Consider the following 57671-nt stretch of genomic DNA (forward strand, 5'->3'; position numbering starts at 1 on the left):
TGCGACGTCTAAATTTAATGATCGATGATATTGACTCATTTTCAAACCCAAAAAATCATCATCATTCCAGTTGTTAAAAAATAAATCAATAGTTTGAACGATGTTTTAAAAGGGGATGATTTTCAGTTGCCGTTGAAAAAGTTGATTACGATGCAATATAGAGGGTTCTTAATTATTTGATTGGCCGAAGTGTGACAAATAAAACAGTTCAACTGGATATTGTATCTGACGTGATGTGTCCATGGTGTATCGTGGGATATAAGCAATTATTACCTGCATTGGCGAAATTTAAAGATGTGAATTTTGAAATTAATTGGCAACCCTTTGAGCTCAATCCAAATATGCCAAATGAAGGGCAAGATTTGAGAGAGCACTTACATGAGAAGTACGGATCAACTGATGAACAGAGTATCGAAAATCGTAAAAGACTAACAAAAATAGGCGATGACCTAGGATTTGAATTTAACTTTACTGAAGAATCCACAATTTATAATACGTTTTTAGCTCATCAATTATTACATCACGCAAAAAAAATTGGGAATGAACAAAATAAACCTGAACTCCAAACTAAAGTAAAATTAGCTTTATTCTCAGCATATTTTACAGAAGGTAAAAATGTCAGTGATATGAATGTTTTGATTGAAGTTGCATTGGCTTGTGGGATAGAAGAAGAATCAGTGAAAGATGTATTGTCGCATCAAATTCATAAAGATGAAGTACGAGAGATTCAAAAAAAATGGCAGCAAAATGGCATTAGTGCAGTGCCTGCTGTAGTAGTAAATATGCAATATTTATTATCTGGCGCTCAGCCAACCGAAGCATATATTGATGTTATAAATAAAGTTATCAGCGAATAAATAACCCGGGGGTCAGATCCTTTTTTGATCAAACCGGAATTAAAAATAGCCAGGGGTCGGATCGTACGCCGTTACCGGCAATATATCTAGCAGGTTAAAGTCCTGTCCTAGGAATTACTCATTCACCTAGGTAGCACTGAAAAGCAGTGTTCAAGTAATTGGATGCTGTAAGTTTTTCAAAGGCGAAACCGCAGACCGCAACGCAAGTGAATCTGTTTAGCCTCGTTAACTAAATAAGGACGCTGACTCTCTGATTTGAAGGGGAAAGCTGTCATCTTTCAATCAAAAATATGATTTCTAATCTGTCTTTTTTAGACAGTCACAAACATGTTTAATGAGCATGAACGAAAGAGTCCTTCGGGGTTATAAGAGTGGTATGTGGTGGAAGATACATTGTGCAGGACGGGAGATCCAATAAGGTGATTTTTGCAGAATCAACGGTCATTTATAAGCGAAGAGCGAAATGATGACGGGCTTTATTGGAAGTCAGAGGGGCTAATAGTACCGTTTGAGGGTGAGCGACAACATAACGACACCCAAGGGAAGTGGCTCTACTTTATTCATGTAACCAAAGAGGAAAAGGCTCAGATGATTGCATTATGCTATTAACATCTTCCAGTTTGAAAAAACGAGTCGGTGACCTTCAGAGGAAACTATTTCAAAAAGCCAAACAACAATCCACATTTTGCTTTTATTCAATCTATGACAAGGTTTATCGTTTGGATGTCCTGCAATATGCTTACGAACTTGTTAAGAAAAACAATGGCAAACCTGGTTTAGATCGGGTGACATTTGAAACAATAGAACGAGAAATATCAAAGTGGCGTTACTTAAATATTTTACAATCTAAGCTTAAATTTAATTCCTATCAATCCAGTCCAATTAAACGTGTCGACATACCGAAAGGTAATGGCGAAACTCGTCCGTTGGGTATCCCGAATATTGAAGATCGAATCATCCAAATGGCTGTTAAAATTGTCATTGAACCAATTTTTGAATCGGGCTTCAGTAATAACAGTTACGGATTTCGTCCTAATCGATCGGCTCATCAAGCCATGAACAGTATTACTCAATCGTTAAGATCGGGACATACACAAGTGATTGATGCTGACCTGTCGAAATACTTTGATACCATCGCGCACGTTAAGCTCATGAAGTTAGTATCGCTGAGAGTTTCTGATAAGAAAGTATTAGCGTTATTAAATCAATGGTTAAAGTCGGTGGTGATCAAAGTAGAAAAGAGCGGAAAACAAACGGTTATTGCAGGTGGTAAGAAAAGTAAATTAGGCACACCTCAAGGTGGTGTTATCTCGCCATTATTGGCCAATATCTATCTGGATGTATTGGATAGAATATGGGACAAACACAATTTAGCATTTAAATTAAAAGCGAAAATAGTCCGATACGCTGACGATTTAGTGATTCTTTGTAAAAATGAAACAGATGCATCATATAAAGTGTTAACACAAGTTTTGGGTAAATTAGATTTACAACTTAATGGAGACAAAACTGAAGTGGTAGATTCGCTAAAAGAGAAGTTTAATTTTCTAGGTTTTGAAATTTCAATGGCAAAAAGCAAACAATCAGGAAAAGTATTCCCGATGGTTGAGCCGTCACAGAAATCGATGAAAAAAGTAAGTGAGAAGATTAAATTTTACACTCGAAGAGCGATGAATCCAGTACCGATAAATGAAGTGGTTAGACAATTAAATGCAACAGTCAGAGGGTGGTGCAATTATTTTTATTATGGTTACGGTCATCGAAAAATAAAGAAGATCCGATACTATATGGAAGAAAGTCTGCGACACCAACTAAGGTACAGACACAAGGTGAGAAATAGAGGGGCGAGTTATCATAAATTTCCAAGGCAGTATTTGTACGGTTATTTAGGGTTGTATCAGCCACCAGTAAAACCGCGTTGGAAAGTTGTGCATGCTTGAGAAGAAGGATATCGGAAAGCCGTATGCGGGAGAACCGCACGTACGGTTTGATGAGGGGAGGCTGTCATGTTTTTTTAGATGTGGCTGTCTTCTACTCTATCATTTTTGTATTTATGCTTCAAATTAATCGTTTAAGTGTTTTTGGATCCGACCCCTGGCTAAATGAGTTGCTACATAAATTTAGTGTAGCTGTTCCTTTGTGTTGAAATTTATACCGTTATCTTCCAAGGTTTCACTGCTTACTTTTTTTTAAAAACATTCCAATAAAATGTGAGGGGAGTGCAATAAAGTACGGTCTGTATAATACGGGCTGTCATTCCCTGTGTGCTTTGTTATAATCGGCTCCTTTTTTATTCTGAGTATTGTTCGTGAGCGATCTATCTTTAATCCGTAACTTTTCCATTATTGCCCACATTGATCATGGCAAATCCACTATTGCCGATCGTTTTATCCAAAACTGTGAAGGTCTTTCCAATCGTGAAATGTCCGCACAGGTCCTAGATTCTATGGATATCGAGCGCGAGCGCGGTATTACCATTAAAGCTCAATCCGTTACATTAAATTATACGCCAAGTGATGGTAAGACTTACCAATTAAACTTTATTGATACACCAGGTCATGTTGATTTCAGTTATGAAGTCTCTCGCTCTTTAGCGGCTTGTGAAGGTGCTTTATTAGTAGTAGATGCCGCACAAGGTGTTGAAGCACAGTCTGTTGCCAATTGTTATACCGCTATTGAAATGGGCCTAGAAGTCATGCCTGTTTTAAATAAAATGGATTTACCGCAAGCCGAACCTGATCGTGTATCTCAAGAAATTGAAGATATTATAGGCATTGATGCCACTGATGCTGTGCAGTGTTCTGCTAAAAGCGGTATGGGTATCGATGAAGTACTTGAACGTTTAGTGAAGACCATCCCTGCGCCCGTTGGGGAAATTGATGGTCCGCTTCAATGTCTGATTATTGATTCTTGGTTTGATAACTATTTAGGGGTTGTTTCCCTTATTCGAGTTAAAAACGGCAGAATCAAAAAAGGCGATAAAATATTAATGAAATCTACTGGTCGTCATCATTTAGTTGATGCGGTGGGTATTTTTACGCCTAAACGTGTCGTAACAAAAGAGTTAAAAGCGGGTGAAGTAGGCTTTATTTGTGCGTCAATTAAAGACATTCACGGCGCGCCAGTGGGTGATACGATCACTCATTTAAAAACCCCTGATGTTGATCAACTACCTGGTTTTCAAAAAGTAAAACCTCAGGTTTATGCAGGTATGTTCCCTGTATCAGGTGATGATTTTGAAGAATTTCGTGATGCTTTAGAAAAACTAAGTCTTAACGATGCGTCATTGTTTTATGAACCAGAAAGTTCCGATGCCTTAGGGTTTGGTTTTCGTTGTGGCTTTTTGGGTATGCTGCACATGGAGATTATTCAAGAGCGTTTAGAACGCGAATACAATCTTGATCTAATCACTACTGCACCCACTGTAATTTATCAAATTGTTAAAAATAATGGCGATGTGGTTGAGGTTGATAACCCATCTAAATTACCGGATATTGGATCCATCCAAGAAATGCGCGAACCAATCGTTCGAGCAAGTATCTTAGTGCCACAAGAGTTTTTAGGTAACGTTATTACGTTATGTATTGAAAAACGCGGTGTGCAGGTGGATATGCAATTTATGGCGACTCAAGTATCGCTTGTTTACGATTTACCGATGGCCGAAGTAGTCATGGATTTCTTTGATCGTGTTAAATCGGTATCTAAAGGTTTTGCATCATTAGACTTTAACTTTGATCGATTCCAAGAAGCGTCTTTAATAAGATTGGACATACTAGTAAATGGTGAGCGAGTGGATGCATTAGCGGTTATTATGCATAGAGATTTGGTGCGAACTCGTGGACGTTTGTTGTGTGAAAAAATGAAAGAACTGATTCCACGTCAAATGTTTGATGTTGCTATTCAAGCTGCAACAGGTAGCCAAGTTGTAGCAAGAACCACCGTTAAAGCTTTAAGAAAGAACGTTACCGCCAAGTGTTATGGTGGTGATATTTCACGTAAGAAAAAACTCTTACAAAAACAAAAAGATGGTAAAAAACGTATGAAACAAGTAGGTAATGTGGAAATACCTCAAGATGCGTTTATGGCCGTATTAAAATTGGATAGTTAATATGTTTACGATGTATGCCTCGATCACTGTTGCTTTAATTACCGCTTGTTTTCTAGAAGCTGTTTTTATAGGAAGAGAACGGTTAAAAAATGCAACTAGTGAAAGCAGCAATGAAGTTCTAAAAAAAGCGTTACATGGCAATGAACTCACTGCTGTTTTGCATTATGGTTTTATCGCTTCATTGTTGCCTTTAATATATGCCGCCATAAAAGAAAGTGCTAACTTTGAATTGATGCTTGTTATTGCTGCGTTGTCAGGAGTGATTTTGACAATTATTGATCGTATATACTTCAAGACAATACGTACAAATGTTCAAGTATTGGTGTTAGAGCGTCAAAATGAAGAATTATCAGAATTTGCCCAGCGTGAATCAGGGATTATGGAGTGGGGTAAGTCGTTTTACCCAATTTTGATTTTGGTGATCTGTTTGAGAGGATTTTTGTTTGAACCCTTTCAAATTCCATCAGGTTCAATGCTTCCAACGCTTAGAGTTGGGGATTTTTTGTTAGTGAATAAGTTTACCTACGGAGTGCGTTTACCTGTATTAGGCACCGAAGTGCTTGATCTTAACGATCCTCAAAAAGGGGATGTGATTGTATTTAAGAAATGGCGTGAATCTCAAGAAGATCAGTTGCTAGGTCGAGACAGCACCCATGAAAATGGATATGAAACTTGGATTAAAAGAATTATTGCAGCCCCTGGTGATACATTTATGTTAGATTTTCCAAATCGCTTAATTTATATAAATGGCGTTCGATTATCCAAAATAAAAATGGATGAAATAAATGATCCTCAAGCAGGTAATCCAACTTATGTCTTTGAAGAATCGATTAATGATGTAAACCATTTAATTTATAATCATAAATATGACGCGGTTTCTCCTGGATATCAACGCAATGCTTTTAAATCGGGAGTGGTGTATACCGTTCCTGAAGGTAAATATTTTGTAATGGGTGATAACCGTGATGGAAGTCATGATGGCCGCTTCATCGGTTACATTAAAGAAGAAGATATTGTAGGGAAGGCATCGGTAGTTTGGATGCATTTAGAAAATTTCAAACCATCATTTAACCGAAATGGGAGTATCCAATGATCCGTTCACAAAAAGGTGCATCATTATATTCAATTGCAATTTTAATTGTTGTTGTTCTGTTTTTTGCAAAATTTGGTATTGAAGTGATTCCAAAATACATTACTAATTTAGAATATAAAAAACACGTAGAGTCAACAATTTCAAAATTCGAATCCAATGCAATTATCAATCAACGACTTTTTAATGAAGCCTTTAAAAAAACCGTGATCACAAGCAATTGGAATCGAAAAGTTGAAGATGAAGTGAGTATTGCTAAAAAAGGTAATGGATATGAGGTGAAACTTCATTATATTGATCGTTCAAATTTATTTCATAATATCGATGTTATGATTGAATTTAATGACACGTTCATTATTGAGTAATTATGAGCATTAAAACTTTAAAAACATTAAGTAAAAAAATTGGATATCAATTTAATGATATCCAACTGTTAGAATTAGCGTTAACCCATCGCTCAATCGGTAATAACAATAATGAACGTCTAGAATTTTTAGGGGATTCTATTTTAAATTTGACCATTGCTGATGCATTGTTTCATCAGTTTCCAAAAGAAAAAGAAGGTAAGTTAAGTCGTCTTCGAGCATCAATGGTTAAAGGTGACACCCTTGCGATTATTGCTAAAGAGTTTGGGTTAGGTGAATATTTAATATTGGGTCCAGGTGAGTTAAAAAGCGGAGGTTTTCGACGAGAATCGATCCTAGCGGATGCCGTTGAAGCTATTATTGGTGCAATTTCTCTAGATAGCGACTGGGAATGCGCGCGAGCCTGTACTTTGAGGTGGTACGAGTCTCGTTTGAAGGTGTTAGATCCAAAAGATATTAACGTAAAAGATGCCAAATCACGTTTACAAGAATACCTTCAAAGTAGACAGAAATCGTTGCCACAATATGAGGTCGTGAATATTACTGGCAAAGATCATAATCAAATGTTTGAGGTGAATTGTAAAATTGAAGATTTACCTCATGTTGTTAGTGCAACTGCAGAATCGCGCAGAATTGCAGAACAAAAAGTCGCCAAAAAAGCATTGGTGAGTTTAGGAATTGATAACAAATGAATGAATTTCAACTGACAACCCAATGTGGTTTTGTCGCAATTGTTGGACGACCAAATGTAGGTAAATCTACATTATTGAATAAAATTCTCGGTCAAAAAATTTCCATTACTTCAAGAAAACCTCAAACTACGCGTCAGCAAATTGTGGGCATAGATACCATTGATGATATCCAAGCTATTTTTGTGGATACACCAGGGTTGCATCTTCATCAAGAAAAGGCTATCAACCAATACATGAATCGCGCAGCTAGTTCTGCTTTGGTTGATGTTGATGCGGTTGTATTTATCGTTGATAAAATGATTTGGAACGAAGAAGACGAATTCGTACTACAGAAATTAAAAAACGTAAAATGCCCAGTCTATTTAGCCATCAATAAAATCGATCAAATTAACGACAAAGAAAAGTTATTGCCTCATATCGAGATGATTTCTAAAAAACACGATTTTGATGCTGTTTTTCCTATGTGTGCATTAAAAGGTGGGAATGTTGAAGAGTTGCTTACGGTTGTTCGAAAAGTATTGCCAAAAGGTTTATTTCATTATTCAGATGATCAAATTACGGATCGTACTGAACGTTTTTTAGCTGCTGAAATTGTCCGTGAAAAAATCATGCGTCAACTAGGCGATGAAATTCCTTATGAAATTGCGGTTGAAATTGAAAAATTCAGTTTTGAAAATCGTATTTTGCACATTCATGCGTTAATTCTAGTTGAACGCGATGGGCAAAAACGAATAGTAATTGGTGATAAAGGTTCTCGTTTAAAACTTATCGGCAGTGAAGCGCGAAAAGACATGGAGGCCATGTTTGAGTGTCAGGTGATGCTTCATACTTGGGTGAAAGTTAAAAATGGATGGTCCGATGATGAGCGTGCACTTCGCTCGTTGGGATATACTGACGACTAAATCATGAGTCAATTCTGTCGGTGTGTCTTACTTCATATTCGTGAATTGTCTGAATCTAAAAAAATATTAGAATGTTTTTCGGAAGAATATGGTCGAATTGCATTTGTTATAAATATAGATAAACATTCATTACCTGAATATTTCAGATTAATGGATGTGACTTTTTTTGGCCAAGCCGAATTAAAAACCCTTCAAATATTTGAATATAATCAAAAATATCTACATTTAGCGGCTTCTGAGCAAGTTGTGGCATTGTACTTTAATGAATTAATGTTTTATTTAACTAAGCCGTTTGATGTACATCAATGGTTGTTGCCTTTGTATTTAACTGCGTTGGCTAAATTAAAGCAGTCAAGTGATATCGATATGGTCATTAGAGAGTTTGAATTTGATTTGCTAAGCAAAATTGGATTTGGAATTAATTTTGAGCAAGATATTGATAATCAACTCATTAATGAAGCAAATTGGTATGGCTTTTTGCCCCTAAAAGGGTTTGCTAAGGTTTTACCTAATTCCAATAAAAGCCTGAATGGCTCGATGTTAAATCAATTGAAATGTAAACAGTGGCAAATCCCACCTAATAATAAAATAATCCAATATATTTTAACTGCCCAAATACAAACGATTTTAGGGGATAGGCAATTGCAATCCAAACAATTATGGCCAAGTAAAATATTTAATAAGGAGCACAAGTGAAAGGTATCGGTGTAGATATTGTACAAATGACACGTTTTCAAAAAGAAGAAAAACAAACTCAAAAATTAGCAAATCGAATTCTTACTCCAAATGAATTGGAAATGTTTGGGAAAAAAAAGGAGAAGAATCTGCAACTAGCACAGCGGTATCTAGCGAAACGATTTGCGGCTAAAGAAGCGGCAAGTAAGGCGTTAGGTACTGGGATTGCCAAAGGGGTGACGTTTCAAGATTTTGAAGTATCAAATGATGAATTTGGTGCACCTCATATGACATTCACAGGTCAGGCATTGATGTCATTTAATAAGAAGGGCTGTCGTGAAATCAATATTTCAATAAGCGATGAAAAGGATTTTGCGGTTGCATTTGTTGTGATTGATTGAATAATAATCAGTTGTTTTAATTTCACAATTAGTGTTAAAAAGCCGATTAGACGTCATTTTTAATTATAGAATTATTTTATAATCCGTACCCCAAATTAGTTAGTATTGAGGTGTCGTTTGTTGTATTGCTTAAAAAAATTAGGCTCAAATTTGTTAGTCAGTATTGCCAGTTTAACTATTCTCCCTTCTTTAGCGGCAGATGATGGCTCGCAATTAAATGAATCTTTTCGCATTAATTACGCAGGTTATTTGCCTCAAGCTACTAAAACAGCTTTATACCTATCAAACAATTCAGGACCCATTAATTGGTCATTAGACGGTACTCAATGCTCAGGCACAGAAGATACTTATGTCTCAAATGATATTAGTTCTGGTGACAGTTTTTATATTATTGATTTTTCGCAATGTACGGAACTTGGAAATAATTTACGTTTAACTGTCAATTCAAATCAATCCGCTCAATTTGATATTTCATCGGATCCCTATGGCAATATAAAATATGAATTTTTCGATTACTTCAAGGATCATGAAGATAATAATACATTTAATCAATCTGTGAATAATTGGTCTAATGGGCTAAATATAAATTTTGATTATGTAAAAGATGCAGGTGATAACGGAGCATATCCAACCAATACGGCAGAATCTGCATGGGCATTAATCAATATGCTCGAAACTTACCCGCAAATGAATACTTATTACAGCTCAGCATTTAATGGTGCTCGTTCGGTTTATGATCAACTAGTTATTTTAACGGATCAATTTAATCATGTATTTGATCATGGCGGTGATTTGGCAATTGCAAAATTTCACACTAATGTGAACGAAACTTGGGCGACTTGTACGCCTCATTTTTCAGGTAATTGTATTTCAGAGCCTGAAACCAAAGCGACATTCGCAACTGCTAGAACGCTTGCGGCTATGGCAAGGCTACATGATCAATATGGTACCAGTGAACAATCAACTTCAGCTTATCAAACTGCAAAAAATGCATACCAAAATGCATCAACGCAATCTGTTGTGTGTAATCAGTCTGATAGTTTTGGAGGGGAAGGTGGATTTTATCCTGATAATGATAATTATAGTATTTATCGTAATCCGAAAATCGCTCGAGATCATTGTGTGGCAGATCGCGACAATACGCAGGATGATCAATATTCGGCATTGGTTGAGTTATTTTTGGCAGCCAATCACTTAGGGCATACTGGCGATGCTGCAACTTATCGAGCCACCATAATTGCACATGTTAGATTTAATGAAGCGTCCTCTTATAGTTGGTCAAGAGTTGCAATGGAGGGTAACCTTTCTTTGTTGACCCATGAAAATAATCACAATATTGATTTAGCGACTTTCAAATTGAATGTATTGACTAAATCCGATGAAATTATAGGGTTTCAAAATGAAGGATACCCAGGTGTAACTTGGGATCCACGTTCAAATTTTTGGGACAATGGCGATCAAGACAATGCCGATAATAATGTGCGTTGGGGATCACATCGTAATGCGTTAAATGATGCTCGAATTTTAATGGCGGCGGCTGAAATTCAAAAACGAAATAATAAGCGCAGCTCTGCTGCAGAATATGCTCGTGCTGCTATTCGAGTTTTGGATCATATGTCTGGATTAAACGCGATGGCACTAACAATGTATACAGCATCAGGGTATTCGCAATTTGAGCATGCAGTAGAAAGAACCCATGATGGATCTGATCCAATGGATAATTGGGCGGGTAAATTAGTATTGGGGCCAAATAATTGGACCAATGCGGATGATGGGGATATGCCGGAGTTTAACTCACAACCAGGGTTGAAAATGTTTGCGGTAAATGGAACAGGTTGGGCATCACGTGAAATTTCAATCGACGCCAATGCTTCGTTGGTGCCAGTTGCGTATTTTACAACTGAAGTGGCGCCTGCAATTTTAGCGGCAAGTCCGATTGGTGGATTGCCAGATCCAGTTAATATACCTGCTCAACCAGAAAATGCTTCTTATTCGAATTTGACAGATCATTCGGTTCAATTAAATTGGATTGATCAGTCAGGAAATAATGACGATGCAGCGATAGAGTTTAGGCTGTATCAACATACTTCAAACGCAATTCCATTATCCAGCGATACTGTTCAGTATGCTTCGAAAACAACTTGGCAAATTAATGGTCTTTTGCCAGATACGACTTATTATTTTTGGATTGTAGCCAGTAATGATTTAGGGCAGTCACAGCCAATTAGTATCTCAATCACAACAAAAGTGGCGGCGCCTGTTGAAAATTTAGTTTCAAATGGCGGATTTGAAAATGCCGAATCTGATTGGTTATGTCATGTTGATACAGGTAACGCGCAATGCAAAATTGAAGATGGGCTATTTCAAGTGCTTATTAACGATGGCGGTACTCAAGATTGGCATATACAGCCAACAATTGAAAATATTACATTACTAAATGGCATGACTTATACCTTAGCTTTTGATGCTATGGCTGATAGTACAAGAACGGTCGGGATAAAGGTTGAACGTGCCGAATCTCCTTGGGATGATTTTTCGCAAACAGGATCCGGTCAGACTTTGAATACACTAATGCAACGTTTCTCATATACCTTTACGATGAATGAAACCGTTACTAATGCGCGTCTAGTTTTAAATGTAGGTGGCAATGATAATGATGTAATCCTTGATAATATATGGTTGGTTGAATCTGCTTTTGATCCTTGTAATGCAATGGTAGGTTGTACAACTGATGTTGAAAATTTTGATATCACAGTTTATCAGCCTGTACATGGTGCAATTTCGCCAGCTTCAATGACTGTAGCTTCAGGAAGCACACAGTCATTTTCTGTTGATATACAAGAAGGGTATAAACTTGTAGATGTATTGATTAACTCAATCTCGCAATCACCTCAAAACCCGATAGTCGTAGAAAATATCAGTTCTGACATGACTATTGCCGTTACGATAGCACCGGTTAATGGCGAGGATAGCTTTGATATTGATATCTCTGTTGGGCCAAACGGGTCTGCAGACCAGATTTCGAAAATTGTTAGTTCAGGTGAAGATTTAACTGTGAATATTACTCCTAATTTGGGGTACCGTATTGCTAAAGTGATTTTAAATGAACAAGATTTGGGGGCAGTAAATGTAATAAATTTAAGTGATATTATTTCTGACCAAAGTATTGATGTGTATTTTGAATTGATTCCTGAAATTGAGGGGGCATATTCAATCACAGTTTCAGGCTCTACAGGAGGGGCTTTATCTTCTGGAAATGTAAATGTAGAGGTGGGGCAGTCATTTACTTTTTACATCGCACCAAATGATGGATATCAAATTAGTGAAATTCGTAAAAATGGGAATCTAGTGAATACTTCCTCTATGATTACTTTTTCAGATATAGGTAGTAATCAATCTTTATCCGTTTCATTCATAAAAACGAATGACACACATAGTGTCGCTGTGAGTGTGAGTGGTGCAGGCAGTGTTACTCCAAATATTAATTCAATTAAAACAGGTGATTCTGCTGTTTTTAAATTAGTACCAGCTGAGGGCCATTATATTTCGAAGGTATATTTGAATTCTGTTGAAATTGAAGCACAACCCGAAATTGTGATTAATGAAGTGATTAGTTCGCAATCTTTGGTGGTGATTTTTTCTCCAAATGAAACGAAGCCCAGTCAAGATGAGGATGATTCATTATTTGGAATGGGAAATGTTTCATTGTTATGGTTATTGAGCTTGTCTATGTTACTGTTTAGGCGTATTCAGCATTAGTCTTCAAAAACAATCCTCGTTTATCGAGGATTTTTTTTAATTGTAAAACAGACCTTGAAACTCTTTTTATTATCACAATATAGTGAACCACTGTTCAATGTGATAAAAAAATATTCAAACTGACAATATTTAGGCTTTACTAAAAGGGAATTATCAGCCGAATTGTTTGTCGTTGATAGTACTAACAATGATTATAAAATGGAGTCTAATATGTCTAAAGGTCAGAATTTGCAAGAACCGTTCTTAAACGCTTTGCGTAAAGAGAAAGTGCCCGTATCTATATTTTTAGTAAACGGGATTAAGTTACAAGGGCAAATTGAGTCGTTTGATCAATTTGTAATATTATTAAAAAATACAATCAGTCAAATGGTTTATAAACATGCAATTTCTACTATTGTGCCCGCACGTAATGTAGATATTTCTGAAACTGAACTGTTAAATAATGATTAACACCTAAAATGGGAGCTTATATTGTTTTTTGAACGAGTCGATTCCGGGGACCAAGCGGTACTGGTCCATATAAATTTTGTTGATGAATCTGAACGTGAAGATCCCGATGAGTTTTTAGAGTTAGTAATTTCAGCAGGTGTAACGCCACTGATCACCATAAATGGTTCAAGAAAAAGTATCCATCCTAAGTCTTTTGTAGGGTCGGGGAAGATTGAAGAAATTAAAGTAGCCGTGGATTCATTAGGAGCTAACGTTGTACTTTTTAATCACACTTTATCTCCACGTCAAGAATGGATGATAGAGCAAGAACTTGGCTGTCGAGTAATTGATAGAACAGGTTTAATATTGGATATTTTTGCTCAACGGGCAAGAACACATGAAGGCAAACTCCAAGTTGAACTTGCACAATTGCATCATCAATCCACTCGTGCTTCTGGTGGTTGGACTCACCTTGATCGTCAAAAAGGTGGGGTGGGCATGCGTGGTACTGGTGAAACACAGCTGGAAACTGATCGACGTTTAATTGATAAACGCATCACTTGGGTTAAATCTAAAGTTTTAAAAGTGGCAGCTCAACGTGATCAATCACGTAAAACTCGGGTAAAATCTGCAACCAAAACCGTTGCGATTTGCGGATACACCAATGCGGGTAAATCTACTTTATTTAATTATCTCACGACTTCTAGTGTTTATGCAGCAGACCAATTATTTGCAACATTAGATCCTACGATTCGACGATTAGAAATCCCTGGTCTTGGGAAAGTAATGTTAGCTGATACCGTTGGATTCATTCGCCATTTGCCTCATAAGCTAATTGATGCCTTTAAATCTACCTTGCAAGAAACTTCTGAAGCGGATTTATTGTTACATGTGGTGGATTGCTCAAATCCAGATTTACGTGACAATATTGCAGAAGTTGAAGATGTATTAAAAGAAATCGAAGCACATGAAATACCGTGTATATTGATATTTAATAAAATTGATAACTTGCCAGGCAGAGAACCCTCTGTAGAATACAACGACGAAGGTAAACCAACGCGAATTTGGCTATCAGCTAAAAATGGGCTAGGTTGTGAATTAGTAGAAAATGCACTATTAGAAGCATTAAGTGATGACTTATTTGAACAAGATATCACTTTGTCACCCAAGTATGGTCAATTACGAGCAATGTTATTTGAACAAAATGCAGTATTGGCTGAAAATTTTGATGATAATGGTGAATGTGTATTATCTGTAAAATTGCAAAGTAGAGATTTTAAAATGATGTTGTCTCGCGCTAACATTGATCCAATCGAATTTATCGCACAAGAAAAAGAATTTTATGAAAAATAACATTAATAACGAAAACAATGGGGAGATACTAATGGCTTGGGACGAACCACCTAAGAACGAAGGGGATAAAGATCCTTGGGGCAATCCGCGAAAAAAACCAAATAATAATGACGGTCCACCAGACTTTGATGAATTTTTAAAAGGTTTGGGAAAACTGTTTGGTGGTGGAGGCTCAAATGGCTCCGGAGGCGGTAAAAACGACAATCCTGATTTTGGGAAATCATTAGCACTGGTTTTATCATTAGCTATTGTCGTGTTTACAGGCTTTGTCTTTGCAAAAGGGTTTTACAAAGTTGATGAGCGTGAGCAGGCTGTTGTTTTACGTTTAGGTAAATTCCATAGTATAGCAAATGCGGGTTTGAATTATGCGATTCCATTTTTCGATACCGTCGATGTTGTGGATTTTCAAACAATTGAATCCATTAAAATTGCAAAATCTATTCTAACTAAAGAAGGTAATGTGATTTCTGTGGAAGTTGAAGTTCAATATCAGCGTTCTGGTGTAAAAGAGTGGGTTTTAAATGTTCAATCTCCTGAACAATTGTTGCAGCTTTTAACTGAATCCGCTCAACGACATGTTGTTGGCGATACAGTTATGGACGATTTGATGACTGGTCGTCGTGCTGAGTTCGCTTTCCAGGTTAAATCACGTTTACAAGAAGATCTGCAAAAATACCAAACTGGTGTGAATATTTATCAAGTGAACGTATTGGATGTTGGGCCACCTCCTAAAGTTAAAGATTCTTATGCTGATGTATTACGTGCTCGTGAGGAGCGTGTGAAATTGAAAAATGATGCGCAACGTTACCGTTCTCGAATTATTCCTGAAGCACAGGGGGCCGCTACTCAACAACTACAAGAAGCTTTAGCTTATAAAAACAGAATCGTTGAAGAAGCTAAAGGTGATGCGGCACGTTTTGAATCATTATACGAACAGTATGCACTAGCACCAGCTGTAACTCGTGAGCGTTTATATCTTGAAACGGTTGAACAAATTTATTCTGAATCCAATAAAGTGATCATTAGTGCTAAAGAAGGTAATAACATGATGGTGTTACCAATTGATCAACTTATAAAAAATAATCAGAAGTAGGGGATTAGAATGAATAAATTAATAGCATTTTTAATAATTGTAATGTTGTCCGTTACTGCATTTTTTAGTTTTACATTTATCGTTACGCAAAAAGAAGTCGCGTTAAAATTACGTTTAGGTGCAATTCATGAAGGTAATTTAGAGCCTGGTTTACATTTTAAATGGCCATTTGTAGATGAAATTGTTTTATTTGATCACCGAATTTTGGTGTTTCAATTAGAAGAAGAACAATACAAAACAGCAGGTAGTGAAATTTTGGATGTTAGTTCATTTATCCAATGGAGAATCATTGATGCTGAATTGTTTTACCAAAAAACTGGTAGCAATTTAATGCGTGCTGAAAATATTCTAAAAGGCCGTTTTAATGATAGTCTTCGTGCTGAATTTGGTAAGTTATCATTAGATGATGTGATTTCAGGGAAACGTGATGAAATGATTAAGCTTTCATTAGACAGTGCAGCCCCTCAAGTTCTCGAAACCCTTGGTGTTGAAATTGTCGATTTGAAAATCAAAACCATACACCTACAAGACGATATTTTAGACAAAGTATATGAGCGTATGATCTCAGCTCGTCAAAAAGTAGCGCAGGAAGATCGTTCCGAGGGTCGAAAAGAGCAAATTGAAATTCAATCAGAAGCGGATCGTGAAAAAGTGGCGATTGAATCAAATGCTTATCGAGATGCGGAAATTATTCGTGGTGAAGGGGACGCTGAAGCGGCTAAAATTTATGCTGATGCATTTTCTGTTGATCCTGAGTTTTATGCATTTTTAAGAAGTTTAAAAGCATATGAAGTCTCTTTAGGTAAAAAAGGCGACATTATGGTACTGGATCAAGATGATGACTTTTTCAGATATTTGAAAAGTGGTAATTTAATTGCTCAATAAATTGAATTAAGTTTTATATAAGCCGGTTTTTACCGGCTTTTTTTTGTTTAAAATAATGTAAGTGTCTTATTGGTTCACATGGTTAAAATTAATCATTTTAAAGGATTGGATTAATTGGTAGTCTTGGTTTTTTTTATTACTCCTAAATCATGAACGATACCAATTATGATAACTTTTTACTTAACTATCAAAAAAAGAGAGTCACTCAATTATATTGGTTGATCTTAATTAGTTTTTGTTTGATAGATATGGTTGCCTTCTATTATGCAATTAAGCTTCCTGCTGTTGTATTGTTTTTGGGTATTCTCGTAACCGCTCCTATCTATTTACTTCTTACTCACCAGCCAAAATGGGCGTTTATTTCACTAGTGTGTGTATTAATGGTGATCGTTCAAATAATATTTTGGCTGGGATATGGTTTGAAAGCAATTGCTGTGTATGGTTTTCCAATACTATTAATACTGACAATATTTTTTAATCAAACCAGGCTGTTTTGGCTGTTGTACAGTATTACTGTAGTTAGTTTTTTTACAAACTCAATGATGTATGAATTAAATATCCTCAACTTGAGTCTTGAATTACCTTCAATTGAACGTGCAATTGTTTTAGTGCTTTCGATTACTTTATTTTCATTTTTATTGCGATTTTTTTACAGTGATTCAGCAATGCTCATTCGAAATTTAAAGCAAGAGCAAGAACGTTTAAATTTGACAAAGCAACAGCTTACCCGATTTGATCATTATGACCCGCTAACTCAACTATCGGATCGGTTGTTCGCAAAAGACTTTTATGAAATTAGTATTAATAATAAACTGCCAAATGAATTTATTGCCATTTGCTATATTGATCTTGATAAATTTAAACAACTCAATGATGCTTATGGGTATGAATTCGGGGATCAATTTTTACATAATATTTCTAAAACACTGGTTAGTTGTATCGAAAAAGATGACGGAATTTTCAAAGTTGGTGGTGATGAATTTTTATTGATATTAACAAAAAATAGATATCTTGATGATTTAGACTTTAAGCTGTTTGATATTTTAAGACAAATTTCGCAACCTTTTTCAATTAAAGAAAAATTGATAAGTATACATTGTTCAATGGGAGTTTCGATCACACCTAAAGATGGAATTGAATTTGAAAAATTATTAGCTAAATCAGATTTATCAATGGTTGAAGCCAAACGAAATGGTGGAAGCAGATTTGAAATTTATCAAGAACAAATGCAATCTAAACAACAACGAAAATTGAAGATAATACAATCTATTGATCAATTGATGACTCAAAAAAGTATAACACTGAATTTTATTCCAATTCATTTAGTGAGCACAGAGCAAGTTTTTGGTTTTAAAATAGAGTTGAAGGCTCAACACGATGGGCTGGGCACTTTACCCCAACAAACATTGTTTGAAAGCTTGCAACAGTCCAGAAAGTTTTCCCAACTTTGGCGATGGAAAATAGTTGAAATTCAGAACATGATGCAAATGGTCCAAAATCAAGGGTTTTATAATTTAGATATTTGTATCACAGCCCCAACACAATTATTGCTCAATGGACAAATTTCGAGCATTTTGCATGAACAATGGCATGAGTTTGAATGGCCATTTAATCATGTAGTCTTACTTTTGGAAGAATCGATTTTTAATGAATCGAATAAAGGTGTGTTTGAAAATATTGGTCAATTACATCGATTGGGTGTGCGTTTTGCTGTGTCGAGTTTAAGTTATACTATGACAAGTTTAAATCGCTTAAAACTTGATTTTTTGGAGTTTGTTTTTTTCGAAGAAGCTTTGATAACAGAGGGGAAATCTAACACCATTGATCAAATTATGCAGCATTCAATTTTAAGGATGATTCATGCGTTACATTTAAAAAGCTGTATTGAACTTAGTGAAACTCAGCTGAATGCTGCACAAAACCCATTATCTGAATCGGATTGCTATTTAAAGTCAAATTTACAAATTGATTCTAAAGATAAATTAGTAAGATATTTATTTGAACATAACAGCGATATTTTGTATGGGGTTATTTGAATCACTGATAAAGGTAAAGCGAAAAAATTTGAATTCCATTGGCATTGCAAAAGATTATTACAATAGTCACTAATTATAACTATAATGAATCATTACACATTCATATATTATGCAAATTTTTGGGATTATTTAATGCGAATTGATTTATATGTTAGATAAACAGTCAAATAAAACGGATTTTTTTGTTGGGAATAAGAATAAGCGTTTATTGCAATTATTTTATTCTGTTCAAACTACCATGATATTGGTGTGTATACAGCAATTATTAGTTGGTAAAATCCATACTACTCTTATACTAGCTGGCAGTTTTGTAATATTATTTGGTATTTACTTTCTAATTAAAAAAAATTACACCAATCTTGCAAGTCACATGCTGTTATTAATTTTAACATCTATTGCAATGTATTTAATGTGGAAGTATGAGGGTATTCATGATAGTGCTGTTTTAGTCTTACCAACTGTTCTCATTCTTGCAGTTATGTTGAATTTACCTAGATTATTTTTCTTTTTATATTTTTTGATTATTCTTAGTATTTTATTAAACGGTTATTTTAACGATATTGGTTGGGTCGAGAATATAGTCAATCAGCCCACGTTAAATGATGCATTTGTGATGACTGCAATCATAAGTGTCATAAGCTTCTCCGTTTGGTTGATGCTCAAAGATTTACAGAATTTGTTGACTCGATTGTCTCAAGAAGTCGTTTTGGTAAAAGAATCTAAAGCAGAAATCGATAAAATGTTACATCACGACTCTTTGACTGGGTTACCTAATCGATTTTTAGCAAAAGAATTTTTTAATGATGTGTTATTAAGGGCCCGTCGTACTAATGGTTTGGCATGCGTAATTTTTTTAGATTTAGATCATTTTAAACATATTAATGATAGTTTTGGTCATCAGGTGGGAGATGAATTTTTAAAGCATACTGCTGGTAAGCTTAAAAGTATTCTTAGGCAAACGGATCGTGTTTGTCGTCACGGTGGAGATGAGTTCTTAATTATTTTAGAAGTGGTGCAAACTGAAAAAGAAATCACTCATATTATCAGTAAAATTTCAGAGCAGGTGGCTAAGCCATTTTTATTTGAAACATTTGATATTATTACAACCTGTTCTTTAGGAGTCGCAATAGCACCCAATGATGGTAATGATTTTAATACGTTGTTGAAAAAAGCCGATTTAGCTATGTACCACAGCAAGCATTTAGGTCGAAACGGTTTTAATTTTTATAACGAAGCCCTCAATAAAAATTTACAAGAACACATGGAATTAGTTAGTGATTTACATAAAGCCCTTGAAGGAGGGCAGTTTTTTCTATGCTACCAGCCTAAATTTGACTTTTTAACCGGTGAAATAAATTCAGCCGAAGCATTAATTCGTTGGAATCACCCTCAAAAAGGTGTAATTGGTCCCGATGTATTTATACCTGTAGCAGAAAGTTCAGGGTTAATTGTTCAAATTGGCCAGTGGGTAATTGATGCAGCCTGCGAGCAGTGTAAAAAATGGCAAGAGTTTGGTTTTTATACGCTAGGTGTGTCAGTAAATGTATCTGCAGTGCAGTTTCAGCGTGATAATTTAGAAATCGTGGTGGAAAAGTCATTATCTAATTATTTGCTCCCTGCAAATAAATTAGAGTTGGAAATCACGGAAACAGTGTTGGTAAGTGATACAGACATTGTTAAAGAAAAAATGGCTAAATTGAGGGCATTAGGCGTTAAGTTTTCAATTGATGATTTTGGCACGGGTTACTCCAATTTAAATTATTTAAAAAACTTAGAAGTAGAAACCTTAAAGATTGATCAGTCGTTTGTTAAAAATTGCTTAACCGATGAACAAGATCGCGCCATTATTAATGCAATTGTGCAAATGGCGAATAGTTTACAGTTGAAAACAGTTGCTGAAGGCGTTGAAGAGGAAGAAGTAGCTGATTTTCTCAAAAGTATTCGATGCGGTGCCGGGCAAGGGTTTTATTGGTCTAAGCCACTTAACTCTGATGAGTTTATTGCCTTTTTATACGCTCAAAATAATTCATACATGCCTAAAATATAATAAGAATGGCGGGCTGTTTTAATAGATCCATTTATCATTGGGGGCAAAAAAAGCCTTGGATTGTTGTCCAATTTTCAAATTCTGTGAAATCGATTGGGGCAGTTGGATTTTGATTTCAGTTTGTCCTACACATAAAGTCACATCATCGTACCAACCATGAAATTGTTTGTTCTGAATGTTAAATTCAATATTCCCATTTTCGTTAAAATTTAAATTTTGAGATCGAATTAATATTTGATAAGCACCATCTTTTAATGATTGATTAATCTGATAATTTTGGTGGAATAATTCAAAGGATTGCTTATTAATTTCAATATCTAAAAATACCCCATCACCAAAAAACTGTGCCACTTCTATTGAGTTGGGGTAGGAATATAAAGTTTGTGCCGATCCTAATTGCAAAATGGAGTCTTTAATATCAGTAGATTGAGTTAGCAGTGCAACCTGATCTGCCATTAAAAATGCTTCTTCTTGATCATGGGTGACTAAGATCGCTGCTGTGTTTTCTTGTTTGAGAATATATTTCACTTCACCAGCAAGTTGTCTACGTCTATCTAAATCTAAGTTAGAAAAAGGCTCATCCAATAATATTACTTTAGGTTTGGGGGCTAATGCTCTGGCTAAGGCAACCCGCTGTTGCTGTCCACCGGAAAGTTCATGTGGAAATTTTTGTGCGTAATCGTGTAAATCAATTAATGCCAGCAGATCCATTATGCGCTCAAATCGTTTTTGCTTATCTTGCTTGTGCAATCCAAAGGCGATATTGTCAAAAATACTAAGATGAGGGAAAAGGGCGTAATCTTGGAAAACCATGCCAATTTGACGATTTTCGGGAGGGATGCTTTTTGTTTTAGAGCAAATTAATGCGCCATCTAGCTTTATTTCACCGTTATGTAGCGGATTAAAGCCAGCTATTGCGCGCAATAATGTCGTTTTACCGCAGCCACTTGAGCCAAGTAAACATAGAATTTGACCTTCATTTAAGTCAAAGCTTACATTTTTGACCACTGTAAGTGCTTCATACCCACAATCGACGTTTGAAAGCTTTAACATATATGGCCTATTTTGAACCCACTAATAAAAATTCTAATAATGCTTTTTGAGCATGAAGTCGATTTCCCGCTTCTTCCCAAACGACACTTCGAGGATCATCTAGCATATCTTCACTGACTTCTTCACCGCGATGCGCAGGCAAGCAATGCATAAATAATGCATCTTTATCAGCGGTATCCATCAGTGCAGGACTGACTTGAAAATCAGCAAACTGCTTAATTCTGGCTTCTTGCTCTTCTTCTTGGCCCATTGATGCCCAAACATCCGTCACAACTAAGTGTGCGCCTTTTACCGCCTTTTTAGGGTTGTTTGTGACAGTCACACGGTGTGCATGTTGCTGAACTAATGATTCCATTGGTTCAAAGCCTTCAGGGCAGGCAATATTTAGTTGAAAATCAAACATTTCAGCGGCATTAATATAGGAATGGCACATGTTATTACCATCACCAATCCAAGCAACGGTTTTACCTTTTATATCGCCATGTACTTCATAATACGCTTGCATATCAGCTAATAACTGACAAGGGTGAAAATCATCAGTTAACGCGTTGATAACAGGTACAGTTGCAAATTGTGCGAATGTTTCAATTTTTTCGTGTTCAAACGTTCGAATCATAACGGCATCCACCATTTGGCTTAACACTCGAGCACTGTCTTCAATAGGTTCGCCTCGGCCAAGCTGTGTATCGTTTGGTGATAAAAAAATTGATCCTCCGCCAAACTGTTGCATACCTGCTTCAAAAGAAACACGTGTTCGAGTTGAGGACTTTTCAAAGATCATGCCTAGCACTTTATTTTTAAGTGGCTCAAATAATTCGCCACTTTTATGCATGGTTTTTAATTCGCATGCACGCACAATAAGTTGATGTAATTCGTCTTTCGATAAGTCTTTTAAAGTCAAAAAATGTCTGACGGTCATGAGCAAAGCTCCACCTAGTGATTCAAAAAAAGAGGCGGATGTTACATGATTTTACAAAAAGGGGAAAGCTTGAGCTGCTTGTAAAATAGACAATATAAAAATGAACTTAAATAAACGCTTCAAGAAAGTAGAGTTTCAGGTTAAAATGAGCAAACCGAGTCACAAAACCTCGGTTTTTTTATGTCTGTAAAAATGCAGCGTTTTAATTAGTTAACAGTAAGGTCCGAGCGAGCATGGGTAAGAATGTTGTTGTATTAGGTACACAGTGGGGAGATGAAGGCAAAGGTAAAATTGTTGATTTATTAACCGACAAAGCCAAAGCAGTAGTACGTTTTCAAGGTGGTCATAATGCAGGGCATACGCTCGTCATTGACGGTGTTAAAACAGCGCTACATCTAATTCCTTCTGGTATTTTACGTGAAAACGTAGAGTGCATCATCGCAAACGGCGTGGTATTAGCACCCGATGCATTATTAAAAGAAATGGCTGGACTTGAAGCGCGTGGCGTTCCAGTTCGTGAGCGATTAAAAATCTCACAAGCCTGCCCTTTAATTTTGCCTTATCATGTTGCGTTAGACCAAGCACGTGAAATCAAGCGCGGTAAAGCAGCAATTGGCACTACAGGTCGTGGTATTGGTCCAGCGTATGAAGATAAAGTAGCCCGTCGCGGTTTACGTCTTGGTGATTTTTACTCACCAGGTTTTGCTGAAAAATTAAAAGACGTGATGGAATATCATAATTTCGCATTAGTGAATTATTATGGTGTTGAAGCGCAAGATTACGAAGAAACATTAGCCCTTTGTAAGCAATGGGCAGCTGAAATCAAACCAATGGCAATTGATGCAGTTCATGAAGTACATAAACTTCGTGAAGAAGGCGCCGATGTTATGTTTGAAGGTGCGCAGGGTTCTTTATTAGATATTGACCATGGTACGTATCCTTTTGTTACTTCATCTAATACAACCGCTGGCGGCGTCGCTACGGGTTCTGGTCTAGGTCCAATGTACTTAGATTACATATTAGGTATTACAAAAGCATACACCACTCGTGTAGGTGCTGGTCCTTTCCCAACAGAGTTGTTTGATGAAGTCGGTACGCATTTATCAGTAATTGGTAAAGAAAAAGGCACAACAACCGGTCGTGACCGTCGTTGTGGTTGGTTCGATGCTGCATTGGTTAAGCATTCAATTCGTATTAACTCAATAACAGGTATCTGTTTGACGAAGTTAGACGTATTAGATGGATTAGAAACCGTTCGTGTTTGTATCGGTTACAAAGACGACGAAGGTAATGACGTAACATGGCCAAGCAGCGCAGAGCAATTTGCGAGCATTACGCCTGTTTATGTTGATTTACCAGGTTGGTCTGAAACCACTTTTGGTGCACAATCTATCGATGATCTTCCGCAAAATGCGAAAGACTATATAAAATATATTGAGAACGCCATCGGCGCCCCAATTGATATTATATCTACCGGGCCTGATCGAGTAGAAACCATCACATTAAGACATTGTTTTGATTGATAAATAATACATAAAAAGGCATCTTAGGATGCCTTTTGTGTATCTAAATGAAAGAAAAAAGAGAATAAATGAAAGATAAAAAAATTAATAAAAAACCCGGTAAGGATCAACACGCCAAGCGGGAAGAATCGAAATACGACAAGCCAGTGGCAAGTCGTGAACACTTAACTGAAGTGTTGGAATTTGTAGGTAAACCTCTGACTCATCCACAAATGTGCGAAGAGCTTGGCATTACTGATGCCGATGCAATTGAAGGCGTGCGCCGTCGTTTAATTGCTATGTGCCGCGATGGACAATTAATGTCTAATCGTAACGATGCATACGGTTTGATCAATAAATTAGACCTTGTAAAAGGTCGCATCCAAGGCCATCCCAACGGTTTTGGATTTTTAATCTGTGAAGATGATCACGAAGATGTGTTTATTTCAGAGCGTCAAATGCGTTGTGTATTTGATGGCGATGACGTATTGCTGCGTAAAATGGGTTTGAACTTCAAGGGCAAACCTGAAGGCAAAATCATTGAAATCATCAAACGAAACACACAATCACTAGTGGGTCGTTTTAGTGATAAAAGCGGATCATTTTTCGTCACTCCAGAAAACAAACGTATTAGCATTGATGTCAGTATCGATGCTGCTCATACCATGGGCGCAAAAGAAGGCGACGTGGTTAAAATTGAAATCACCGATCAACCTCAATATCGCAGACCGCCAGTGGGTCAAGTGGTTGAAGTCTTAGGTGAAACCTTTGCTCCTGGTTTAGAGATGGACATTGCGTTGCAAAACCACAATATCCCTCACGAATTTCCAGAAGCAGTATTAAAACAAGCTGATTTATTAGCCGATACGCTAAATGATGAAGATCTTGTTGGTCGTGTTGATTTACGTGGCAAACCGTTCATTACCATTGACGGCGAAGACGCTCGAGATTTTGATGACGCTGTGTTTGCACAGGCTAAAAAAGGCGGTGGATTCCACTTGTACGTGGCCATTGCTGATGTCAGCCATTACGTTCCAGTTGGTACCGCACTTGATGAACACGCGCATGTGCGTTCAACGTCTGTGTACTTTCCAGAACGTGTGATCCCAATGTTGCCTGAGAAACTATCCAATGGATTGTGTTCACTGAATCCACAGGTTGACCGCTTAACCATGGTTTGCCAAATGGAAACCGATGCTGATGGACAATTGCTGGATTACCATTTCTATCAAGCTGTGATCCATTCTCACGAGCGTTTAACGTATACGCAAGTGGGGGGTTATTTAGAAAATCAAACCAAAATCACCGAACAAAAATCCGTCACCAAATCCATTAAAGCGCTATATAGCTTATATAATTTGTTAACGGTTCAGCGTAAAGCCCGCGGTGCCATTGAGTTTGAATCCGTTGAATCACGCATCATATTTAACGAAGACCGTAAAATTGATAAAATCGTGCCTGTTATTCGAAATGACGCGCATAAGCTGATTGAAGAATGCATGTTGATGGCCAACGAATGTGCCGCTAAATTCTTAATTGACCTAGAAATTCCCGGTTTATTTCGAGTGCACAAAGGGCCAAATGAAACCAAATTAGAAAAATTACGCGGTTTCTTAGGCGAGCAAGGCATCGATCTAAAAGGTGGCAACAAGCCAACCTCAAAAGACTTTTTGGCCGTCATTGAACAAATTCGAGATCGTGAAGATTTTGAAGTGCTTCAAACCGTATTGCTTCGTTCAATGAGCCAAGCGGTCTATGATCCTGAAAACGACGGTCACTTTGGTTTAGGTTACGAAGCGTATACGCATTTCACCTCGCCCATTCGTCGTTACCCAGATTTATTAATGCATCGCGCACTTAAATCCGTAATCGGTTCTAAAAAACGTACAAACCGAGTACGTCGAGTTCAAAAAACACCGAAGATCGATATCAACGATATTTATCCGTACGATTTTGAAAAATTAGTGCATTTGGGTGAACATTGTTCAATGTGCGAACGTCGCGCAGATGAAGCAAGCTGGGACGTATTAGCTTGGTTGAAATGCGAATACATGCAAGACAAGGTCGGTTTAACCTATACCGGAATCGTATCAACGGTCACATCATTTGGTATATTTGTTCAGTTAGATGAGATTCACGTTGACGGATTAGTGCACGTTTCAAGCTTGGCTTCCGATTATTATCATTTTGATGAAGCAAAACATCGCTTAATAGGCGAGCACACTAAAGCCGTATTCTCTATGGGCAGTGAAATTGAAATTCGCGTAAAAGGTGTGGATTTAGACACCCGCAAAATCGATTTTGAATTAGCCCAAGAACAACCGGCGAGACCTAAAAAGCCGAAGAAAAAGAAAAAACCTAAACATAAGTAAATGTTTAAAACAAAAAAAGCCTCTAAATACTTTGTGTTTAGAGGCTTTTTTATTTGAATTAGAAAATGACGATCAACATTGTTTAACGCTACAGTCTAATTTAGTTTTGACGAGCTAAAACCCGACCTTGAATCTACAAATAAAGATTACAAATCAAACCTGTAGGGCTGGGATTCATTCCAGTAAAACTAACCTCAAAGATTCCTACACAAGCAAATAGTTGCGCTGCGGTAATTTTAATTACAGGTACAGGGTTACAATGATCGTGATCAAACAATTGGAGCGCACAAACCTTTTAAAGTCATTGCTGATTATTTAACTAAAGCTGGAATTGCTGTGCTTCGTTATGATGATCGTCATTTAAAAATGAACGCAAAAAAAGCATGGCAATTTACCTCGCAAGATTTTGCCAGTGATGTTCAAAGTACTTCTGAGTTTTTAGAGGATCAAAGTGAAATAGGCAACAACAAAATTGGTTTAATCGGGCACAGCGAAGGTGGGTTTATTGCATCAATTGTTGGCACTCAAAATCCAAATATTGCGTTTATCATCTCATTAGCTGGCCCAGGTGTGTCGGGTAAAACAATAGCCATTAATCAAGCAAACGATTTTAATACTTCTGAAATAGACAAACAATACGCAATAAAAGCCGTTGAGATTGTTGTGAATGAAAGTGATTACAAGAAACGAATTAAACGTCTAAAACAACATTTAATTAAAACCTATGGCTGGTTGAATTATTTTAAAAATACACGAAAGCGCGGTTTATTATCTATAGCTGCTTCAAATTGGAATAAACAATTTTGTGAAAGTAACCCTCAAGATTATTGGAAACAAATAACCACTGCGGTTCTGGCTATTAATGGTGATAAAGACATTCAAGTTAAAGCCCATGAGAATCTACCTGTAATTGAACAAGCATTAAAACAAGCCGAAAACCCAAATTACAAAATAAAAACCATCAAAAATGCCAATCATTTATTTCAGATAAATGAAACGATTGATATGAGAGATTATAACGCGATGTTTAAGGATTATTTTGATTCTAAGTAGATATTTAGTGAGGATGTTTGGGTGATGATTGTTGATTGGGTGAGAGGAATGCGTTGACATAGAATTCAGTCATTACTTATCGTTTTAGTGTAATGGCTTTAGGTTTGTTGTGTGTCTGAATAGGTTTATGCACGTTTACTGTCTTGAATTGAATATTGTTTGGCTCGTTCTAAATTGTTTTCCCAAAAATAAATGCCATAACCTAACCAGTCGTATTTATTGTTACTGTGTTTAAAGTTATCTTCTTGAGTAAGAATTTTGAATGCAGAGGATTTGTCTATGCCATGAAATCCATAGACGATAGAGGGTTTAGATGAGTACATTATTTGCTTGATTTAGTGTCTTTTTCTTCACTTGAGAAAAAACGTGAGTCGATCTCACCCTGTGCGTTCAGTACATGGGCTTTTTTTAATAGTTCTATGCGCTGAGAATGATCTCTCTTTTTGCCAGCATCTTGAACCAAAGCAGTTAAATCAGTAATAGACATATTAATCTCTTAAACATTATATTAATTATCTATGTATCAATTAGATAATGCAAATATTACATATTGTATCGTTAGTTTTTTAATTCATTACAGCAAAGTTTGAATGTATTAAAAGCAATATTACCACAGACAACAGACAACGCAGATACACTACATAACACCCCGAGCGGTTAATATGGGTATTAGGGCTTTAGGCTTATAGTGTGTGTCAGAGTAGGCTCTATTCTGTGTGTCAGAGTAAGTTTCCATCAGAGAGGAGATTATTAAGACAGCCATGTTAACTTACTGGGCAGAAAAAAGGCCAATTTGCTTATAACTGACCTAGGTTTTACTATGGATGTCTCACTAATTTCCCTATGGATGTCTCACTAATTTCACAGGCTACTAATAATCCAAAACAGGACGTAACCACCTCTCAATAGCCACTAAACCCATTTCTGGACGACAGTTCGATAAATATTACTACCATTCAATCACAACCAATTCGTTCATCAATAATATGCTCATATTGCTCACCACCATTTAAAGTATAATCTTTAACTTCAATATAATGACACTCATCACTGGAAACAATATGATTAGATCTGTTTTTTGTAAATAGAGTTGTGCCGTTAGCGCCAAAATAATTGACTTTGTCGTATGGGTTGCTTCTTACTAAAAAATTCCCTATAGCTTCTGATTGTATATAGGTTACTTCATTATAATTTTTGGAAATAGCACTCTCAATTCGTAGGTGTTGATCATTTGAATCATAATAATCATAAATTCTGTACCAGCCATAATCTGTTGTTTTAAATTCTGAATATAATGGAGTTGAATTAATTCCACAGTTTTCACTTTGGATTATTTCGCTAATCTTGCTGTTATTTATTTTCAAAGTTTCGTATGTGATTAAGCCATTATTGACGCAAGAGTATCGATCGATCATGGTTTCATCTTCTTGCTGCGAATCAATAATATCCAACTTTTGTTGTCCAATAATATCTGAGAGTTTGAATTGAAATTGGAAGTGAAGATTTACAATTTCTTCAATATTGGATTCATCTATTTCCAATGTGTAATTAGTTGAATCAACCACTGGATCAAATCTATAACCTGTAGATGTCGTTAAAGTAATGAACTCTGGGTGTTGTTCATCATTAGAAATTTGAGTTATTTCACTTAATTCTGCATCAAAACTTTTTAACCGTAATTGATTTTTTATGTCACTGCTGGTTGAATCGAATATTAATTCTATAAAATATTGGCCATTTTCTAATGAAATGGTTTTCAATCCAGATTGTTTATTTCTTTCATAAAAATCGTAATAAACTTGAAAACCTTTTTTATCATATATATTCATTTTATAATTTGAGCTGGTGTCAAAATCAAAATATATTTCACCCTCATTCAAAACTGAAAATGTGTAGAAAGTTCCACTTTTAATAGATTCAACTTCGGATAATGTATTTACGTTTATTTCTTCAATGAACTCCACTGAACCATTATCAAGTTGAAATCTTACTTGAATATTTGGTGTATTTTCTGGTGAATATGCATGCTGGATATGCATATAATAAATCCCTTTGTTTAATAGTTGGCCGGGGTAAAATTCTTGTTCAGTTCCATTCCAATTATTACCGCTGAAATAATTATTATTGTATATAAATGCATGTTCAATTTTGAGGTTGTCAGAATCTAATAATACGGGTGTGAATTTTGTTTTAAAGTCTTCAGAAACAATTGTGAAGTTTAGCTCTGTATTGTCTTCAGTTATATCAATCTTATAGATCAATTTATTATGAGTATCAGTCCATTTTCTTGAATCTATAAATGTGTACGTATTTAAGCAGATTTTTTCGGGGTCACCTGTAATAAAATCTTCAATTTTATTGCCATTTAAGTAGGTTATTAAAGAATAATCAAGGGGACAGTTTTCGCTATTAAATTGATGGTCTTCTGAAAATACAGTCTCAAAATAAGTATTATCAGCGCCAAAATATTTGATAGTGTCTTCTGAACGTCTAAAAATACTGCCTAGTTTTTGTGAAATAATAAAAACTTCAGAAATTAAGGATTCATGATCTCCTTGAGCAAATACTTCATATTTCCCATGCTTTCCATCATAACCAATTATGTGATCTCTGCTGTGTTGATTTGTTCGATACAATTCTCTTGAAATAGTTCGTCCATCTAGTTCGCAGTTTTTGGTAGTTATTTCTAAGTTATATTCTAAATCATTTGAATAGCTAATATAGTTATAGCTAGCATCATTAAAACATCGGTACACAGATTCTGTTATATCATATATTCCGTCATAACTTTGCTTTTGTGTGCCGTCATTTTGATTTATTTGCGTTGGAACATATTGCTGTTCCCAAAGAGAAAATAGCTCTTGAAGTAGATAATCATAATTATCGTCAGTGAATTTAACACTTAAATCGGAAGGGTAGATAGGCGTATCTAGAATTGTACTAATTGGTTGCTCTTCGATAATCGCAGGATTTTCAGATTCTGGTGGATTATCAGTAGTGTTACATGATTGGAATGTTAAACATGTTAATAAGGCTATTAAAATTTTATTCATATTATTGGTGATCATTTAGGTGTTTAAAGTTTTAATGTAAAAAAGCCGTCAATTGACGGCTTTTGCATAGATATTACAACAAGTTACAACCAACTAATAATCCAAAACCGGACGCAACCATCTCTCAATAGTTTCTAAATCCATCTCTGGACGACGCTTAGCTAAATCTTCCACTTGGTCTTTATTAATCTTACCCACACCAAAATACTTAGATTCAGGATGAGAGTAGTACCAGCCACTTACACTGGCTGCTGGCATCATCGCAAAGCTTTCTGTTAACTCTACGCCTGTGTTTTTCTCGCCATAAAAAAAAATGGGGTCAGGCCGTACGCCGTTACCGGCAATATATCTAGCAGGTTAAAGTCCTGTCCTAGGAATTACTCATTCACCTAGGTAGCACTGAAAAGCAGTGTTCAAGTAATTGGATGCTGTAAGTTTTTCAAAGGCAAAACCGCAGACCGCAACGCAAGTGAATCTGTTTAGCCTCGTTAACTAAATAAGGACGCTGACTCTCTGTTTTGAAGGGGAAAGCTGTCATCTTTCAATCAAAAATATGATTTCTGATCTGTCTTTTTTAGACAGTCACAAACATATTTAATGAGCATGAACGAAAGAGTCCTTCGGGGTTATAAGAGTGGTATGTGGTGGAAGATACATTGTGCAGGACGGGAGATCCAATAAGGTGATTTTTTGCAGAATCAACGGTCATTTATAAGCGAAGAGCGAAATGATGACGGGCTTTATTGGAAGTCAGAGGGGCTAATAGTACCGTTTGAGGGTGAGCGACAACATAACGACACCCAAGGGAAGTGGCTCTACTTTATTCATGTAACCAAAGAGGAAAAGGCTCAGATGATTGCATTATGCTATTAACATCTTCCAGTTTGAAAAAACGAGTCGGTGACCTTCAGAGGAAACTATTTCAAAAAGCCAAACAACAATCCACATTTTGCTTTTATTCAATCTATGACAAGGTTTATCGTTTGGATGTCCTGCAATATGCTTACGAACTTGTTAAGAAAAACAATGGCAAACCTGGTTTAGATCGGGTGACATTTGAAACAATAGAACGAGAAATATCAAAGTGGCGTTACTTAAATATTTTACAATCTAAGCTTAAATTTAATTCCTATCAATCCAGTCCAATTAAACGTGTCGACATACCGAAAGGTAATGGCGAAACTCGTCCGTTGGGTATCCCGAATATTGAAGATCGAATCATCCAAATGGCTGTTAAAATTGTCATTGAACCAATTTTTGAATCGGGCTTCAGTAATAACAGTTACGGATTTCGTCCTAATCGATCGGCTCATCAAGCCATGAACAGTATTACTCAATCGTTAAGATCGGGACATACACAAGTGATTGATGCTGACCTGTCGAAATACTTTGATACCATCGCGCACGTTAAGCTCATGAAGTTAGTATCGCTGAGAGTTTCTGATAAGAAAGTATTAGCGTTATTAAATCAATGGTTAAAGTCGGTGGTGATCAAAGTAGAAAAGAGCGGAAAACAAACGGTTATTGCAGGTGGTAAGAAAAGTAAATTAGGCACACCTCAAGGTGGTGTTATCTCGCCATTATTGGCCAATATCTATCTGGATGTATTGGATAGAATATGGGACAAACACAATTTAGCATTTAAATTAAAAGCGAAAATAGTTCGATACGCTGACGATTTAGTGATTCTTTGTAAAAATGAAACAGATGCATCATATAAAGTGTTAACACAAGTTTTGGGTAAATTAGATTTACAACTTAATGGAGACAAAACTGAAGTGGTAGATTCGCTAAAAGAGAAGTTTAATTTTCTAGGTTTTGAAATTTCAATGGCAAAAAGCAAACAATCAGGAAAAGTATTCCCGATGGTTGAGCCGTCACAGAAATCGATGAAAAAAGTAAGTGAGAAGATTAAATTTTACACTCGAAGAGCGATGAATCCAGTACCGATAAATGAAGTGGTTAGACAATTAAATGCAACAGTCAGAGGCTGGTGCAATTATTTTTATTATGGTTACGGTCATCGAAAAATAAAGAAGATCCGATACTATATGGAAGAAAGTCTGCGACACCAACTAAGGTACAGACACAAGGTGAGAAATAGAGGGGCGAGTTATTATAAATTTCCAAGGCAGTATTTGTACGGTTATTTAGGGTTATATCAGCCACCAGTAAAACCGCGTTGGAAAGTTGTGCATGCTTGAGAAGAAGGATATCGGAAAGCCGTATGCGGGAGAACCGCACGTACGGTTTGATGAGGGGAGGCTGTCATGTTTTTTTAGATGTGGCTGTCTTCTACTCTATTTACATTTGACATAGACAGTCATTAATAATGTTTTTAAACTAAAGCTGGTGCAGAAACATATCAAGACACACCATAAACAAACAAGCCTAAACAAAAAGCCGTCAATTGACGGCCTTTTATTATAGATATTACAACAAGTTACAACCAACTAATAATCCAAAACAGGACGCAACCATCTTTCAATAGTTTCTATATCCATCTCTGGACGACGCTTAGCTAAGTCTTCCACTTGGTCTTTATTAATCTTACCCACACCAAAATATTTAGATTCAGGGTGAGAGAAGTACCAGCCACTTACACTAGCTGCTGGCATCATCGCAAAGCTTTCTGTTAACTTTACGCCTGTGTTTTTCTCGCCATCTAACAATGCAAATAATTTTGCTTTCTCGGTATGGTCAGGGCAGGCAGGGTAGCCTGGAGCCGGGCGAATGCCTTGGTATTGTTCTTTGATTAACGCGGTATTGTCTAGCGCTTCGTCTTTAACAAATCCCCAATGTTCTTTGCGTACTAGCTCGTGCATTTTTTCTGCAAAGGCTTCTGCAAATCGATCGGCTAATGCTTTGATCATAATCGCATTTGGATCATCGCCTTCTGATTCGTATTTTTTCGCAATTTCTTCTGCGCCAAAACCGGTAGAAGTGATGAATCCACCAATGTAGTCGCCTGCATTAGGGGAGATGAAATCAGACAAACAGTAGTTTGATTTGCCTTCTGGTTTGCTGCCTTGCTGACGTAAGTTTTGAAGTTGAGTTAATAAATTACCGTCTTCATCGCGTACGTCTAAATCGTCTGTGCCGTTACGCTGACATGGCCAAAAACCGATAACTGCATTTGCGGTTAACCATTTTTCGGCCAATATGTTTTTAAGCATCACTTGCGCGTCTGCAAACAATTCTGTGGCGACTTCGCCTACTACTTTATCGGTTAAGATTTTAGGGTATTTACCTGCTAACCCCCATGAGATAAAAAATGGTGTCCAATCAATATACGGCACTAATTCTTCTAACGGGAAGTCTTTAAATACTTTTGTGCCTGTAAATTTAGGCTTAGGCGGTGTGTAGTTTTTCCAGTTTAGTTGCATGGCATTTTGTTGCGCTTGCAAATAGGTCATAGTTGCTTTAGCTTTACGGTTTTTGTTACGTTCACGTACTTGCACGTATTCTTCTTGAATGCCTTTTACGTAATCTGGTTTGATGTCGTCACTTAACAGGTTAGATACTACCGATACCGAACGTGATGCGTCAGGCACGTAAATGACTTGGTCATTTTGGTAGCCTTGCTCAATTTTAACCGCAGTATGGGCTTTTGATGTCGTTGCGCCACCAATTAATAGTGGAATATGGAAATCATTACGCTGCATTTCACGAGCTACATGCACCATTTCATCTAACGATGGGGTGATCAAACCACTTAACCCAATCACGTCGACGTTTTCTTCTCGAGCGGTTTTAAGGATTTTATCCGCCGATACCATCACACCTAAATCGATTACTTCGTAGTTGTTACACTGCAATACAACACCCACAATATTTTTACCAATATCATGTACGTCGCCTTTTACTGTAGCCATTAAGATCTTGCCTTTTGCTTTGGCACCTTCTTCTTTTAATGCTTCAATAAACGGCACCAGATGCGCAACGGCTTGCTTCATAACACGCGCTGATTTAACCACCTGTGGTAAGAACATTTTACCCGCGCCAAATAAATCACCGACTACATTCATGCCGTCCATTAATGGACCTTCAATCACGTGTACGGGTTTATCAGCTTCTAATCGCGCTTCTTCTGTATCTTCAATAATGTGGGCGGTAATGCCTTTCACTAACGCATGTTCGATACGTTTGTTAACAGGAAAGCTGCGCCATTCTTGGGTTTCTTTTTCAGCTGCTACGCCATCACCACGGTATTTGTCGGCAATTTCTAATAATCGATCGGTACCGTCTGGACGACGATTTAAAATTACATCTTCTACGCGCTCTTTTAATTCCGCTGGAATATCATCATAAACCACCAATTGAGACGCGTTAACGATGCCCATTGAAAGACCGGCTTTAATGGCGTGATATAAAAATACTGAGTGAATCGCCTCACGCACTGGGTTGTTACCACGAAATGAGAACGATACGTTGGATACACCACCGGAAATTTTAGCAAACGGTAAGTTTTTAGTGATGTATTCGCATGATTCAATAAAGTCCACTGCGTAGTTATTGTGCTCTTCAATACCTGTTGCCACCGCAAAGATGTTCGGGTCAAAAATAATATCTTCAGGTGGAAAGCCAATTTCCATTAATGTGTCGTAAGAGCGCTTACAAATTTCGTTTTTACGCGTAACGGTGTCGGCTTGACCTACTTCGTCAAAGGCCATTACAACTACTGCAGCGCCATATTTCATACAGAGCTTGGCTTGTTTGATGAAATTCTCATCGCCTTCTTTTAATGAAATTGAGTTAACAATACATTTACCCTGTACACATTTAAGACCCGCTTCAATGATGTCCCATTTAGAGGAATCGATCATGATTGGCACACGGCTAATGTCTGGCTCGCCAGCAAGTAGGTTTAAGTAATGCACCATCGCGTCTTTTGATTCCAACATGCCTTCATCCATGTTGATATCAATCACCTGAGCGCCACCTTCCACTTGCTCTAAAGCTACTTCTAGGGCAGTTGTGTATTCTTCTTCAACAATTAGGCGTTTGAAACGGGCAGAACCGGTTACGTTGTTACGTTCACCCACGTTGACAAACAAGCTATTGTGATCTACATAAAATGGCTCAAGGCCACTTAAGCTCATTCTGTGTGTGTCTTCTTTTAATGGGCGAGGGGCGTGGTTGGTCATTTCTTCAGCGATCGCTTTAATATGCGAAGGCGTCGTTCCACAACAACCACCAATGATGTTTACAAAACCCGCTTCAGCAAAGCCTTTAACGATGCCAACCATTTCTTGTGCGTCTTGATCGTATTCACCAAATTCATTAGGCAAACCCGCATTTGGATGAGCCGAGACACGACACTGACCCACTGCGCTGTTTGATAATGCTTCAACGTATGGGCGTAATTCTTCAGCACCTAATGCGCAGTTTAAACCGATTGAAACAGGATTTGCGTGTTTCATTGAGTTGTAAAAGGCTTCAGTGGTTTGGCCTGACAGCGTACGGCCAGAGGCATCAGTAATGGTGCCTGAAATCATAATCGGTAATTCAAAACCTAACTCTTCAAACACGGTTTTAACAGCAAAGATGGCCGCTTTTGCGTTTAAAGTATCAAAGATCGTTTCGATCAAAATGATGTCCGCGCCGCCTTCTATCAAGCCTTTAGTAGATGCGACATAATCTTCAGCTAATGCATCAAAGGTTACATTTCGAAAAGCAGGGTCGTTTACATCGGGAGAAATGCTTAATGTACGACTTGTTGGACCTAACACACCTGCAACAAAACGAGGTTTGTCAGGGGTTTCTAATGTTTTAGCGTCACAGGCTTCGCGCGCAATTTTTGCTGCCTGCACGTTAATCTCATAGGCAATTTCTTGCATTTGGTAATCGGCTTGGGAAATAGTCGTTGCGTTAAACGAGTTAGTTTCAATGATATCTGCGCCCGCATCTAAGTATTGTTTGTGAATACTTTTGATGATGTCAGGCTGAGTAATGCTTAATAAGTCATTATTGCCCTTGATGTCCATATGATAATCAGAGAAACGCTCACCGCGGTAATCCGCTTCGTCTAATTTAAATTCCTGAATTAATGATCCCATCGCGCCATCTAAAATCAGAATACGTTGTTCTAAAGCGCGATAAAAAGCTTCGATGCGGGGGTTTGACATAATTGGCCTATTAAATAAAGTGTAATTAAAGGTGCAAATAAAAAAAGAGCGCGATTATACCAAAGTTTGGGGCGTTGTTATATTCAAAATTAGAAGGAATTAGGAATTACGAAATTTAAGCCTGGGGTCAGATCCAAAATAAGCCTGTGGTCAGATCCAAAATATTCAAAACGAATGATATTCTGGGGAATTTTAAAAAAATGGATCTGACCCCTGATTTAACAAAAATTTATCATGGGGTCGGATCCAAAATATTCTTAAGGAATCTTAAAATTTAGGAGCCTATTGATAATTTCTAGAATTTAGCTGGTTTTTCTAAGACCAGTACGCAATTCGCCTAACTCAATTATAAATACCTCATTATGTGAATATTTACTAATGATAATAACATCCTCAATTGCGCCGCATTTTTTGATAGCCCTTTAAATGTCACTTATCGAAACCCAATTTAGCGTTTTACAATTCTAAAAATACACTCCAACTTTACTCTTAATTATGCCTTTTATTGTTTGCGCTGCTTTTTAGTCATTGTAGATTGTGTCTTTTCGCTTTTTTCCTTCTATGTTTTTTATTAATGTATTTGGTTGTTTTGCGATCACCTATTATGGATTAAGTGAACACAAAGCATCATTTCAAGCGGATAAAGCTGACGACCTTTGTTGTGCATTTTGGGATAAAATGAATCGATGATAGGCAGAAAAACGCCCCAAGGAACAAGTTCTTCCATTTGATTAAGGAATTTTTCTTTTCGAGTTTGTTTTCGTTTTAAATGGGATTCTGCGTCTGTAAAGCTGAGTTGTTTCATGTGATATATAGGTTATATTTAAAATTAATGGACACTCATATTTTAGCATTATTTAAACAGAGTTTCCTAAAATCTCGTTTGAAATACTTACTTTGATGTGGAGATAAGTTTTTTAGTTATTGAAAGGGGCAAACGAAAAGCATATTCGCTATTGTAGAAGTTATGTTTAAAGTACAACTTAAATGATGATTGAAATACATACAAAATTAAAAACTCTTTTCGAACAATTTTATTAGTTGGTATTTGATTTAAATGCCAAACTTCTATATGTTGCAGCTCAAATTATATTCAGGTTATTGCAATGAAATATCTCAATAAAAACAACTTTCTTCATTTAATGGCATTTATTATCCCCTTGACAGTTTATTTTATAACCTGTTCAACAGGAATAGGGTTCGGTGACACGGCGATAATAATTGATAATATTTATAATATTCGCATTAATTCTCAAGTTAATACTCATGCTTTATCGGTGTTTTTTGGCCAGCCATTTATGTGGTTACCAATTGAAAATATAGCTTTTAAAGCAAATTTAATGTCGGTTGTTGCCGGTGCAACCTCAGTATTTTTATTATATATCGCCTTGTATTTAGCATTTAAAAATCGCCTTATAGCATTTTTAGTTGCAGGTATTTTTATGTTCAATAAATCAATGTGGTGGCATAGCACTGTAGTTGAAAACTATGCAGTCAGTAGTATGATAACGGGTTTAGCATTAATTGCATTTGTTAAATTATGGCAAACTCAAAATAGTCGTTGGTTTCAATTGCTATTCTTCTTATTTGGCATCGGCTTGTACAATCATGTTCAATTTGGTTTTTTAGGAATGGGGATTGGCGTTGCATTTTTAATACAAATACGAAAAGAATCTGATCCTTTAAAATTTTTCATACGATGCTCAATTGCTACTATCATCGGTTTGTTACCGTGGGTAATTACACTTTTATACGATTATAGTATTTCTGGTGATTTTCACCTGACCCTTAAAATGGCGCTTGTTGGGGTATTTGAAAATACATTTTTCTCAGTGAGTTTTATGACTGGCTTACGTGATACTGGATTTGTATATTTGCTTGAATATCCACATATCTTCTTACCCATACCATTTATCGGAATTTATTTTGCTGGTAAAAAAATGGGGTGGTCCTCACCTTCATTTTGGGGCGTACTAACATTTCTAGTCGCAAATACGCTTTGTTTTACTTATTACAATACTTGGGACCGTTTTGCATTTTTGTTGCAATCCTTTATGGTTTTGACTTTTTTTGGAGCATTCGCAATAGATGCATTATTCGATTATTTCGATAAAAATGGGAAAAACTCTTTAAAAATAGTAGTTTCAATAGGCCTTACAGCATGTATGGTTTGGTCAATTCTATTTTATTCATTGATGACTCAGTGGGGAAAAGATCCTAATTCAATTTGGTATAAAAATTGGAATAACAATTATTCAATTAATCTTTACGAACACTCGGAATTTACAATTAATCCTAATAAATCAAATTATCGTGAAATTGATCTTTTTGCTGAACGTTTATTTGCTGTGCTACCAAAAAATGCAATTTATATTGATGATGATTCAAGAACCTATTACCCTATTGTTCAATACTTCCAAGATCTGTTAAAACAGCGTCAGGATGTTCAAGTAGTTTTAATAAATTCATGGGGTATTGATGGGTGGGGTAATAGCCCAGGTGATATTGCAAAAACAATTTCTAAAGCGTATAGCCAAAACCAACCACTATTTATGGCATCGTTGAAGTCGCCTTATTATCTAATTTTGAATAAACTTGATCCAAATATTAAGTTTGAAAAGTTAGCGATTGCTGAAAACCGATGGATTTATAAATTAGTTAATAAAAATTCGGGAAGTTCATTTTTCGATGTGAATAAACTTGATAATAGCTTGTATATTGATTTTGATTCTAGGCATATTTTAAAAACGGACACTATTTATTCAGTTATTCAAGATATGGAATCATTTAAAAATAAATGGGAGTTCCAGGATCAAATATTTGTTGATCTAGTAAATAAAGATAACATTATTCACTTTAATTTTACTAGTGAGGTCGAACAAGAATATTTGATTACACTTTATTTAACGCAAGCAAATGACTTTGGCGAATTTCAATTTAGTTTAAACGAGGAGGTTATTTTAGATAAAGTAAACCTCAAATCATCGGAAGTAATGCCTATTCAATTAAAAGCGTTTCAGCCTGTAATAATTAAACAAGGCCAAAATACAATAGAAGTAAAAAACATCAATGCTAGTTCCACAAAGTTTGGCGTGGATGGAATTAAACTGATAAAAGCTAATTAATTCATGTTTTTAATGTTTTGGGCCAGTTCAATAAGTGGCCCAAATCATTGTTATACGAATATTTTTTAATTCCAAATACTTTCAAAATTTGAATTTCAATTATTCACCCCAATAATTAACTAATGACTCAAAAAACACATTGGTTTAATTGCTTCAAAAGCACTTTATTATTTATTATATTTATCTGGTTGATTAAATTAATCGAGCAGATGTATTTCTTCGACTTTCATTTCATGGCTATCTACCCGCGTGAATTTTCAGGGCTAATTGGAATTTTATGTGCGCCGTTTTTACACGGCTCTTGGGGCCACTTGGCAGCCAATACTTTCCCTTTGTTAGTACTTGGTAGTTTGCATACTTATGGTTACCCAAAAACAAAATGGAAAACGTTGTTGATTATTTTGTTGGTATCAGGAGTAGGAGTTTGGTTATTTGGTAGACCCAATTATCACTTGGGAGCGAGTTCCATCACTTCTGGTTTGTTCTATTTTCTGTTGATAGCAGGGTTATTTCGCCGTGACAGAGTCTCAATTTGCTTAATGCTCATTGCTGTATTTATGTTTGGTAGTATTTTGTTGGGTATTTTTCCTTTAGATCCAAAAATATCCTTTGAAGCGCACTTTTTTGGCGCATTAGGCGGATCCATCTGTGCGTTCTTGTTTGAAAAACAGGATTCGAAACCGCCTGTAAAAGTGTACGAATGGGAAAAAGAAGGGTATTCCATTGAAGATGAAGGTGAGTATTGGAAAATTGGTTATGTAGAGCCTGGCGAGCCTTTACCGCCAATTGATCATCAGCGTGATCAATTTCCACCCATTACTAAAAAATAAATATGACCATGCTACACTTTTAACCTCAACTTACTTTTAAGATTGTAAAAGTAGAGATGTTTTTTTATAACGCATTCAATTTAAACATGTCTAGAGTCTTTCAAACTATAAACATCAAAATAAAAGGGTTTAAATGCAGATATTAATGAGATCAATATTTAAATTTACGTTATTCATGATCGCCACGTTTGCATTGGCTAATGAACCATTTTTAGATATTAAAGGCCAATGGATTCAAGGCGGGTTATTGCATGGACAAACCTCACCAGAAAACGCGATTTATTTATTAGACCAACAGGTGTTTGTGGATGAACAAGGGCGTTTTATTTTAGGTTTAGGGCGTGATGCTCAAAAAGTCATAACTTTAACTTTGAAACAACCCGACCAAACTATTCAAGAATATTCATTTGAAGTCACTCAAAGAGAATATGACATTCAAAGCATTACCGGTATCCCAGAAAAATACGTGGAGCCTGACAAATCAGTTACCACACGTATTGCAAAAGACAGTGAACAAACCTTTAAAGCAAGACAAACTTTTCGTGAGACTGATGAGTTTCGTAAAGGATTTATCTGGCCATTATTAGGAAGAATCTCAGGAGTTTATGGCAGTCAACGAGTATTTAATGGTGTGCCCTCAAGACCGCATTTTGGATTAGACATTGCCGCGCCAACAGGTACACCCGTTAACGCACCAGCATCAGGGGTGGTGACGTTAGCACACGATGATATGTATTATTCTGGCGGCACGTTAATTATTGATCATGGACAGTCACTGTCTTCAACGTTTTTACATTTAAGCAAAATACACGTAAAAGAGGGCGATATAATTAAACAAGGGCAATTAATTGCAGATGTAGGATCAACAGGAAGATCAACAGGCCCCCATTTAGACTGGCGTATGAATTGGCATGACCAGCGTATTGATCCGTTTTTATTGCTGCCAGACCAACTTTAACGCAAATTTAATACGTGTGATTTAATGGTTAATAAATGAATTTCTTAATTATTAAAAGCCGACATTATAATGATGATGTCGGTTTTTTGTTTGCCCAGCAAAGCTGGAAACCCCGATGAGCTGAAAGAAGCTCTATACCCAGACTAAGGGGAAGATAATCTGAATGGCAAGGGCGTCACTGGCTAACGGTGGGGTCTAAAGGAAGCCATAAGAAGTTAGAGGTACACAACTAACCGTAAACTGTTTCGGTAATTTTGGTGGGTCAGCGTGCAAAATAGCGCAACGCCCGATTCTTAGTCAAACCAATTTTGTGATTGAGGGTGGCATTTCTAACAGGGATTCAGCGCATTAACTGGGGAAGCCTGACACCTAAACTTATTTTTAATAAGTGTCATTTATTCAAGAGGAAACTCAAGTTTAATTGTCGGTGGGAGGTGGCAGATGGCAGATGGCAGATGATCCCGTAGTAGTGAGTAAGGCAGCCCGTAATGGTGTAGAGGATAAAACCCAGCCGACCATCAACAAAGTTTCTATTTTCAAAAAATATAAAAAATAAGTTTGATGGAATTGATCCTTGCCAAAAGCATTGGTCGGCGGGAGGTAGCGAAAGTGAGCGTGATACTCAAAAACTTAACGAAATGGATAAGGCGAAGGTTGAGAAGTGTGCAGATGAAGTTGTGGAAAAAGCCGAAAAAGTTACATAGGCGATTGAAGCGTGAGGCTATAAGCCACCATTTGAGTTCATAAAAATGAGTGTGTGGCGAAATAGTGCAAGTACATTAGCTCATATGTCGATGTCAAATAAGTGGTTTAAAGAGATCGGATTATACGAGATGGAAAAAGTTGAAACATTATAATATGGATATGCAACCATATTATGTTTGGGGGAATTAGAAAATGAAAGTATTTATTTTATGTTTAACTTTGTTACTTTGTTCAAATTGCACGGCAACAGAACAAAAAACTGCTATCAGCCCTGAATTATTTGATAACTCATTGAGGAACTTAAATAATTCAACACAAGAATTAATTTTAAATGGTGAAGATTATTATAAAAAAATTGGTTTTTCGAATTTAAGGAAAAAAATGAGGGATGAATTTGGTACACAATTGTGGGCTGAACCTATTATTGAAGAAGATGATGGTATCGTAAATTTTTATTTAAAGGCATTTGGTATATACTTTTTAATAATTGGTCTTGATCATATTGATAGTAATGGAATGAAATTTAAGTATTGGGTTGTTCAAAAGACTTCTAGTGGCTGGGGAGGTGATATTTTTGAAACGAACTTTTTTTTATCACAAAATAAAAATGGAGAAAATAATTATATTTATGAATCAAATCAATTTGAATCACTAATTAGAATTGAAGGGACTGATTATAGTTTTAACTTTAAAAATATTGAGTATCTATACTATCTATCTGCTTGGAAATTCCCAGAAAATTACCAAAATACAGAATTAAGCAATTTCGAGATTGTTCCTTATAAAAATAATCAAGGTCAATTGCAATATAAAAAAAGCTTATTTAGACACACAAGATAAGCCTGAAACCCTTGTGATAGTTAGGCTAATAAAAACTAACTAAGGCACTAGGGGACAGGCTTTACATTTGACATGTAAGACCTGAAAATCATATAGAAAAACCCTAATCCGTTTCGTTATAAATCAAAGAAGCCGAATTTTAGTTCGGCTTTTAGTTAGACTAATTTTGAAATAATCGATAAAACCAACTTTTAAGGGGCTATTCAATCGTTTTAATCTCAAAAATTATATAGATTTAAAAAACTGACTGGGCTGATTAATTGTTATTGAATGTTTGGTAGTGAGTTTCACTGAATTAATTGTGAATTTTCGTTTGCGTTAATAAAATAAGTTAGTGTGTCGCGGCAAGCTCACGACCTACATTCGAAAGTGAAGCTAAACGATTACAAAAACCGCGTCAGCTCTTTCATAAACACTTCTTGTTTTTCAACATGAGGCCAATGTCCTGCCCCCATAATTAATCGTGCTTTGCTATCGGTGAACTTTGATAAGATTAACAGTTGGTCATCAGCGCTTAAGTAGTCTGATAATTCACCTTTAATAAATAGAGTAGGGGCATCAATTTTATTTACAAGCTTAGGCGCGTCTGCAATTTTCTCGTATTGATTCGTTAAAAACTGCCAGTTAAATAACCACTCAAACAATCCTGTTGTTTTATTTTTAGATAAACTTTTTAAAATAAATTGACGGACACCCATTTCAATAATGCCATTTGATAATATTTGATCTGCTTGTTTACGCTGGGTGATTTGAGTTAAATCTAAGTTGGCTATGGCATTAAAAATAGTCTGATGACGATTTTCGTAATGCTTGGGTGCGATGTCGACAACTATTAATTTTTCAATTAATTCGGGCGCATCGTGCGCCAGTTGCATGGCTACTTTTCCACCCATTGAGTGACCAAGTAGTGTGCAGTTTTTAAGATCATTGTCTTTAATAAAATCAATAACCGTTTGTGCCAAACTTGAATAATCAAAAAATTCTAAGTCATCAGACAAACCATGATTAGGTAAGTCTAAACAATACACGTCTCGATCAATGCTTGATTTTTGCGCAATGGTTTTCCAGTTGTCACCAGAACCTAATAGGCCATGTAATATGACCAGGTTTTTTTTAGGTGTCAGTGACTTGGTTTGACTCTCAAAATATTGCGCATGTAAATTCATTAGCTTGATGTCACTCGAACTCGTTTACTGCCAGCTACCACTTTTTTGGCAAAGCGTTTTTCGCGTTCTGAAATTTGATGATCGACTAAGTTTTTAAAGGCGATAATTAAACCCAAACCAATAAATGCACCAGGAGGTAATACGGCAAATATGAAACTTGTGTAGTCTTCAAATACAACCACTTTTAAATGATCGGCTCCGGGAATTAATAATTCCATACCATCAAACAATGTACCTGCACCTAAAATTTCACGCATGCCGCCTAATACTAACAAGACAGCTAAAAATCCAAGGCCCATAAATAAACCATCTAAAGCCGACAACCAAACTGTATTTTTACGGGCGTAACCTTCGGCGCGACCTAATATCGCACAGTTAGTTACGATCAAGGATACAAACAAACTGATCACTTGATATAACTCAAACGAGTAGGCTTGCATTAATAACTCAGCACAGGTCACAAGGGAGGCAATAATCATTACAAACGCAGGTAAACGAATGGTGTCGGGCACATAACTTCTGATTAATGACACGGCAATGTTGGAACCGATGATCACTACCAATGTTGCCAGACCTAAGCCTAATGCGTTAACCACACTGCCTGTAACAGCAAGTAGAGGGCATAATCCCAACACTTGAACCAGTGCAGGATTTTTTCGCCATAAACCGTCAATCAGTAATTCTTTTATCATATTTGGCCTATTGCTCTTTTACAGATATTTGAGTGTGTTTTAAAAATACAGATTTGTTGATGTCGTAAAATTCTAATGCTTTTTGTAATGATTTAACCACGGCTCTTGGTGTAATAGTCGCACCAGTAAATGCATCAAAATCGCCACCGTCTTTAGTGACTTTCCAGTTGGCATTGTTTAAATTTTTATTATCAAAACCTGTAATCCACTGGGATTTTTTGATGTCAATTTTATCACCTAAGCCCGGTGTTTCTTTATGCTCAATGACACGCACACCTAATACTTTACCCTCTGGTGAAATAGCAGCTAACATTTTAATGTTACCTGTATAACCGTCAGGTGCGGTAATCGGTAAAATAATGGCTTGAATTTGGTGATCATTAAACCCTAAATAATATACATCGTTTAATTGTAAATTTAATAATTCAAGTTGATCAAACTGTTTGTCAAATTCGTGTTCGTCATTTAACACGTTATTATCAATTAAGCCTTCTGGCATTAATTCTAAAAGTGATTTCTGTTTGAAGTCTTTTACATTTTGATCAATAAGATCAGCGGTAGTTATTTGTGTAATACCAATTAATCCCGCTGTAAAAAATGCAAACAAGGCAAGACCAATGGCATTTTTTGAAATGGATTGAATCAGTGTGAGTTCCACTTTTTGATCGGCTACTTCTTGTGTGTCTAGTTTGTTATCATCTTTCATGCTTTATAGCCTCGTGTTGCTTTAGTTTGGCCATAAGTACGTGGGCGAGTGTAATGATCAATAAACGGTGCACAAAAATTCATTAACAATACCGCAAAGGCAAACCCTTCAGGATTTGGGCCCCATGTACGAAATACATAAACCAAAATACCAATACCCGCACCGTAATATAATTTACCTAAATTACTGGTTGCAGAAGACACTGGGTCCGTTGCAATAAAAAACGCACCCAACATAGTTGCGCCTGCAAATAAGTGCAAAGAGATGGTTGTGTGAGTGTCGCCGTCATAAGAAAAAATCACGCTCATAACAAACAGACCTGCTAAAACACTAACAGGTGTGTGCCATGTAATCACTTTTTGCCAAATCAAAAACAGGCCACCTACTAAATACATCAATGATACCCATTCCCAACCTTGGGCAACAAAGTCACCATAGATTGAATTTTCACGAATTTCTGCTTGGGTTAATGCATCAATACTTTGTTTATATACATCTAAAACCGTGGCACCTGTAAAGCTATCGACGTTTGAGCTTGTAAAAATAGCGCTTAAAGTTTGAGAAAAACTGGCAAGCGTGTGGCTGTCTTGTAATGCAACGGACCAGGTTGTGGTCATTTGTAACGGAAACGAAATCAATAATAATGCGTAAGCCGCCATGGCTGGGTTAAACGGATTATGACCCAAACCACCAAACAAATGTTTAACAAACACAATCGCAAAAAAGATCCCGATGACTAATGCCCACCAAGGTAAAAATGGCGGCACCGCAAGGGCTAATAACATGGCGGTGGTCACGGCGCTTAAATCAGAGATTGAAAACCAAATAGGGCGTTTGCGTAATAATGCAATCATGGTTTCAAAAAATACTGCCGCACTAATAGCAAGACAGACATTAATTAAATACCCCCAGCCAAAAAAGTAAGTTAACGCAGCAAGTGCAGGCACTAATGCCAAACACACTTTGCCCATCATTAACGTAACCGAGTTATGACCAACAACGTGGGGAGACGTGATATTTACAAATGCCATTTACGCATCCTCATTTAATTGTGCAAGGGCAACATCTAATTTGCCTTGCATGGTGGCGACGGATTTTTCAAAAGCAGGAATCAAATCAGGATTATTTGCTTTTGCGTCTTCTAATTTTTGTTGCATGGTGGCTAATTTCTTTTCAGCTTTGGCGACTTTGTCTTGCGCCGCTGCTTTCATTTTTTGTTTAGCTTCAGGATCACTAGCAAGGGCTGCATCAAGTTGTACTTTTAATGCTTCAGCTTTTGCTAAAAACGCAGAAACGTTTTTTTCTAAGCCTTCTACTAAATGTGGTTTTTCTTGCTTGGCGTGTTCAAGTCTGACCGCTGCTTTTTCGTGTTTTTCTTTAGCTTGATCGTAACTTAATTGAATGCTTTCAAGATCTAAAACGGGCTCAGCTTCAACAGGAGTTGTCTGTGCTTCTTGTTTAGGTGCTTGAAATGCTTGTAAAGCCTCTTGAGCTTGCTTGGCTTTTTGGGCGAATTTTTCTAACGATGTCGTTAGCATGTCGACTTTTTCAGGCTCAGAGTCTTTGACATCGGCCAAGCGTTGTTTTGCTTTTTCTAGCTTTTCTTCTGCTTTGTTTGCCTTGGCTTGCAAGCTGTCTAAACATTCAAACGCATCAGCATTTAAAGCAGGCTGTGTTTTTGGATCAAACGATTGGGCTGAGTTAGATCCTGCCTTCGCTTCATCTAATGCTACCTGTGCTTTATTGGCTTTATCGATAAATTTGCCAAGGGCTATTTCAAGTGCACCGGCCATATCGGGTTCAGATATTTTTGATTCTTCGATACGTGCTTTTGTTTTCTCGACTTTTTCAAGGGCCGTTTTTAAATTAGCCTCTAACGTTGCGGTGTCTGTTTTGGCAACCGGCGCTTTTGATGCCGCGACTTTCGCTCTTGCTTTCGCAATTAAATCCGCATCAGGTGCACTGCCTGTTGTTTTCGCTTTTGCAGAAAGGGCCGCTTTGTCGGCACGAGCTTGACGCTTGGCTTCTTTCACTGCTGCTTCTGCATCTAAGCGTGCTTGGCGCGCTTCAAAACGGCCTTTTGCGCGCTCTGATTCTTCGTGTGCTTTGTCTTCTTCACGAATTTTACCTTTGGCGTAACGGTAAAATTGAACCAATGGAATATGGGACGGGCATACAAATGAACAGGCCCCACATTCGATACAGTCTGCTAAGTTTTCTAATTTCGCTTTTTCTAAATCGTCATTTTTTGCGTACCAGTGTAATTGCTGAGGTAATAATCCAGCAGGGCACACCTGCTCACATTGTCCACAACGAATACACGGATTCGCAGGATTTTGTTTAGGTAGCTCTTTCTTTTTAGGTACTAATAAACAGTTGGCGTTTTTAATTAAAGGGGCGGATAAATTATCAGCTGTGAAACCCATCATTGGCCCCCCAATGATTACGCGCTCTGCTTGATTGGCTTCCCACTTTACATGGGAAAGCAATGCTTTAATTGGTGTTCCCATCAAAATTTCATAATTACCTAATGAGCCACCTGCATCTCCCGTTACTGTTGTGATTCTAGAAATCAAAGGATGGTCATTCATAACCGCATCATAAATGGCGTAAACGGTACCGATGTTTTGGCAAACAATGCCAATTTGATTGGGCAGCCCGCCTTTAGGCACTTCTTTACCCGTTAAAATATGAATCAATTGTTTTTCACCGCCTGATGGATATTTTGTAGGGAATATCCGTACTGTGATGTTATTGATTAGGCTGTTTTTTACAGCCTCTTGCATGGCTTGAATGGCTTCTGGTTTATTGTCTTCAATGCCAATAAATACATCTTTAACTTGTAAAATATGTTGGCAAATTTCAATGCCTGTCACTATAGATTGTGCGCGTTCCCGCATCAAACGATCGTCGGCTGTAATGTAAGGTTCACACTCGGTGGCATTGATGATTAATGTATCAATTTTAGAGCTATCTTTAGGATACTTAACATGAGTTGGGAAGCCTGCGCCGCCCATTCCTGTAATGCCAGCAAGTTGAATCATTTCAACTAATGCGCAAGCAGATAAAGTTCGGTAATCTGATACTGGATGTCGATCAATCCAAGTTTCGTTTTGATCAGGTGCTAACACAATACAGGTCGCCTTCATGCTTGATGGATGCACTATCGGACGCTCTTCAATCGCTTTAATGACTCCTGAAGTAGGGGCATGTACATTTGCAGAAACAAACCCATCTGCTGATGCAATTAATTCGCCTTTTAAAACAGTTTGACCGACATTAACCAACACTTTACTGGGCGCACCAATGTGTTGAGATAACGGCAAGACCAATTCATTTGGAATGGGCCCAGTTTGAATAGCTGTTTGGTTTGACTGGTCTTTGTTTTCGGGTGGGTGCACGCCACCTTGAAGCGGATAGACCTTATGTACTTGGCTCATAAATAGGTCTCGCTATTAATTTGTTTGGTTTGAATCAATTCCACACCCATTTTTGGTTGGTCCCAATGCCAAGACTGCAATGTAGTGGCAACAGGCACCATATCAATACAATCCACAGGGCAAGGTTCGACACATAAATCACAACCGGTACATTCTGACTCAATGACGGTATGCATTAATTTGGCTGCACCTAAAATGGCGTCAACAGGGCAGGCTTGAATACATTTAGTACAACCAATGCATTCGTCTTCACGAATAACTGCCACTTGTTTGGGTTTTTCTTCGCCGTGTTCGGCGTCCAAAGACATGGTTTCAACATCAAGTAATTCAGCTATTTGATCAATAGTGGATTGGCCGCCAGGTGGGCATTTGTTAATGTCTTCGCCATTGGCTATTGCCGTTGCATAAGGCTTACAGCCAGGAAAACCGCACTGTCCACATTGTGTTTGCGGTAAAATCGCGTCAATTTCATCAATAATTGGGTCCCCTTCAGGTTTGAAGCGAATCGCCGCAAACCCTAGCAAAGCGCCAAACGCTAAAGACAGTAAAACAAGTGCTGTTATAGATAATGTAAAAATCATGTCGAATCCTTATGCTGGCACTAAACCGCTAAAACCTAAAAAGGCGAGGGCCATAATACCTGCTGTGATCATACCAATTGCGCTGCCTTGAAAAGGTAACGGCACATCTGCTTGGTTAATACGTTCACGCATCGCGGAAAATAATATCAAAACTAAAGAAAAACCAATTGCACCACCAAACCCATATAAAAAAGATTCCATAAACGTATGATTCTTTTTAATGTTTAGCAACGCCACACCTAATACCGCACAGTTAGTTGTAATCAACGGTAAGAAAATACCCAAAACTCGATATAAAAGAGGGCTTGATTTTTTAACCACCATTTCAGTAAATTGAACCACAACGGCAATCACCAAAATAAACGAGATGGTTTGCAAAAACTCTAACTCTAACGGCACTAATAGCCAGTTATAAGTTAAGTAAGCAAGTACGGAGGAAAGGGTCAAAACAAAAGTCGTTGCCAAACTCATGCCGATGGCGGTTTCTAGTTTATTGGACACCCCCATAAACGGACACAAACCTAAAAATTGAACCAACACGAAGTTGTTCACCAAAATAATACTGACAAGCAGGGTGAGATATTCAGCAATCATAATAATCTAATAAATCTTACAGATGAAAAGAGTGCGTATTATCCCGATTGCGCTTATGCCCTACAAGTAGATGTCCAAGTTTTTTAAGTTTTTTTAGTTATATGGTTCTGTGTTTTTTGGTTAAATGATTTTATTTTGAAAATTCGTGACTTACTTCTTGTAAATGTGTGTAATTTTTGCAATTGTGTGATCGATTTTTAAACAGTAATGCCTAATTTTTATAAATCATGGAATTTTTACTTATTAATGCTAATTAACAGGGAATACAATGAAATCCACGGTAAATTTCAATTCTAAATTATTACAATTCGCAAAGCACTCGTTAGTCACGGCTTTAGTCGCAGCGACTGCAACCAGCGCATACTCAATTGATTTTAATGCTTCACAAGGAACGTCAACCGCTTATTTGGCACAAACCAACCTAGTTGATAATCAATTCTCAATTAACTTAAGTATAAATGATAATGACTCAATTCCAGGTATGTGGGTGGTCTTAAAATCGCCTCAAACTGGGGATATATTGAGTTTCACAGAGCAACATGGCGTAACGGGTGTTTTTGAAACTGATAATGTTGATGCCTATATTTTGAAGCTTTCAGGCATTGCAACTGCCGCGCAATATCAAGAAATAGCAAGAACCGTTTCTTTAAGAAGCTCAGTGTCAGGTGCTCGTAAAGTGGATTTTGTATTTGATGACAATAATCCAGACACGTTATATAACATTTATAACAGTCACTACTATTTATACGTACGCCCAGAAGGCTACGATGCAGAAGGTTTAGATGATATCAATATCACGTGGCAAGAAGCCAATATTGATGCAAACACAAAAACGTATTTTGGCCTACAAGGTTATTTGGTCACCATTGGGGACGATCACGAAAATACATTTGTTTATTCAAAAATTGATGACAATACATGGATGGGCGCATCGGATGACCCCGCAACTATTAACGAATTAACGGGTTTAACTACCGTTGAAGATCACTGGTATTGGGTCACTGGCCCAGAGAAAGGTACGCAGTTTTGGCAAGGTAAATCCGTTACACACACTGGTTCAGATCAAGGTTTTCCAGTTAATAATCAGTACTCTAACTGGGATGAAGTGGATGACCAAGAACCAAATAACTATCAAAATCTTAATGAATCGTTTGCTCACTTTTTTGCTAAAGATGAAAACTTAGGTAACTGGAATGACGTACCTAATACAAGTGGTTACTACAAAGTAAAAGGTTACTTAGTTGAGTTTGGTGGATTAGACGTAGATTCAACCTCATTAGTATCGACTAAACAAGTGATTGTTGAAACTAATCAAGCACCAAGTATTGCAGTGACATTAGGGGAGCTAATTGTTGAAGGTTCTGCTTCTGAAAATCAACAGATTGCGACTTTTACTGCATCTGATATAGAAGATGCAACAGCACCAACAAGTGATTTTAAAACAAACTCAAATACGGAAAATTATTATTTAATCTCAGGGTTAAATATTTTGTTAACACAATTGGGAGCTGATTTCGTAAATGCTGGTGGCGTATTGCCTGCCATTATTTTAACAGCGACGGACTCTGAAAATTCAAGCACTGATTCAACCCCAGTGACGCCTATGTCTGACTTCAATAACGACGCACCTGTTATATCAGTTACGTTAGGGGCGGATGTAGTTGAACATTCGGCAATGGATTATCAAGTTGTGGCTACTTTTTCTGCAACGGATGAAGAAGACGGCACGCCAGCGATCACATTCGAATCAAATTCAAATGCTAGTGCTTATTACGAGATTTTGGGCTCAAATGTCGTACTCTCACAATTGGGTGCAACTGCAGTTAATGCAGGTAACGCATTGCCTGAAATTCAATTAACAGCTACCGATTCGCAAAATTTAGCCACGGATTCAAATGCTGTGACGCCTGTTACCATGCTAATAAACGATTCGCCTGAAATTACGCTGACATTAGGCTCTGACATAGTTGAAAATTTAGCAACTAAAGATCAAATTGTTGCTAGTTTTGTTGCAACCGATGAAGAAGACGGCACGCCTGCAGTGACTTTTGCATCAAATACTGACATGTATTATACGATTACAGGTTCAGATGTTGTGTTAACTCAAGCGGGTGCGGATGTTGTGAATGCAGGTGGAACATTGCCAAGCATCACATTACTCGCGACGGATTCTGATTCTGAGGCAACCACTTCAAATTCAGTAACGCCTGTTAATGCTTCAACTAATGATGCGCCTGAAATTACACTGACGTTAGGTTCTGACGTGGTAGAAAATTCAGCATCTAAAGAACAAGTTGTTGCTAGTTTTGTAGCAACCGATGAAGAAGACGGAACGCCAGCAGTGACTTTCGTATCAAACACTGACATGTATTACATGATTACAGGTTCAGATGTTCTGCTAACACAAGCAGGTGCAGATGCCGCTAACGCAGGTAATTCGTTACCACTTTTTGCTTTAACAGCAACTGATATAGAAAACTCAAGCAGCACGTCAAGTTCTGTAACACCCGTCATAACTCCAACAAATGATGCCCCTGAAATTACGCTGACATTAGGTGCAAGCGTAACTGAAAATTCAGCGGCAATGGATCAAGTGGTTGCAACGTTTGTAGCGACAGATGAAGAAGACATTATGCCTTCTGTTACTTTTGCATCAAACGCTGACATGTACTACATGATTTCGGGCTCGAATATTGTGTTGACGCAAATAGGGGCTGATGCTGTAAACGCTGGTGGAATCTTGCCTGCTATTACATTAGTTGCCACAGATTCTGAATCAGAATCTATGAATTCAAATTCAGTTACACCATTGATTACACCAACAAATGACGCTCCAGCAATTTCCTTGACGTCGGACGCCAGTGTGGATGAAGAATCCGCTTCGAAAGATCAAGTGATTGCCACTTTTGTCGCTACCGATGAAGAGGACGGCACGCCTGTTGTTGCGTTTGAATCACCAAATGATTATTTCGTAATTGTAGAAATGAGTGTTGTGTTAACTCAAATGGGTGCTGATTTTGTCAATGCTGGTAACTCATTACCAAGCATTACGTTAACGGCTACAGACTCTGATGATTTGGAGACGACTTCAAATACAGTGACACCAATAACAAGTTTGTTGAATGATGCGCCTGTTATCACTATTACATTAGGCGATAACGTGGTTGAAAATTCAGCATCTGTTGATCAAGTAGTTGCAACGTTTGTAGCAACAGATGAAGAAGACATTACGCCTTCAGTTACTTTTGCATCAAACGCTGACATGTACTACATGATTTCAGGCTCGAATGTAGTGCTTACTCAAAAAGGTGCGGATTCTGTGAATGCGGGTGAAGTTTTGCCTTCAATTACATTAATAGCAACAGATAGCGATGCTAAGTCGGTGGATTCAAATACCGTTATGCCAAATACAACTTTGGTGAATGCAGCGCCTGTTATTACCCTGATATTAGGTTCTAACATTGATGCTCGTACTGTTAAAGGCCAAGTGATTTCAAGCTTTGTGACTTCTGATGAAGAAGATGAAAATGCGCCTATGGTTGAGTTTAAAACAAACTCCAATACAAATGACTACTATGCTATTTCGTCAATGAATATAGTGTTGACTCAAGCGGGTGCAGATTTTGTGAATACAGGTGGATCATTGCCAGCAATCACACTTACTGCAACGGATACAGATAATGCCAAAACCAATTCAGCGCCAGTTACACCAATAATCGGTGACTTTATTGACACGGATATGGACGGCATTTTAGACAGCATTGAAGGTGAGGGCGATTCAGACGGCGATGGTATTCCAAATAATTTGGATATAGATTCTGATAACGACGGCATTAACGATTCTGAAGAGACTGCTAACGATTTTGATGAAGATGGCATTGCTAACTATTTAGATTTGGATTCAGATAATGATTCAATCCCTGATGCAATTGAAGGCAATGTTAATTCTGACGATGATGATCAGCCTAACTATTTGGATTTAGATTCTGATAATGATGGCTTACCTGACTTTGTTGAGCAAAATATTTTCTTTATTGATGAAGATCAAGACGGCATTACCGATCAATTAGACACGTCATTTGTAGATGGAGTTGATGCTAATAACGACGGTCAAATTGATGATATTGTATTAATTGATACGGATTCTGATTCTATCCCTGATTATATCGATCCTGACTCTGATAACGATGGTATTTATGATTCACTTGAAAGCGATTTACTAGATGAAAATGGTGCGCTTAAAGATGCTGACAATGATGGCATTGCAGATGCGTTTGATATTGATGAGCACACAGATAGCGTTGATTTAAATAATGATGGCATTGCTGACAATGCGATGGCGTTAGATACAGACTCAGATGGTAAGCCAAATTATGTGGATTTAGATTCTGATAATGATTCATTATCAGATTTACGCGAAGCAGTTGGTTTCCCAAGCAGTTTAGATCTAAATGAAAATGGCGTAGCGGATCAGTTGGATACTCACATTACCAACCCGATTGACACAGATGAAGATGGCTTAGCCGACTACATTGACGTGGATTCAAATAATGATGGTGTATTTGATATTGAATCAACAATATTTGCCAATCAAGATGCTGATAAAAACGGGTCAGTTGATTCTTTATTAGATGAAGATAACGACGGCATTATGGATGTTGTGGATTATGAGCCGACTATCTACGGTAATTTAAAAGACCAAGATGGCGATGGCATCATTAATAGTTTAGATCCAGATGATGACAACGATGGTATTTCTGATGTGAAAGAAAGTGAGGGTGGCAATGACCAAGATAGTGATAATGATGGTTTACCTGATCGCTTAGATACTGATAGCAATAATGATGGCATTCTAGATCAAGTAGAGGCGGGCTTACCAGAACCAACAGGGTCAGATGAAGACCAAGACGGTATTGATGATGCCTATGATGCCGATATGCCTGGGGCAATTGATTTAGATCAAGATGGGTTTGCAGATTTTGTCAATCCAACGCCTGCTCCAGCACCTGAATTAGATAGTGATAACGACGGAATTCCTGACTCGCAAGAGAGCTATAATTTACCGCCTTTGGGCAATGATACCGACACTGACGGCATTGACGATCGATATGATGTGGATCAAACCGGTGGTAAAGATGCGAATAACGATGGTATTGATGATGATTTAGTAGCTAATAACGATGTTGATGGCGACGGTACGCCCAACTACTTAGATGTGGATTCTGATGGTGATGGGCATTTAGATAGCATCGAAAACGGCGACTATAACGAAGACGGCGTCAGTGATTATTTACAACCTGAAGAGTCATTAACAACCGGTATTCGTGGCGCGGGTTCATTATCACCTGCTTTGATTTTAGCGATGCTTTCTTTGATGTTTGGTCGAATATTACGTTTAAAGAAAGTGGTCGTGGCTGTTTTTGCATCTATGGTATCTATGTTTTCAATGTCGGCGCAAACAGCTGACATGAGTGCAGATATGAATAAACCCGAAGTCTCTAACTTCACCGTGTGTCATAAACACGATCCAAGTATGTTAGATAATCTTGGTGATTCAGCAGAGCAACCTAGTGCTTTAAACTGTGTATATGGTGGCTTGGGTTTGGGTATGTCATTGCTCTATCCAGATGATGAAATCAGTAGCTGGAAAGTAGAAAGTCATGCTTCTACTGCTATTAATGGATTAGTGGGGTGGCGTTTTTCGCCACGTTACTTCACTGAGTTGCATTTACACGGCTTAGGTAATGCAAAAATTGAACACATTAACCCAAATATTACGAATGAAGAGCGCCTTAAATACTCGGCTATTTCGTTGCATTTAGGTGGGTATTTATTTGATATAAATAAAGAGCGTGAAATGAAATTTAACCCATTTGCAAAAGTGGGCATCGCGTCATTATCTTCTAAAGCATCAGATAACATTGTGCCTGTGGAGCAAAAGAATAATATCCAATTAGCGCTGTCTATTGGTGTACAAAAGCAACTAAATAAAAGCTGGTTTGCACGTTTTAATGTTGAAGGGTTTGATAAAGATGCAAAAAGCTTAAGCCTGTCTATTCAACGCTATATCGGTTCTACCGTGATTGTTGATAATTCAGAAGTAGAGCAAACAATGATTCAACCAGAGCCTGTTGTTGAAGAAGTGATTGAAGAAGATGTGGTTGAAGTTGCAGTGTTACCTGTTATTCCAAAAACATACTGTAAAGAAGTACCAGACGGACTCGAGCTAGATGAAAACGGTTGCCCAATTTTACATAATGCATTGGTGAGTATTTATTTTGATTTTGATGATGGCAGTCTGAATCAAACAGCTATTGAAATCACAGACAAAATCATCGCATTTATGAAAGCTAACCCAGATTATGTGTTTGAAATACAAGGCAATACGGATTTAGAAGGCACGGTTGAGTACAACAAAGGGCTATCGTTAAAGCGTGCACAAAATACGCTGGATTACTTGGTTGAACAAGGCATCAAAAAAGAGCGGTTAACCATTATTGCTTTTGGTGAGTCTTTACCGATTGTTAATGCAGAGAACCAATATCTGTCCGATGATAAATTAAGACGTGCTGATTTTGTTATTTTGAAAAAAATTGACTACTACTCGGATGTAGACGCACCTAAACAAGAAGATTAGAAATAGCCTGGGGTCAGATCCAATTTAAGCCAAAATTTAAATTAGGGTCAGATCGTACGCCGTTACCGGCAATATATCTAGCAGGTTAAAGTCCTGTCCTAGGAATTACTCATTCACCTAGGTAGCACTGAAAAGCAGTGTTCAAGTAATTGGATGCTGTAAGTTTTTCAAAGGCGAAACCGCAGACCGCAACGCAAGTGAATCTGTTTAGCCTCGTTAACTAAATAAGGACGCTGACTCTCTGATTTGAAGGGGAAAGCTGTCATCTTTCAATCAAAAATATGATTTCTAATCTGTCTTTTTTAGACAGTCACAAACATGTTTAATGAGCATGAACGAAAGAGTCCTTCGGGGTTATAAGAGTGGTATGTGGTGGAAGATACATTGTGCAGGACGGGAGATCCAATAAGGTGATTTTTGCAGAATCAACGGTCATTTATAAGCGAAGAGCGAAATGATGACGGGCTTTATTGGAAGTCAGAGGGGCTAATAGTACCGTTTGAGGGTGAGCGACAACATAACGACACCCAAGGGAAGTGGCTCTACTTTATTCATGTAACCAAAGAGGAAAAGGCTCAGATGATTGCATTATGCTATTAACATCTTCCAGTTTGAAAAAACGAGT

General features: G+C 37.2%; 41 protein-coding genes and 1 pseudogene (2 of these 42 cut by a window edge). 26 read left to right on the plus strand and 16 right to left on the minus strand.

The window, feature by feature from the left end; genetic code table 11:
* Positions 1-39, minus strand: the 5' portion of a protein-coding gene (locus TYM08_RS09040) for a heparan-alpha-glucosaminide N-acetyltransferase (RefSeq protein WP_422382649.1). It extends 771 nt beyond the left edge of the window; the window shows 39 of its 810 coding nt (coding positions 1-39); it begins with the start codon at positions 37-39; its stop codon lies off the left edge, out of view.
* 152 nt (positions 40-191) lie between these two features.
* Here TYM08_RS09040 and TYM08_RS09045 point away from each other — a divergent pair, with 152 nt between their 5' ends.
* The 16 genes from TYM08_RS09045 to TYM08_RS09120 all read left to right on the plus strand — a co-directional run bounded on the left by TYM08_RS09045 (position 192) and on the right by TYM08_RS09120 (position 20692).
* Entirely contained in the window at positions 192-857 is a 666-nt protein-coding gene (locus TYM08_RS09045; protein ID WP_422382650.1) for a DsbA family oxidoreductase, read from the plus strand.
* A gap of 599 nt (positions 858-1456) precedes the next feature.
* The gene (gene ltrA, locus TYM08_RS09050; RefSeq protein ID WP_422379593.1) at positions 1457-2797 is read left to right on the plus strand and encodes a group II intron reverse transcriptase/maturase; all 1341 of its coding nucleotides are present in this window, start codon (positions 1457-1459) and stop codon (positions 2795-2797) included.
* 368 nt (positions 2798-3165) lie between these two features.
* Positions 3166-4965: a translation elongation factor 4 gene (gene lepA, locus TYM08_RS09055; protein ID WP_422382651.1), complete on the plus strand. Its 1800-nt coding sequence runs from the start codon at positions 3166-3168 to the stop codon at positions 4963-4965.
* 1 nt (position 4966) lies between these two features.
* Positions 4967-6058 (plus strand): signal peptidase I, encoded by a 1092-nt coding sequence (gene lepB / locus TYM08_RS09060; protein ID WP_422382652.1) that lies wholly within the window; start codon positions 4967-4969, stop codon positions 6056-6058.
* Positions 6055-6420 (plus strand): DUF4845 domain-containing protein, encoded by a 366-nt coding sequence (locus TYM08_RS09065; RefSeq protein ID WP_422382653.1) that lies wholly within the window; start codon positions 6055-6057, stop codon positions 6418-6420. Before lepB ends, TYM08_RS09065 begins: the two co-directional genes overlap by 4 nt.
* Before the next feature lie 2 nt (positions 6421-6422).
* Positions 6423-7112, plus strand: coding sequence for a ribonuclease III (gene rnc, locus TYM08_RS09070; protein ID WP_422382654.1), 690 nt, complete (start codon positions 6423-6425; stop codon positions 7110-7112).
* On the plus strand, positions 7109-8014 hold the full coding sequence (gene era / locus TYM08_RS09075) for a GTPase Era (protein WP_422382655.1): 906 nt from the start codon (positions 7109-7111) through the stop codon (positions 8012-8014). The genes rnc and era overlap by 4 nt, the downstream gene beginning before the upstream one ends.
* A 3-nt stretch (positions 8015-8017) precedes the next feature.
* Positions 8018-8710: a DNA repair protein RecO gene (gene recO / locus TYM08_RS09080; RefSeq protein WP_422382656.1), complete on the plus strand. Its 693-nt coding sequence runs from the start codon at positions 8018-8020 to the stop codon at positions 8708-8710.
* Entirely contained in the window at positions 8707-9090 is a 384-nt protein-coding gene (acpS, locus tag TYM08_RS09085; RefSeq protein ID WP_422382657.1) for a holo-ACP synthase, read from the plus strand. Before recO ends, acpS begins: the two co-directional genes overlap by 4 nt.
* A 117-nt stretch (positions 9091-9207) precedes the next feature.
* Complete coding sequence (locus TYM08_RS09090) at positions 9208-12849, plus strand: carbohydrate binding domain-containing protein (protein WP_422382658.1); 3642 nt, start codon at positions 9208-9210, stop codon at positions 12847-12849.
* A gap of 210 nt (positions 12850-13059) precedes the next feature.
* Positions 13060-13299: an RNA chaperone Hfq gene (gene hfq / locus TYM08_RS09095; RefSeq protein WP_422382659.1), complete on the plus strand. Its 240-nt coding sequence runs from the start codon at positions 13060-13062 to the stop codon at positions 13297-13299.
* 21 nt (positions 13300-13320) lie between these two features.
* Positions 13321-14631, plus strand: coding sequence for a ribosome rescue GTPase HflX (hflX, locus tag TYM08_RS09100; RefSeq protein ID WP_422382660.1), 1311 nt, complete (start codon positions 13321-13323; stop codon positions 14629-14631).
* A complete protein-coding gene (gene hflK / locus TYM08_RS09105; RefSeq protein WP_422382661.1) occupies positions 14621-15724 on the plus strand; it encodes an FtsH protease activity modulator HflK in 1104 nt (367 codons plus the stop codon). The genes hflX and hflK overlap by 11 nt, the downstream gene beginning before the upstream one ends.
* A 9-nt stretch (positions 15725-15733) precedes the next feature.
* Positions 15734-16609, plus strand: coding sequence for a protease modulator HflC (hflC, locus tag TYM08_RS09110; RefSeq protein ID WP_422382662.1), 876 nt, complete (start codon positions 15734-15736; stop codon positions 16607-16609).
* 149 nt (positions 16610-16758) lie between these two features.
* Positions 16759-18645 (plus strand): diguanylate cyclase domain-containing protein, encoded by a 1887-nt coding sequence (locus TYM08_RS09115; protein ID WP_422382663.1) that lies wholly within the window; start codon positions 16759-16761, stop codon positions 18643-18645.
* 148 nt (positions 18646-18793) lie between these two features.
* Positions 18794-20692: a putative bifunctional diguanylate cyclase/phosphodiesterase gene (locus TYM08_RS09120; RefSeq protein WP_422382664.1), complete on the plus strand. Its 1899-nt coding sequence runs from the start codon at positions 18794-18796 to the stop codon at positions 20690-20692.
* An 18-nt stretch (positions 20693-20710) separates the two neighbouring features.
* Here TYM08_RS09120 and TYM08_RS09125 read toward each other — a convergent pair whose 3' ends face one another.
* A complete protein-coding gene (locus tag TYM08_RS09125) occupies positions 20711-21745 on the minus strand; it encodes an ABC transporter ATP-binding protein (RefSeq protein WP_422382665.1) in 1035 nt (344 codons plus the stop codon).
* A 7-nt stretch (positions 21746-21752) separates the two neighbouring features.
* Complete coding sequence (gene argF / locus TYM08_RS09130; protein ID WP_422382666.1) at positions 21753-22664, minus strand: ornithine carbamoyltransferase; 912 nt, start codon at positions 22662-22664, stop codon at positions 21753-21755.
* A 233-nt stretch (positions 22665-22897) separates the two neighbouring features.
* On the opposite strand from argF, the gene TYM08_RS09135 reads away from it, so the two are divergent.
* The 3 genes from TYM08_RS09135 (at position 22898) to TYM08_RS09145 (ending at position 27591) form a co-directional block, all read left to right on the plus strand.
* Positions 22898-24187, plus strand: coding sequence for an adenylosuccinate synthase (locus tag TYM08_RS09135; RefSeq protein WP_422382667.1), 1290 nt, complete (start codon positions 22898-22900; stop codon positions 24185-24187).
* A 68-nt stretch (positions 24188-24255) separates the two neighbouring features.
* Positions 24256-26538, plus strand: coding sequence for a ribonuclease R (gene rnr, locus TYM08_RS09140; RefSeq protein ID WP_422382668.1), 2283 nt, complete (start codon positions 24256-24258; stop codon positions 26536-26538).
* 303 nt (positions 26539-26841) lie between these two features.
* The gene (locus TYM08_RS09145; RefSeq protein ID WP_422382822.1) at positions 26842-27591 is read left to right on the plus strand and encodes an alpha/beta hydrolase family protein; all 750 of its coding nucleotides are present in this window, start codon (positions 26842-26844) and stop codon (positions 27589-27591) included.
* Between the two features lie 125 nt (positions 27592-27716).
* On the opposite strand, the gene TYM08_RS09150 is transcribed toward TYM08_RS09145, so the two are convergent.
* The 4 genes and pseudogenes from TYM08_RS09150 to TYM08_RS09165 all read right to left on the minus strand — a co-directional run.
* Positions 27717-27914, minus strand: coding sequence for a hypothetical protein (locus TYM08_RS09150; protein ID WP_422382669.1), 198 nt, complete (start codon positions 27912-27914; stop codon positions 27717-27719).
* The gene (locus tag TYM08_RS09155) at positions 27914-28078 is read right to left on the minus strand and encodes a hypothetical protein (protein ID WP_422382670.1); all 165 of its coding nucleotides are present in this window, start codon (positions 28076-28078) and stop codon (positions 27914-27916) included. The genes TYM08_RS09150 and TYM08_RS09155 overlap by 1 nt, the downstream gene beginning before the upstream one ends.
* Before the next feature lie 469 nt (positions 28079-28547).
* Entirely contained in the window at positions 28548-30644 is a 2097-nt protein-coding gene (locus tag TYM08_RS09160; RefSeq protein WP_422382671.1) for a hypothetical protein, read from the minus strand.
* Between the two features lie 93 nt (positions 30645-30737).
* Positions 30738-30941, minus strand: a pseudogene (locus TYM08_RS09165) (vitamin B12 dependent-methionine synthase activation domain-containing protein); the annotation flags it as partial.
* A gap of 566 nt (positions 30942-31507) precedes the next feature.
* Here TYM08_RS09165 and ltrA (TYM08_RS09170) point away from each other — a divergent pair.
* Positions 31508-32848 (plus strand): group II intron reverse transcriptase/maturase, encoded by a 1341-nt coding sequence (ltrA, locus tag TYM08_RS09170; RefSeq protein WP_422382672.1) that lies wholly within the window; start codon positions 31508-31510, stop codon positions 32846-32848.
* A gap of 249 nt (positions 32849-33097) precedes the next feature.
* Here ltrA (TYM08_RS09170) and metH read toward each other — a convergent pair whose 3' ends face one another.
* Both metH and TYM08_RS09180 read right to left on the minus strand, forming a co-directional pair.
* Positions 33098-36772: a methionine synthase gene (gene metH / locus TYM08_RS09175; protein ID WP_422382673.1), complete on the minus strand. Its 3675-nt coding sequence runs from the start codon at positions 36770-36772 to the stop codon at positions 33098-33100.
* A 595-nt stretch (positions 36773-37367) separates the two neighbouring features.
* Positions 37368-37577, minus strand: coding sequence for a hypothetical protein (locus TYM08_RS09180; RefSeq protein ID WP_422382674.1), 210 nt, complete (start codon positions 37575-37577; stop codon positions 37368-37370).
* Positions 37578-37878: 301 nt separating this feature from the next.
* Here TYM08_RS09180 and TYM08_RS09185 point away from each other — a divergent pair, with 301 nt between their 5' ends.
* The 4 genes from TYM08_RS09185 (at position 37879) to TYM08_RS09200 (ending at position 43230) form a co-directional block, all read left to right on the plus strand.
* Entirely contained in the window at positions 37879-39897 is a 2019-nt protein-coding gene (locus TYM08_RS09185) for a protein O-mannosyl-transferase family (RefSeq protein ID WP_422382675.1), read from the plus strand.
* Positions 39898-40130: 233 nt separating this feature from the next.
* The gene (locus TYM08_RS09190; RefSeq protein WP_422382676.1) at positions 40131-40727 is read left to right on the plus strand and encodes a rhomboid family intramembrane serine protease; all 597 of its coding nucleotides are present in this window, start codon (positions 40131-40133) and stop codon (positions 40725-40727) included.
* A gap of 145 nt (positions 40728-40872) precedes the next feature.
* Complete coding sequence (locus TYM08_RS09195) at positions 40873-41685, plus strand: M23 family metallopeptidase (RefSeq protein ID WP_422382677.1); 813 nt, start codon at positions 40873-40875, stop codon at positions 41683-41685.
* An 897-nt stretch (positions 41686-42582) separates the two neighbouring features.
* Positions 42583-43230 (plus strand): hypothetical protein, encoded by a 648-nt coding sequence (locus tag TYM08_RS09200; protein ID WP_422382678.1) that lies wholly within the window; start codon positions 42583-42585, stop codon positions 43228-43230.
* A gap of 383 nt (positions 43231-43613) precedes the next feature.
* Here the strand turns inward: TYM08_RS09200 and TYM08_RS09205 are convergent, their stop codons facing one another.
* The 7 genes from TYM08_RS09205 to rsxA are packed head-to-tail and all read right to left on the minus strand — an operon-like array spanning position 43614 to position 50409.
* Positions 43614-44396 (minus strand): alpha/beta fold hydrolase, encoded by a 783-nt coding sequence (locus tag TYM08_RS09205; RefSeq protein WP_422382679.1) that lies wholly within the window; start codon positions 44394-44396, stop codon positions 43614-43616.
* On the minus strand, positions 44396-45088 hold the full coding sequence (locus tag TYM08_RS09210; protein ID WP_422382680.1) for an electron transport complex subunit E: 693 nt from the start codon (positions 45086-45088) through the stop codon (positions 44396-44398). Before TYM08_RS09210 ends, TYM08_RS09205 begins: the two co-directional genes overlap by 1 nt.
* 7 nt (positions 45089-45095) lie before the next feature.
* The gene (gene rsxG, locus TYM08_RS09215) at positions 45096-45794 is read right to left on the minus strand and encodes an electron transport complex subunit RsxG (protein WP_422382681.1); all 699 of its coding nucleotides are present in this window, start codon (positions 45792-45794) and stop codon (positions 45096-45098) included.
* Positions 45791-46825: an RnfABCDGE type electron transport complex subunit D gene (locus TYM08_RS09220; protein WP_422382682.1), complete on the minus strand. Its 1035-nt coding sequence runs from the start codon at positions 46823-46825 to the stop codon at positions 45791-45793. The genes rsxG and TYM08_RS09220 overlap by 4 nt, the downstream gene beginning before the upstream one ends.
* Positions 46826-49234, minus strand: a complete 2409-nt coding sequence (gene rsxC / locus TYM08_RS09225; RefSeq protein WP_422382683.1) for an electron transport complex subunit RsxC — start codon at positions 49232-49234, stop codon at positions 46826-46828.
* A complete protein-coding gene (gene rsxB / locus TYM08_RS09230) occupies positions 49231-49815 on the minus strand; it encodes an electron transport complex subunit RsxB (RefSeq protein WP_422382684.1) in 585 nt (194 codons plus the stop codon). The genes rsxC and rsxB overlap by 4 nt, the downstream gene beginning before the upstream one ends.
* A 9-nt stretch (positions 49816-49824) precedes the next feature.
* Positions 49825-50409, minus strand: a complete 585-nt coding sequence (gene rsxA / locus TYM08_RS09235; protein WP_422382685.1) for an electron transport complex subunit RsxA — start codon at positions 50407-50409, stop codon at positions 49825-49827.
* A gap of 268 nt (positions 50410-50677) precedes the next feature.
* Between rsxA and TYM08_RS09240 the strand changes: the two genes are divergently transcribed.
* Positions 50678-57046, plus strand: coding sequence for an OmpA family protein (locus tag TYM08_RS09240; protein WP_422382686.1), 6369 nt, complete (start codon positions 50678-50680; stop codon positions 57044-57046).
* Between the two features lie 590 nt (positions 57047-57636).
* Positions 57637-57671, plus strand: partial view of a group II intron reverse transcriptase/maturase gene (gene ltrA, locus TYM08_RS09245; RefSeq protein WP_422379593.1) — the 5' portion only. 1306 nt of this gene lie beyond the right edge of the window; 35 of the gene's 1341 nt are visible here — the first part of the coding sequence; the start codon lies at positions 57637-57639; the stop codon falls past the right edge of the window.

Origin of the sequence: Marinicellulosiphila megalodicopiae (genome assembly GCF_045862395.1) — a bacterium.
GTDB classification, from domain to species: domain Bacteria; phylum Pseudomonadota; class Gammaproteobacteria; order Pseudomonadales; family Natronospirillaceae; genus Marinicellulosiphila; species Marinicellulosiphila megalodicopiae.

Bases quoted from the DNA above. Each gene is read 5' to 3' on its own strand.
- rnr (WP_422382668.1), top strand. From the start codon at position 24,256: ATGAAAGATAAAAAAATTAATAAAAAACCCGGTAAGGATCAACACGCC.
- TYM08_RS09205 (WP_422382679.1), bottom strand. From the start codon at position 44,396: ATGAATTTACATGCGCAATATTTTGAGAGTCAAACCAAGTCACTGACA.
- hflK (WP_422382661.1), top strand. From the start codon at position 14,621: ATGAAAAATAACATTAATAACGAAAACAATGGGGAGATACTAATGGCT.
- rsxA (WP_422382685.1), bottom strand. From the start codon at position 50,409: ATGATTGCTGAATATCTCACCCTGCTTGTCAGTATTATTTTGGTGAAC.
- TYM08_RS09190 (WP_422382676.1), top strand. From the start codon at position 40,131: ATGGCTATCTACCCGCGTGAATTTTCAGGGCTAATTGGAATTTTATGT.
- rnc (WP_422382654.1), top strand. From the start codon at position 6,423: ATGAGCATTAAAACTTTAAAAACATTAAGTAAAAAAATTGGATATCAA.
- TYM08_RS09180 (WP_422382674.1), bottom strand. From the start codon at position 37,577: ATGAAACAACTCAGCTTTACAGACGCAGAATCCCATTTAAAACGAAAA.
- TYM08_RS09195 (WP_422382677.1), top strand. From the start codon at position 40,873: ATGAGATCAATATTTAAATTTACGTTATTCATGATCGCCACGTTTGCA.
- argF (WP_422382666.1), bottom strand. From the start codon at position 22,664: ATGACCGTCAGACATTTTTTGACTTTAAAAGACTTATCGAAAGACGAA.
- TYM08_RS09185 (WP_422382675.1), top strand. From the start codon at position 37,879: ATGAAATATCTCAATAAAAACAACTTTCTTCATTTAATGGCATTTATT.
- TYM08_RS09210 (WP_422382680.1), bottom strand. From the start codon at position 45,088: ATGATAAAAGAATTACTGATTGACGGTTTATGGCGAAAAAATCCTGCA.
- rsxB (WP_422382684.1), bottom strand. From the start codon at position 49,815: ATGATTTTTACATTATCTATAACAGCACTTGTTTTACTGTCTTTAGCG.
- TYM08_RS09115 (WP_422382663.1), top strand. From the start codon at position 16,759: ATGAACGATACCAATTATGATAACTTTTTACTTAACTATCAAAAAAAG.
- hfq (WP_422382659.1), top strand. From the start codon at position 13,060: ATGTCTAAAGGTCAGAATTTGCAAGAACCGTTCTTAAACGCTTTGCGT.
- lepB (WP_422382652.1), top strand. From the start codon at position 4,967: ATGTTTACGATGTATGCCTCGATCACTGTTGCTTTAATTACCGCTTGT.
- hflC (WP_422382662.1), top strand. From the start codon at position 15,734: ATGAATAAATTAATAGCATTTTTAATAATTGTAATGTTGTCCGTTACT.
- era (WP_422382655.1), top strand. From the start codon at position 7,109: ATGAATGAATTTCAACTGACAACCCAATGTGGTTTTGTCGCAATTGTT.
- rsxG (WP_422382681.1), bottom strand. From the start codon at position 45,794: ATGAAAGATGATAACAAACTAGACACACAAGAAGTAGCCGATCAAAAA.
- TYM08_RS09065 (WP_422382653.1), top strand. From the start codon at position 6,055: ATGATCCGTTCACAAAAAGGTGCATCATTATATTCAATTGCAATTTTA.
- TYM08_RS09155 (WP_422382670.1), bottom strand. From the start codon at position 28,078: ATGTCTATTACTGATTTAACTGCTTTGGTTCAAGATGCTGGCAAAAAG.
- recO (WP_422382656.1), top strand. From the start codon at position 8,018: ATGAGTCAATTCTGTCGGTGTGTCTTACTTCATATTCGTGAATTGTCT.
- TYM08_RS09200 (WP_422382678.1), top strand. From the start codon at position 42,583: ATGAAAGTATTTATTTTATGTTTAACTTTGTTACTTTGTTCAAATTGC.
- ltrA (WP_422379593.1), top strand. From the start codon at position 1,457: ATGCTATTAACATCTTCCAGTTTGAAAAAACGAGTCGGTGACCTTCAG.
- TYM08_RS09220 (WP_422382682.1), bottom strand. From the start codon at position 46,825: ATGGCATTTGTAAATATCACGTCTCCCCACGTTGTTGGTCATAACTCG.
- rsxC (WP_422382683.1), bottom strand. From the start codon at position 49,234: ATGAGCCAAGTACATAAGGTCTATCCGCTTCAAGGTGGCGTGCACCCA.
- TYM08_RS09150 (WP_422382669.1), bottom strand. From the start codon at position 27,914: ATGTACTCATCTAAACCCTCTATCGTCTATGGATTTCATGGCATAGAC.
- TYM08_RS09240 (WP_422382686.1), top strand. From the start codon at position 50,678: ATGAAATCCACGGTAAATTTCAATTCTAAATTATTACAATTCGCAAAG.
- TYM08_RS09135 (WP_422382667.1), top strand. From the start codon at position 22,898: ATGGGTAAGAATGTTGTTGTATTAGGTACACAGTGGGGAGATGAAGGC.
- TYM08_RS09120 (WP_422382664.1), top strand. From the start codon at position 18,794: ATGTTAGATAAACAGTCAAATAAAACGGATTTTTTTGTTGGGAATAAG.
- TYM08_RS09160 (WP_422382671.1), bottom strand. From the start codon at position 30,644: ATGAATAAAATTTTAATAGCCTTATTAACATGTTTAACATTCCAATCA.
- metH (WP_422382673.1), bottom strand. From the start codon at position 36,772: ATGTCAAACCCCCGCATCGAAGCTTTTTATCGCGCTTTAGAACAACGT.
- TYM08_RS09125 (WP_422382665.1), bottom strand. From the start codon at position 21,745: ATGTTAAAGCTTTCAAACGTCGATTGTGGGTATGAAGCACTTACAGTG.
- ltrA (WP_422382672.1), top strand. From the start codon at position 31,508: ATGCTATTAACATCTTCCAGTTTGAAAAAACGAGTCGGTGACCTTCAG.